The sequence below is a fragment of the Yonghaparkia sp. Root332 genome, from assembly GCF_001425665.1.
Lineage (GTDB): Bacteria > Actinomycetota > Actinomycetes > Actinomycetales > Microbacteriaceae > Microcella.
This window is the reverse complement of record NZ_LMCX01000002.1, coordinates 684,056-740,042: the sequence shown is the minus strand read 5'-3', so window position 1 is coordinate 740,042 and position 55,987 is coordinate 684,056. Positions and strand designations below refer to the sequence as shown.

Below are 55,987 nucleotides of genomic sequence, written 5' to 3'. Positions count from 1 at the left end.
TTGTCGCCGCGGCCCGAGAGGTTCACGAGGATGATCGCCTCCGGGCCCAGCTCGCGGCCGAGCTCGAGGGCGCCGTGGAGAGCGTGCGCCGTCTCGATGGCGGGGATGATGCCCTCGGTGCGGCTCAGCAGGCGCAGGGCATCCATCGCCTCGGCGTCGGTCACCCCGCGGTACTCGGCACGGCCGATCTCGTCGAGCCACGCGTGCTCGGGGCCGACGCCCGGGTAGTCGAGACCCGCCGAGATCGAGTGCGACTCGAGCGTCTGGCCGTCCTCGTCCTGCAGCATGAGGCTGCGGGCGCCGTGGAGGACACCCGGGCGCCCCTTGGAGATCGTCGCGGCGTGGAAGAGCGTGTCGATGCCGTCGCCCGCCGCCTCGAGGCCGACGAGGCGGACGCCCTCATCGTCGAGGAAGGGATGGAAGATGCCCATCGCGTTGCTGCCGCCGCCGACGCACGCGGCGATGACGTCGGGGAGGCGCCCGGTCAGGGCGAGCACCTGCTCGCGCGCCTCGATGCCGATGACCGAGTGGAAGTCGCGCACCATCGCGGGGAACGGGTGGGGGCCGGCGACCGTGCCGAGGAGGTAGTGCGTGGTGTCGACGTTCGCGACCCAGTCGCGCAGCGCCTCGTTGATCGCGTCCTTGAGCGTGCGCGAGCCGACCGTGACGGGCACGACATCGGCGCCGAGGAGCTTCATGCGTGCGACGTTGAGCGCCTGCCGCTCGGTGTCGACCTCGCCCATGTAGACCACGCACTCGAGGCCGAAGAGCGCCGCGGCCGTCGCGCTCGCGACGCCGTGCTGGCCGGCGCCCGTCTCGGCGATGATGCGGGTCTTGCCGAGGCGCTTGGCGAGCAGTGCCTGGCCGAGCACGTTGTTGATCTTGTGCGAGCCCGTGTGGTTGAGGTCCTCGCGCTTGAGCAGGATGCGGGCGCCGCCCGCGTGCTCGGCGAAGCGCTTGGCCTCGGTGATGATCGACGGGCGACCCGTGTACGTCCGGTGGAGCTCGGCGAGCTCCTCCTGGAACGCCGGGTCCTTCTTCGCCGCGGTGTACGCATCATCGAGCTCGTCGAGTGCGGCGATGAGGGACTCGGGCACGAAGCGGCCGCCGAAGCTGCCGAAGTAGGGCCCGGTCATGCTGCGCAGGCTCATGAGACCTCCCGGAATCGTTGGAGTGCCGTGCGGGGGTTCCCGCCCGTCACGAGTGCTTCGCCGACGAGCACGGCGTCGGCTCCGGATCGGCGGTAGTGGACGACGTCGTCAATCCCGAGCACGGCCGACTCGGCGATCCTGACGGTGCCCGCGGGGATGAGGGGCGCGAGGCGGCCGAACAGGTCGCGGTCGAGCTCGAAGGTCGACAGGTTGCGGGCATTGACCCCGATGACGGAGGCGCCCAGGTCGACGGCGCGGCGGACCTCGTCGGCATCGTGCGTCTCCACGAGCGGCGTCATGCCGAGGTCCGTGATGAGCGCGTGGAGGCTCGCGAGGCTCGCGTCGTCGAGGGCCGCGACGATCAGGAGCACGAGATCGGCGCCCGCGGCGCGCGCCTCGAGCACCTGGTACGGCTCCGCGATGAAGTCCTTGCGCAGGAGCGGCGTGTCGACCGCGGCGCGCACCGCGACGAGATCGTCGAGGCTGCCGCCGAAGCGGCGCTCCTCCGTCAGGACGCTGATCGCGCTCGCGCCACCGGCGGCGTACTCCGCGGCGAGGGCCGCCGGGTCGGGGATGGCGGCGAGTGCACCGCGCGAGGGGCTCGCGCGCTTGACCTCGGCGATGACCTTGATGCGGTCGGCGGGAGCGAGCGCCGCGAGGGCGTCGCGCGCCGCGGGCGCCGCGAGGGCATCCGCCTCGACGGTCGCGAGCGGTCGCTGCTCGCGCCGGCGAGCGGCGTCGGCGAGGGCTCCGGCGACGAGGTCGCCGAGCACGTTAGTGGTGCGCCTTCGGCGAGTACCGCGGGCCCTTGACGCCGTAGCCCGCGCGCGCCATGAGGGCGCCCACGACGAGGCCGACGACGACGAGACCGGCGCTGGCCCAGACGAGGACGGGGACCTCGAACCAGAAGGCGAGGGTGCCGATCGCGAAGGCGATGAGGATGATCGTGACGGCCGTCCAGGCGGCGGGCGAGTGTCCGTGGCCGGGGTCGGACTGCGCGTTCATGGTTCTCCTCGAGCGTCGAGTTCTGGCGGGGATGCTCCCCCGGTATGACGCTACGGGAGGCCTCCTGAGTCTACCCTGCCGTCGGGTCGCGGCCGTCGCTCAGGGCGTCCCACGCGTCGAGACGATCGGCGCGGCCCTCGCTCGCGGGATCCTCCGCGGGCGATGCTCGGACGGCGTCGTACTTGCGCACCCGATCGGGCCAGCGGCGCGCGGTCGCGGCGACGCCGACCCCCGCGAGAATCCCGACGATGCCCGCGAGGAGGGCCACGGACGGCCAGACGGTGAGCACCGCCGCCTCCACGATCGCCCGCACCGATTCCTCCCCGTCGACGCCGCTCAGCTCGGTCACCGCGGCGGAGGCGGCTCCGACGGGATCCCCGAGAGCGATCGCCGCTGAAGTGAGGATGGCGGAGGAGAGCAGGGCGAGCAGGATGCCGAGCACGACGCGGAACACGGGACCGGCGAGCGCGAGGGCGGCGACGAGGGCGAGCGCGGCCAGGGCGAGGGCGGGCAGCGCCGGCGCCGCGACATCGCCCGCCGCCGTCACGGAGCGGTCGCCGTCGAGCACGGCATCGACCCACGGCTGGGTCCAGGCGAGCAGCGTGAGGGCAGCGACGACGAGCGGCGCGAGGAGGGCGAGAGCGCGGACGCGGCGCGGCGTCACGTCGTCGCCGCCCGCAGCGCGTTCGCGATCGCGACCGCGCGCAGCGGCGCCGCTGCCTTGTTCACGGCCTCCTGGTGCTCGGTCGCGGGGTCGGAGTCGGCGACGAGCCCCGCCCCGGCCTGCACGCGGGCGACGCCGTCGCGCAGGAAGGCCGTGCGGATCGCGATCGCGAGGTCGACGTCGCCGGAGAACGAGAAGTAGCCGACCACTCCCCCGTACACGCCGCGGCGGGCCGGCTCGAGCTCGTCGATAATCTGGAGCGCCCGCGGCTTCGGCGCCCCGCTGAGCGTCCCGGCGGGGAAGGTCGCCCGGAAGACGTCGATCGGCGAGGCGGTGGGCCGGATGTCGCCCTCCACGCTCGAGACGAGGTGCATGATGTGGCTGAAGCGCTCGACCTGCATGAACTCGGTGACCTCGATCGTGCCGGCGCGGCACACCTTCGAGAGGTCGTTGCGGGCGAGGTCGACGAGCATGAGGTGCTCCGCCTGCTCCTTCGCGTCGGCGAGCAGCTCCTCCGCGAGCTCCTGGTCGGCCTCGGGCGTCGCGCCGCGCGGGCGCGAGCCGGCGATGGGGTGCGAGTAGACGCGGCCGTCGGTGACCTTCACGAGAGCCTCGGGCGACGACCCGACGATCGCGTAGGGCTCGCCCGCGGCGGTCGTGAGCGTGAGCGCGTACATGTACGGCGAGGGGTTCAGGGCGCGCAGCACGCGGTAGACGTCGAGCGCGGATGCCGTGAGCGGGTGATCGAAGCGCTGCGCGATCACGACCTGGAACACGTCGCCATCGCGGATGAACCCCTTCGAGGCCTCCACGGCGGCCCGGTACTCCTCCGGGGTCGACCGCGGCTGCGGCGCGGGCGTCGTCGTGAGGTCGATGTGCGCGGGCTCGGTGCGGGCGGGGCGGCCGAGCTCGGCCTCGAGCGCGTCCAGGCGCTGCTGGGCGTGCGACCACATGGCGTCGGGCTCGTCGACGCCGTCGGCGAGCACCGACACGACGAGCGAGACGGTGCCCTGGCGGTGGTCCATCACGAGCAGCTCGCTGACGAAGGCGAAGGCGAGCTCGGGGCACGGGAAGTCGCTCGGAGGGGCATCCGGCAGATTCTCGACCTGCCGCACCGCGTCCCACCCGATGAAGCCGACGAGGCCGCCGGTGAGCGGCGGGTGGCTGGCGTCGCGCGGCGAGGCCCAGCGCGCGTAGAGGGCGTCGAGCGCGTCGAGGGTGCGCTCGGGGGCCTCGCCGCCGAAGGCGCGCTCGGCGGCCAGACCGTAGTCGAGCCAGGCGGTGCGGCCCTCGTTCTCGGTCAGCACGCCGAACGATCGCACGCCGATGAACGAGTAGCGCGACCAGATGCCGCCCTGCTCGGCGGACTCGAGCAGGAACCCGCCCGGTCGGTCCTCCGCGAGTGAGCGGTACAGGCCGACCGGGGTGAGGGCGTCGGCGAAGAGCTCGCGCACGACGGGCACGACGCGGGCGCCGCTCAGCTGGCGGTCGAAGTCGACGCGCGTCGTGGTGGTCATCGGGCGTCCTCCTCCGGGCGCGGCTGGGCGGTGAGCGGCAGGAACCGGTCGACGTCGAAGCACCGCTGGGCACCCGTGTGGCAGGCCGGGCCGATCTGGTCGACCTGCACGAGCAGCGTGTCGGCGTCGCAGTCGAGCTCGGCGCCGCGCAGCAGCTGGATGTTCCCGCTCGTGTCGCCCTTGCGCCAGTACTCCTGGCGCGAGCGGCTCCAGTACGTGACGCGACCCGAGGTCAGCGTGCGGCGCAGCGCCTCGGCGTCCATGTAGCCGAGCATGAGGACCTCGCGCGAGTCCCACTGCTGGACGACGGCGGGCAGGAGACCGCGGTCGTCGAAGTGCGCGCGCGCCACGACGGCGGCCGCGGCATCCTCATCGAGGGTCGCCGGGGCGTCGTGATCGTGGGCGGGCCGCTCGGTCACCGCACCATCACCCCCTCGGCGCGCAGCGCGTCCTTGACCTGGCCGACCGTGAGCTCGGCGTTGTGGAAGACGCTCGCGGCGAGCACGGCGTCGGCGCCGGCGCCGATCGCCGGGGCGAAGTGCTCCAGGGCCCCCGCGCCTCCCGAGGCGATCACCGGGACGACGGCGATCTCGTGCATCGCCGCGATGAGCTCGGTGTCGAAGCCGGCCTTCGTGCCGTCGGCGTCGATGGAGTTGACCAGCAGTTCGCCCGCACCGCGCTCCATCGCCTCGCGCGCCCAGGCGAGCGCGTCGATGCTCGTGCGGGTGCGGCCGCCGTGGGTCGTGACGACGAAGCCGCTCTCGGCGCTCGCGTCGCGCGTCACGTCGAGGGAGAGCACGCACACCTGGGCGCCGAAGCGGTCGGCGATCTCATCGATGAGGCCGGGGCGCGCGATCGCGGCGCTGTTGACGCCGATCTTGTCGGCGCCGTGCGCGAGGAGCTTCGCGACGTCCTCGCCGGAGCGGACTCCCCCGCCGACGGTGAGCGGGATGAACACCTGCTCCGCCGTGGCCTGCACGACGTCGAACATCGTGTCGCGGTTGTCGACGGTGGCCTTGACGTCGAGGAAGGTGATCTCGTCGGCGCCCTGCTCGTAGTACCGGCGCGCGAGCTCGATCGGATCGCCCGCGTCGCGCAGGTTCAGGAAGTTCACGCCCTTGACGACGCGCCCCGCCGCGACGTCGAGGCAGGGGATGACCCGGACGGCGACGCTCATCAGATGCGGGCGGCGTGGATCGGCGTGACGAGGATGGCGCGCGCGCCGATGTCGTACAGCGCGTCCATGACGTGGTTGGTCTCGTGGCGCGGGACCATGGCCCGAACCGCGACCCAGTCGGGGTCGGCGAGCGGGCTCACGGTCGGCGACTCGAGGCCGGGCGTGACCGCCTGCGCCCGGGTGAGCAGTTCGCGGGGCAGGTCGTAGTCGATCAGCACGTACTGGCGCGCGACGAGCACCCCCTGGAGGCGGCGCTGCAGGGTCGCGATGCCGGGCAGCTCGGGCTTCGCCGAGATGAGCACCGCGGTCGACTCGAGGATGACGGGCCCCACGATCTCGAGCCCCTGCGCTCGCAGCGTCGACCCGGTCGAGACGACGTCGGCCACCGCGTCGGCGACCCCGAGCCGGACGGCCGACTCGACCGCGCCGTCGAGGCGGATGAGCTGGGCGGTCACGCCGTGGGCGGCGAGGAAGGAGCCGACGAGACCCGGGTAGCTCGTCGCGATGCGGAGACCCTGCAGGTCGGAGAGCTCGCGGACCGTGCCGGGGACGGCCGCGAAGCGGAAGGTCGAGTCGCCGAAGTCGAGCGACTGGATCTCGACGGCCTCCGACCCGGAGTCCAGGAGCAGGTCGCGGCCGGTGATGCCGACGTCGAGCGCGCCGGAGCCGACGTAGGTGGCGATGTCGCGCGGGCGGAGGTAGAAGAACTCGACCCCGTTGCGCGGGTCGGAGACGGTGAGGGCGCGCGGGTCGCGACGGCCGACGTAACCGGCCTCGACGAGCATCTCGACGGCGGTCTCGGAGAGGGAGCCCTTGTTGGGCACCGCGATTCTCAGCATGGGGGTCTCTTCGTCGGCCGCGGAGCGCGCGGCGGGCTGCGGGGTGGTGAGGGGCTGCGGGGTGGAGGCGTGCTGCGGGGCGGCGGCGGTCATCGCGGCCTAGAGGTGCTTGTAGACGTCGTCGAGGGTCAGGCCCTTCGCGAGCATGAGCACCTGCAGGTGGTAGATCAGCTGCGAGATCTCCTCCGCGGTCGCCTCGTCGCTCTCGTACTCGGCCGCCATCCAGACCTCGGCGGCCTCCTCGACGATCTTCTTCCCGATCGCATGGACGCCCGCGTCCAGTCGCTCGACCGTGCCGGAGCCGGCCGGTCGCGTGCGTGCGGTCTCGCCGAGCTCGGCGAAGAGGGCGTCGAAGGTCTTCACGATCGACCAGGGTACCGGGCGGCGCTGGGCCTTCCGCGCCGCCCGGTGCGGCTCAGCTGACGCCGAGCAGGTCGATCACGAAGACGAGGGTCTTGCCCGAGAGCCGGTGACCGCCGCCGGCGGGGCCGTAGGCGAGGTGGGGCGGGCAGACGAGCTGACGACGGCCGCCGACCTTCATGCCGGGGATGCCCTGCTGCCAGCCGGCGATGAGGCTGCCCAGGGGGAAGTTGATCGACGATCCGCGGTTCCACGACGCGTCGAATTCCTCGCCGGAGTCGAACTCGACGCCCACGTAGTGGACGTCGACGGTCGAGCCGGGCGCGGCCTCCTGACCGTCGCCGACGACGAGGTCGGTGATGACGAGCTCCTGCGGAGCAGGGCCCTCGAAGAAGTCGATTTCGGGCTTGGTGAGTTCGCTCATGACTCCATCCAACCAGACGGTCAGGGGGCGGATGCCCGGCTCGGGCTCAGTGTGCGTGCGCGGCCGCCGCGGCCCGCAGCTCGGCGATCGCGCGCTCGACGTCGTCGGCTCCGTAGACGCTCGACCCCGCGACGAAGGTGTCGGCGCCCGCCTCGGCCGCGATGCCGATGGTGTCGACCGTGATGCCGCCGTCGACCTGCAGCCACACGTCGAGCCCGTCGTCCTCGACGACCTGCTTGAGCGCGCGAAGCTTGGGCATCATGTCGCCCATGAACGACTGGCCGCCGAAGCCCGGCTCGACCGTCATCACGAGCACCTGGTCGAACTCCGGGAGCAGGTCGAGGTAGCCCTCGACGGGCGTGCCCGGCTTCACGGCGAGGCCGGCGCGCGCGCCCCGCGCACGGATCGCGCGGGCGGTGGCCACGGCATCCGTCGCCGCCTCGGCGTGGAAGGTGACCGAGAACGCGCCGATCTCGGCGTAGCCGGGCGCCCAGCGGTCGGCGTCGCTGATCATGAGATGCACGTCGAGCGGCACGGGCGAGACCGCCTGGATGCGCTGCACCATCTGCGGGCCGAAGGTCAGGTTCGGCACGAAGTGGTTGTCCATGACGTCGACGTGCACGAGGTCGGCGGTGCCGATGCGCTCGAGGTCGCGCTGCATGTTGACGAAGTCGGCGGAGAGGATGCTCGGGTTGATGCGAACGGTCACGCCGGAAGCGTACCGAGCGCCGGCGCGGTCGCGGGCGCCGGGCGCTCTATGAGCTGGATGAACATCGCGTCGCCGCCGTGCCGATGCGGCCACAGCTGCACGGCCCCGTCGAGGTCGCCGAGATCGAGCGGCTCGCGCACGATGCTCGCGAGCACCGCGGCGGTGTCGACGCGGCGCACCCCCGCGACCGCCACGGTCGCCCCGCCGAGCACGCGATCGACGACGGCCGTGGTCTCATCGGGATGCGGCGAGCACGTCACGTAGGCGAGCAGGCCGCCGGGGCGCAGCGCTCCGATCGCGGCGTCGAGCAGCTCGGCCTGCAGCGCCGCGAGGCTCGGCACGTCGGTCTCGGTCTTGCGCCAGCGGGCCTCGGGTCGGCGACGCAGGGCGCCGAGACCCGTGCACGGCGCGTCGAGGAGGATGCGGTCGAAGCCATCCGGGTCGGTGCTGTCGATCGTGCGCCCGTCGCCCGTCCGGACTTCGATGCCGTCGCCGAGCGGCGCGAGGGCCTTGCGGACGAGATCGGCGCGTGCGGGCACGACCTCGTTCGCGACGAGGGTCGCGCCGCCCGCGATCGCCTCGGCCGCGAGGAGCGCGGCCTTGCCGCCGGGCCCGGCGCACAGGTCGAGCCAGCGCTCCCCCGCGACGACGGGGCGGGCCCGGCTGAGCGCGAGAGCGGCGAGCTGGCTCCCCTCGTCCTGCACGCGCACGCGGCCCGCGGCGACCTGGGGGTCGGCCGCCGGGTCGCCGCTCGGCGACAGATACCCGAGAGGCGAGTGGTGCGTGCGCGAGCCCTCGAGCTCGGGCGGGATGCCCGCGAGACCGGGCAGGGCGACGAACGTCACGCGCGGGGAGACGTTGTCGGCCGCCAGGAGGTCGGGCAGCTCGTCACCGCGGCCCTCGCGCTCGAGCGCGGATCGGAGTGCGGAGACCACCCAGACGGGATGCGCGGTCGCGATCGCGAGGCGGGCATCCGGATCGGTCTCAGCGGAGAGCAGAGTGTCGATCCACTCCTGCTCGGAGCGCTGGGCGATGCGTCGCAGGACGGCGTTGATGAAGCCCGTCGCGCGGTGGGCGCCGATCGTCCGGCTGAGCTCGACGGTCTCGCCGACGGCGGCGTGCGCGGGGATGCGCATGGCCAGGAGCTGGTGCGCACCGAGGCGCAGGACGTCGAGCGCGTCGGCGTCGATGCGGTCGACCGCGCGCCCGGAGGCTTCGACGATGATCGCGTCGTACAGTCCGCGGCGGCGCAGCGTGCCGTACGCGAGCTCGGTCGCGAGTCCGGAGTCGGCCGGGCCGAGGCGGGCGCGCCGGATCGCCACGGGCAGCAGGAGGTTGGCGTAGGCGTCGTCGCGGGCGACCGCCCGCACGACCTCGAGGGCGACGCCGCGGGCGGTCGCGGGCGGGCGGAATCGTCGGGCCGATCGCTCCGCGGGAGCGCCCGCACCCGTCGGCGTCGGGCTTCCGCTCCTGCCGGCGCCGCTCCCGCGAGCCGCGCCGCCGCCCCGAGCAGCACCGCCCCCGGGGGCCGCGCCTCCGCTGCGGGGGCCTCCCCCGCCGCGCACGTTCCTCACGAGAGCGCCGGCAGTGCGTCGGGTCCGAGTCCGCGCGCCCAGTCGCCCGCGCTCATCGCCGAGCGGCCGGCGGGCTGCACGCGGAGGAGCTCGAGCGGCGCGCTGGCCGTGCCGACCAGCACGCGCCTGCCCTCGAGAGCGCAGACGCCCGGCGCGAGGGGGCGCGCGTCGCGCGCGGGCGCCGCCTCGAGGATCTTGAGCACGGCGCTGTCGGCGCCGGCGGAGAACGCGCCCGGCTCGGGCGTCACGCCGCGGATGCGCGCGTGCACGGCCTCGACGGGCTCGCCCCAGCGGATCCGGGCGTCGTCGCGCGCGAGCTTGGGGGCGAAGGTCGGCTCGCCCTCCTGCGGTCGCGCGGTCAGCGCGCCGACGGCGAGGCCGTCGACGACGCGACGGGTGAGAGCGGCGCCCGACACGCTGAGGGCATCCAGCAGCGCGCCGGCCGTGCGATGCGCGCCGATCGTCTCGCGCTCCTGCGCGAACCAGTCGCCCTCGTCGAGCCCGGGCGTGAGCTGGAAGACCGTCGCCCCCGTGACCTCGTCACCCGCGATGATCGCGTGCTGGACGGGCGCCGCGCCGCGCCAGCGCGGGAGGAGGGAGAAGTGCAGGTTGATCCACCCGAGCCGCGGCCAGCTCAGCAGCGGCTCGCGGACGAGCCCGCCGTAGGCGACGATGACGCCGAGGTCGACCTCGAGCGGCAGCAGCTCGGGCTCGAGCTCTGCCAGTCGCGTCGTCTCGAGGACGGGAAGACCGAGCTCGGTCGCGCGCGCGGCGACGGGCGTGGGCGTGAGGACGCGCTTGCGGCCGAGCGGCGCCGGCGGTCGCGTGATGACGCGGACGATCTCGTGCTCGCTCTCGGCGAGTGCGTCGAGGGTGGGCACGGCGGCCGGGGGGCTGCCGGCGACGACGAGGCGCAGGGCGGTCATCCCTCCATCCTCCCGGACGTGGCGCTGGTGCGGGCGCCGGGCGGTGCTCCGCCGGGATCGTCGAAGGGCTCCTGGTCGTCGAACCGCACGCGGAGCGGCACGGTGCGGCGCCGCGGAGGCGACCCGGGGATGCGCGGCGCCCGGCTCGTGGCCGCCCTGACGAGAGCGGCCTTGAGCAGCCGCGCGACCTCGTCGCCGCGCGCGTAGTCGAAGCGCACGATCGCCCGCACGCGGTCGTCGCCCAGCTCCACGGGGCCGAGCACGTCGACGCCCTCGAGCGCGGCGACCTCGGCCGAGGCGCGCGCGACCGCCGCGGGCTCGCCCGCGATCGCCGCGACGCGCACGGCGGGCGGGAAGCGGAGCGTGCGCCGATCGGCGAGCTCGGCCGCGGCGACGCGCTCGGGCTCGCCGAGCGCGAGCGCCTGCGCGACCGACCCTCCGACGCCCACGAGCAGGACGGGGGCGTCGGGCGCGGCGAGGGCGGCGGCGGTGCACCACCAGCGGACGCAGTCCTCCACGACGCGGAGAGACTCGCGCGCGAGCATCCGCTCGCCGTCGAGGAGCAGGACCGCGCGGTAGCCGCCCTCCGCGACCGGCTCGGCCCCGCGCGTCGCGACGACGACCGTGCGGCCGGATGCGACGCTCTGCACGGGCGTGTCGCCGTCGGAGACGACGATGCGCGCGCCGGGGAAGGCGCGCCCGAGCTCGTCTGCGGTGCGGGCCGAGCCGCGACCGACCGTCCGCCAGCGCGTCGACTCGCACGTCGAGCAGGCCCAATCGACCGCGAGGGCGCCGCACCACTGGCAGGACGGCGCGGTGCCGCTGCGGCGCAGCGCGAGCGGGCCGCGGCACGACCGGCAGCGCGCCGTCTCGCCGCACTCGGTGCACGCGAGCCGCGGTGCGTACCCGGGGCGCGAGACCTGCACGAGCACGGGCCCGGTGTCCAGGGCATCCCGCACGGCCCGCCAGGCGGTCGAGGGGATGCGGGCCTGCGCGGCAGGCCCGTCGGCGCCCACCTGCTGCGCGGTCGGCGTGATGCGCCGCCGATGCCGGCCGGCCGGAGCGACGGCGCGCACGTAGCCGACCTCCACGAGCCGCTGCGCCTCGGTGCTGCGAGCGTGCGCGGCGAGCACGAGAGCGCAGCCTGCGTCGGACTGCCGCAGGAGCGCGAGGTCGCGCGCGTGCACGCCCGGCGCGTGCTGCTCGGCCATGAGCGCGTCGCCGTCGTCCCACAGGGCGATGAGACCGAGCGCGTGGGCGGGGGCGGCGGGCGCCGCGCGCGTGCCGAGGATCGCGAGCGGACGAACCTCGAGGGTGCGCAGGAATCCGCGGTAGCGGTCGGCGGAGGACTGGCCGGCGTCGACGCGCGCGATGTCCTCCGGTGGCAGGAGCGCCGCGAGCGCGTGGGCGACGTGCTCGACGTCGCGGTAGTCGGGCACGGAGATGATCGCCGAGCGGCCGGAGGCGACGCAGGCGGCGGCGAGCTCGGCGAGCGTGCGGGCCGCGGCGGGCATCCAGCGCCCCGCGACCTCGACGGGGTGCGCGATCGCGGTCAGCGCGATGCGGCGATCGGGCTCGGGCGCGTCAGGGTCGAGGAGCCGCGCGAGGGCCTCGGGGGCGTAGCCGGTGAGGGCGCGGCCGGCGGGTTCAGCGGGTGCGGCGGTGGGCTGGGCCGCGGCCGCCTGGGCTGCCGCTTCCTGGGCCGCGGTCGCCTGCGCCGCGAGCCACGCCTTCTCGACGCGCACCTGCCGGGAGGGGATCACGAGCCGCGCGAGGTCGCTCGCGGTGCCGGAGGCGCGATCGGCGGCGCGGCGGATGAGGCGGTAGACCGCCGGATCGAGGACGCGCGCGTCGGAGACGACGTCGCCGAGCTCGCTGAGGACGCCCTCGAACGACTGCGCCTCCGCGATCTCGACGATGTATCCGGCCGCCTGTCGTCCCGCGGCCCGCAGCGGCACGGTGACGCGGACGCCCGGGACGGCGCGCTCGCGCAGGTTCTCGGGAACGCGGTAGTCGAACAGCCGGTCGAGCTGCGGGAGCGGGGAGTCGAGCAGCACGCGCGCGATGCGCTGCGGGCCCCCGATGACGCCTGGCGGCCGGGTCGGCGACGGCGACCCGGCGCGCGCGGAGGTCGGTGCGGCGGGCGCGAGCCCGAGGCCGTCGAGCTCCGCGCTCATCCCCCCGCTCCTCTCGCCCGGGTCGTCGCCGGCGCCGATCGGCGCGTTCAGAGCCCCGCGGCGGCGCGGAGGTCGTCGACGCGGTCGGTGCGCTCCCATGTGAAGCCGGGCAGCTCGCGCCCGAAGTGCCCGTAGGTGGAGGTCTGGGCGTAGATCGGACGCAGCAGGTCGAGGTCTCGGATGATCGCCCCGGGGCGCAGATCGAACACCTCGCGGATCGCGCCGATGATGCGGCTCTCCGGCACGTGGTGCGTGCCGAAGGTCTCGACGTAGAGGCCCACGGGCGCGGCGGTGCCGATCGCGTAGGCGACCTGGACCTCGAGCCGGTCGGCGAGACCGGCGGCGACGGCGTTCTTCGCGACCCAGCGCATCGCGTAGGCGGCCGAGCGGTCGACCTTGGACGGGTCCTTCCCCGAGAAGGCACCGCCGCCGTGACGGGCGGCGCCGCCGTAGGTGTCGACGATGATCTTGCGGCCGGTGAGGCCCGCGTCCCCCTGAGGGCCGCCGATCACGAAGCGACCGGTGGGGTTGATGAGAACCCGCGGCGCGTGGTCGCCGAAGCCGTGCTCCTCGAGCACGGGACGGATCACGCGGGCCTCGACCTCATCGCGCAGCTGCGCGGTGGAGACGCGCTCGGCGTGCTGCGTCGAGAGCACGACGGTCTCGATCGTCCGAGGGGTGTGGCCCTCGTAGCCGACGGTCACCTGCGTCTTGCCGTCAGGGGCGAGGTAGTCGAGCTCGCCCGTCTTGCGCACCGCCGCGAGGCGCTCGGCGAGGCGGTGGGCCAGCCAGATCGGCAGCGGCATGAGCTGCGGGGTCTCGCGCACCGCGTAGCCGAACATGATGCCCTGGTCGCCCGCGCCCTGAGCGTCGCCCGCGTCGGCGCTCGACTGCTCGCGGTGCTCGAACGCGTCGTCGACGCCCTGCGCGATGTCGGGCGACTGGCCGCCGATCGAGATCGAGACGCCGCATGAGCGCCCGTCGAACCAGACGTCGGAGGAGGTGTAGCCGATGTCGGTGACGCGCTTGCGGACGATGCCGGGGATGTCGACGTAGCCGGAGGTCGTGACCTCCCCCGCGACGTGCACGAGGCCCGTCGTGACGAGCGTCTCGACGGCGACCCGGGCGTTCTCATCCACCGCGAGGAGCGCGTCGAGGATCGAGTCGGAGACCTGGTCGCAGATCTTGTCGGGGTGCCCCTCCGTGACGGATTCGGAGGTGAAGAGGCGGAGATCGGACATACCGAGATGGTCCCGTCGTGTGTCGAGGAGGATGGTGGGGTGCCGCGCCCTGCGCGGCGATTCAGTCGAGCGCGTCGAGGATACGGTCGGCCACCGACAGCTTGTCGCCCGAGGCTGTGGAGACCACGCTACCGGCCGCGTCGAGGATCATGACGTCGTTGGTCGTGGTGCCGAAGCCCTCGCTCCAGCCGACGCGGTTGACCACGAGGAGGTCGACGCCCTTGCGCGCGGCCTTCGCCGCCCCGAGGGCCCGCAGGGCCTCGGCATCCGCCTCGGTCTCGGCCGCGAAGCCGACGATGCGCTGGCCGGCCGCCCGCTGGGAGGAGAGCGTCTGCAGGACGTCGGGCGTGCGCTCGAGCGCGAGCGTGAGCGTCTCGCCGATCGCGTCCTTCTTGAGCTTGCCCTCGGCCACCTCGCGGGGCCGGAAGTCGGCGACCGCGGCCGCCATGATGATCGTGTCGTGCGCGGGCGCGAGCCGGCGCATGGTCGCGAGCAGCTCCTCCGTCGTGCTGACCGCCTCGACGATCGCGCCGTGCGGCGCGTCGACCTCGAGGTGCGCGGCGACGAGGGTGACCTCGGCCCCGCGGGCGAGCGCAGCCTGCGCGAGCGCGACGCCCTGCCGGCCGCTGGAGCGGTTGCCGATGAAGCGCACGGGGTCGAGGGGCTCGCGCGTGCCCCCGGCCGAGATGAGGATGCGGCGGCCGGCGAGATCGCGCGGGCCCGCCGCGCGCAGGGCGACGGCCACGATCTCGTCGGGCTCGCTCATGCGGCCCGCGCCGGAGTCCTGGCCCGTCAGCTGGCCGGAGGCGGGGCCGACGATCACGACGCCGCGCGAGCGCAGCGTCTCGATGCTCGCGCGCGTCGCCGCGTTCTCCCACATCTCCGTGTGCATCGCGGGCGCCACGACGAGCGGGGCGCGGGAGGCGAGGACGGTCGTGCCCAGCAGGTCGCCGGCGAGGCCGGCGGCGAGCGATGCGAGGGTGTGCGCCGTCGCCGGAGCGATGACGATGAGGTCGGCGCGCTGGCCCAGGGCCACGTGCCGCACCTCCGCGACGCCCTCGTAGAGGTCGGTGTGCACCGGGTTGCGGCTGATCGCCTCGAGGGTCGGGCGCCCGACGAAGCGCAGAGCGCCCTCTGTGGCGACGACGTGGACGTCGTGCCCCGCGAGCACGAGAGCGCGGACGACGCCGACGGCCTTGTAGGCCGCGATGCCGCCGGTGATGCCGACGACGATCGTGAGGCGCCGCGCGGCGCCCTCGACCGCGGTCACGCGATCAGCCTCAGTCGGCCAGGCGGGTGAGGACGAGCTTGTCCTCGCTGATCTCGTGGAGCGCGACGGAGAGCGGCTTGTCGTCGACGGTCGAGTCGACGAGCGGGCCGACGTTGTCGAACAGGCTGCCCTCGTGGAGGTCAGCGTAGTAGTCGTTGATCTGGCGCGCGCGCTTCGAGGCGAAGATCACGAGCTGGTACTTCGAGTCGACCTTCGAGAGGAGCTCGTCGATGGGCGGGTCGATGATTCCCTTGGACTTGTCAGCCATGTCTGCTCCGTAGATCGTTCGTTCCGTGGCGTGCCGCTGGCCTCGTGGGCCGGTCGGCGGTGCTGCCGAGGGGCGGCGTGCGAGCGCTCAGGCGCGCGACGGCGCTCCGGGCACTGCGAGCAAGTCTACGACCTCTGCGGCCGCGCGGCGCACATCGTCGTTCACGACGAGCACGTCGAACTCCTCCTGGGCGGCGAGCTCGACGCGCGCGGTCTGAAGTCGACGGGCCTGCTCCTCCGGGCTCTCGGTGCCGCGACCGACCAGTCGGCGCACCAGCTCCTCCCAGCTCGGCGGCAGCAGGAACACCAGTGTCGCCTCCGGCATCGCAGCCCGCACCTGCCTGGCGCCGTCGAGATCGATCTCCAGGAGCACGCTGCGGCCGCTCGTGAGGGCCTCCTGCACGGGCCCGCGCGGCGTGCCGTAGCGCGAGAGGTTGTGCACGACGGCCCACTCGAGGAACTCGCCGCCGTCGACCATGGCGTCGAATCGGTCGTCGTCGACGAAGAAGTAGTGCACGCCGTCGACCTCGCCGGGGCGCGGACGGCGGGTCGTCGCCGACACGCTCAGGTGCACCTCGGGGAAGTTCTCACGGATGAACGTCGACACCGTGCCCTTGCCGACCGCGGTCGGGCCCGCGAGCACCACGAGCCGGCCGTGGCCGGGCACGGCCGAGCGCTGCTTGAGCCACGCGCGCAGCGCCGCGCGCTGACGATGGCCGAGTCCGCCCAGGCGCTTCACGGGCGCGATTCCCAGTCGGTCGAGGACCGTGAGCGTGCGGGCGGGGCCGAGGCCCTTGAGAGTGCCGAGGAGGTCGCGGACGCGCATCCCCCCCTCGACGCCGCTCGGATCGCGCCAGGCCGCCTCCGCGACATCGAGCGCGGAGCGGCGGGCGGCACGGACGTCGTCCTTGACCCCGGCGCGCGCCCGTCGCGCGGCCACCGCCGCGCGCGAGGCGGCGGCGCGGTCGACCTCGGGCATGCCGTCGGCGGCGCTCATGCTGCGAGCTCCGAGCGGTGAGCGTCGATCGCGGCGGCGACCCCGTCGGGGCCGGCGGCGAGCACGCTGCGGGAGACGCTCGGGATGACCGTCCCGGCGGCCGCGCCGAAGATCGAGCGGATGTCCGCGAGCCGGGCGCCCTGCGCGCCGAAGCCGGGGGCGAGGATCGGGGTCGAGGAGAGATCGACCCCGTCGATGCCGGAGTCGCCGAGCGGGCGCGTGGCGCCGATGACGAGGCCGATGTCGCCCCACTCCCCCGCGTCGGCCGAAGGCGCGTTGCGCCGGGACGCCTCGAGCGCGATCGCCGCGGCGACCGTGCCGCCCTCGCTCGTGCGAGCGGACTGGATCGCGACGCCCTCGGGGTTCGAGGTCGAGGCGAGGACGAACACGCCGTTGCCGGCCTCCTGCGCGATCCGGATGAGCGGGTCGAGCGCGCCGAGGCCGAGGTAGGGCGCGACCGTCAGCGCGTCGCTCTCGAGCGGGGCGCCGGGGGCGAGCCACGCGGCCGCGTACCCCTCGGCGGTCGAGCCGATGTCGCCGCGCTTGGCGTCGCCGATCACGATGAGGCCCGCGGCGCGCGCCGAGCGGATGACCTCCTCCAGCACGGCGATGCCCGCCGAGCCGAAGCGCTCGAAGAACGCCGCCTGCGGCTTGACGATGCCGATGCGCGGCGCGGCGGCGTCCACGACCCTCAGGGCGAGCTCGCGCGCGCCCGCGGCGGTGTCGGGCAGACCCCAGGCGCGCAGGAGGGCGGCGTGCGGGTCGATGCCCACGCACAGCGCGCCCCGCGCATCCGTCGCCGCGCGCAGGCGCGCCCCGAGACCGATCATGCGCGCGCGGCCCGGGCGATCGCGTAGTCCTGCAGGCTCGTGACGGTGATCGGCTCGTCGCCGCTCTCGAGCGAGGCGACGGCCGCGCCGACCTGCGCGATCGTCGTGAACAGCGGGCGGTCGGCCGCGACGGTCGCGGTGCGGATCTCGAAGCCGTCGGCGCGCGCGCTGCGGCCGCTGGGCGTGTTGATGACGATGTCGACCTCGCCGGCGTTGATGAGGTCGACGACCGACGGCTCGGCGCCCTCGGGCGCCTGCTGGCCCTCGAAGTGCTTGCGCACGACGCGCGTGGCGATGCCGTAGCGCGCGAGGACCTCCGCGGTGCCCTCGGTCGCCCAGATCGCGAAGCCGCGCTGGGCGAGCCGCAGGACGGGCAGCACGATCGCGCGCTTGTCCCGGTCGGCGACCGACACGAACACGACACCCGAGTCGGGCAGGCCCCCGTAGGCGGCAATCTGGCTCTTCGCGAACGCCCGCGGGAAGTCGCGGTCGATGCCCATGACCTCGCCGGTCGAGCGCATCTCGGGGCCGAGCACGCTGTCGACGATGCGACCCTCGGCGGTGCGGAACCGCTTGAACGGGAGCACGGCCTCCTTGACGGCGACGGGCGAGTCGAGCGGGACGACCGAGCCGTCCGTCTCGGGCAGCAGACCTGAATCGATGAGCGAGCGGATGCTCGATCCGGCCATCACGAGGCTCGCAGCCTTGGCCAGGGGGATCCCGAGGGCCTTCGACACGAAGGGCACGGTGCGCGAGGCGCGCGGGTTCGCCTCGAGAACGTAGAGGACGCCCGCGCCGATCGCGAACTGCACGTTGAGGAGGCCCCGCACCCCGATGCCCTCGGCGATCGCCTGGGTCGCCTCGCGGACGCGGTCGATGATGCCGCGGCCGAGCGTCACGGGCGGGAGGGTGCACGCGGAGTCGCCGGAGTGGACCCCGGCCTCCTCGATGTGCTCCATGATGCCGCCGACGTAGAGCCGCTCGCCGTCGTAGAGCGCATCGACGTCGATCTCGACCGCGTCGTCCAGGAAGCGGTCGACGAGCAGCGGCATGCCGGGGCCGATGATGGCCTGGTCGCGCACGCGATCGAAGTAGTCCACGAGGGAGCCGGAGTCGTAGACGATCTCCATGCCGCGGCCACCGAGCACGAAGCTCGGGCGGACGAGGACCGGGTAGCCGATCTGCTCGGCGACGGCGACCGCCGAGTCGACGTCGGTCGCGGTGCCGTTGCGCGGGGCGATGAGTCCCGCCTCGTCGAGGATGCGCGAGAAGGCGCCGCGCTCCTCCGCGAGGTCGATCGCGTCGGGGCTCGTGCCGAGGATGGGGATGCCGGCGTCGGCGAGGCCGTGCGCGAGTCCGAGCGCTGTCTGACCGCCCAGCTGCACGATCACTCCCACGAGCTCGCCGCTCTGCGACTCGGCGTGGATGACCTCCAGGACGTCCTCGAGCGCGAGCGGCTCGAAGTAGAGCCGGTCGGAGGTGTCGTAATCGGTCGACACCGTCTCGGGGTTGCAGTTGATCATGATCGTCTCGAAGCCCGCGTCGCGCAGCGCGAAGCTCGCGTGCACGCACGAGTAGTCGAACTCGATGCCCTGGCCGATGCGGTTGGGGCCGGAGCCGAGAATGACGACCTTGCGGGCCTCGCTCGGGGCGACCTCCGTCTCGAGGTCGTAGCTCGAGTAGTGGTACGGCGTGAGAGCGGGGAACTCGCCCGCGCACGTGTCGACGGTCTTGAACACCGGGCGGAGTCCGCTCGCGTGGCGGATGGCGCGGATGTCGCGCTCGGTCAGGCCGCGCAGCTCGGCGAGCTGGGCGTCGCTGAAGCCCTGCTCCTTCGCCTCCCGCATGAGCTCGGGGTCGAGGGCGTCGGCGGTGCGGACGACCTCCGCGAGCTCGTTGATCGCGACGATCTGGTCGACGAACCACGGGTCGATGCCCGTGGACTCGAAGACCTCGTCGATGGTCGCCCCCGCGCGAAGCGCCTGCTGGACGGTGACGATGCGGCCGTCGGTGGGCGTCGCGGCGATCGCGAGCAGCTCGTCCTTGTCGCCGGGCTCGCCGGCCCAGTGGAAGCTGCTGCCGCGCTTCTCGAGCGAGCGGAGCGCCTTCTGCAGCGCGGTCGCGTAATTGCGACCGATCGCCATGGCCTCGCCGACGCTCTTCATGGTCGTCGTGAGGCCCGCGTCGGCGGCCGGGAACTTCTCGAACGCGAACCGCGGCACCTTCACCACGACGTAGTCCAGGGTGGGCTCGAAGCTCGCCGGGGTGACCTTCGTGATGTCGTTGGGGATCTCGTCGAGGCGGTAGCCGATCGCGAGCTTCGCGGCGATCTTCGCGATCGGGAAGCCCGTGGCCTTGGAGGCCAGCGCGCTCGAGCGCGAGACGCGCGGATTCATCTCGATGACGATGATGCGGCCAGTGGCGGGATCGACGGCGAACTGCACGTTGCAGCCGCCGGTGTCGACGCCCACGTCGCGGATGATGCGGATGCCGATGTCGCGCAGCTTCTGGTACTCGCGGTCGGTGAGGGTGAGCGCCGGCGCGACCGTGATCGAGTCGCCCGTGTGCACTCCGACGGGGTCGACGTTCTCGATCGAGCAGACGACGACCGTGTTGTCGGCGCGGTCGCGCATGAGCTCGAGCTCGTACTCCTTCCAGCCGAGGATCGACTCCTCGAGGAGGACCTCGGTCGTGGGCGACTGGTGGAGGCCGTCGGCGACCATGCGCTCGAGCTGCTCGCGGTCGTAGGCGAAGCCCGAGCCGAGGCCGCCCATCGTGAACGAGGGGCGGATCACGAGGGGGTAGCCGAGGTCCTCGGCGAAGCCGATCGCCTCGTCGACCGTGTGCGCGATGTGGCTGCGCGCGACATCGGCGCCGGCGTCGAGGACGAGCTGCTTGAAGAGCTGGCGGTCCTCCGCCTTGTGGATGGCGTCGAAGGAGGCGCCGATGAGCTCGACGCCGTACTTCTCGAGGATGCCGCGGTCGTGCAGGGCGATCGCGGCGTTGAGGGCCGTCTGGCCGCCCAGCGTGGGGAGGACCGCGTCGGGCTTCTCCTTGGCGATGATCGCCTCGATCACCTCGGGGGTGATGGGCTCGATGTAGGTCGCGTCGGCGAAGTCGGGGTCGGTCATGATCGTCGCCGGGTTCGAGTTGACCAGGATGACGCGGATGCCCTCGGCTCGCAGTACGCGGCAGGCCTGAGTCCCGGAGTAGTCGAACTCGGCCGCCTGGCCGATGACGATCGGCCCGGAGCCGATCACGAGCACGGAGGTGATGTCGTCGCGCTTGGGCATGTCTCAGGCGTCCTTCTGGTCGTCGCGCTCCGCCGCGCGGCCGACGTGCTCGAGCACGACCTCGCGGAAGCGGTCGAAGAGGTAGGTGGAGTCGTGCGGGCCGGCGGCCGCCTCGGGGTGGTACTGCACCGAGAAGGCCGGGATGTCGAGCGCCCGCAGGCCCTCGACCACCTGGTCGTTGAGGCCCACGTGGCTCACCTCGACGCGGCCGAAGCCGGCGGGGCTGTCCACGACGCCCTCGACGGGCGCGTCGACGGCGAAGCCGTGGTTGTGGGCGGTGATCTCGATGCGGCCGGTCTGCTTGTCGAGCACCGGCTGATTGATGCCGCGGTGGCCGAAGGGCAGCTTGTAGGTGCCGAAGCCGAGGGCGCGGCCGAGCAGCTGGTTGCCGAAGCAGATGCCGAAGAAGGGCGTCCCGTCCTTCAGGACGTCCTGCAGCAGGCTCACGTGGGCGTCGCTCGCGGCGGGGTCGCCGGGGCCGTTGGAGTAGAACACCGCGACGGGGTCCAGGGCGCGCAGCTCGTCGATCGTCGTCGACTGCGGCAGCACGTGCACCTCGAAGCCGCGCTCGGCGAGGTGGCGCAGCGTCGAGGCCTTCACGCCCAGGTCGAGCACCGCGAGGCGCCCGATGCTCTCGCCGACGGCGGGCACGACCATCGCCTCGTCGACCGAGACCTCCGCCGACAGGCTGCGGCCGCTCATCGCCGCGCTCGCGCGGACCTCCGCGAGCTGGGCGTCGGGGTCGAGGGCCGCGTCGTCGCCGGAGAAGATCCCCGCGCGCATGACGCCCGCATCCCGCAGTCGGCGCGTCAGCGCGCGCGTGTCGATGCCGCTGATGCCCACGATGCCCTGGGCCTCGAGCTCGTCGTCGAGGCTGCGCTGCGCGCGGTGGTTCGAGACGATGCGCGAGGGGTCGCGGACGACGTAGCCGTCGACCCAGATGCGGCGGCTCTCCGGGTCCTCGTCGTTCATTCCCGTGTTGCCGATGTGCGGCGCGGTCTGCACGACGATCTGGCCGGCGTAGCTGGGGTCGGTCAGGGTCTCCTGGTAGCCGCTCATGCCGGTCGCGAAGACGGCCTCGCCGAGCGCGCGGCCGCGGGCGCCGTACGCGCGGCCCCGGTAGCGGGTGCCGTCCTCGAGCACGAGGTAGGCGGGAGCGTGGGTCACGAGGGGTGCCTTTCTGTCGGGGCGGGCGTCTCCGGCGATTCCTCGGGCGGGATGCTCGGCGCGAGCGTCGCCAGGGCGGCGAGCAGCTCGTCCGTGGCGTCGATCGCCCGAGCGTCGGTGACGCGGAAGTAGCTGTCGACCTCGGCGTCGCCGAGGCGCCAGGCGAGCATGACGAGCCCGCCCTCCTCGACGACTCGGTCGATGGTCCAGGTGGCGCGGCCCGAGCCGCGGACGTCCGCTCGGGCGACGAGCCAGGGCTCGCGACCGTCGATGGCGATGACGGCGCCCTCGGGGTGCACGGCGACCTCGCCGCGCGCGCGGAACCCGAGACCGTGCACCGCGACGCGGTCGAGCGGGTCGCCCGCGCGCGTCGTCGCGACGTACAGAACGGGCACGCGGATGCTCGCCTCGCCGATCGTCGCAGGAACGGGCCGCGGCGCGCCGATGTCGCCCTGCCGGGCCGCGCGCCGCCGCCAGCCGAGCAGCATGAGCGCGAGCGCCAGGAGGATGATGGCGACGATGATCGCGGTCGAGACGCCTCTATCCACGGGCGTCCTCCCGGAGGCCGGCCCAGGCGGCGACGACCTCGTCGGCGGGGCGGAGGTCGCCGTCGAGCACCGTGGCGACTCCCCCGTGGACGGTCGCGACGATGGTGCCGGCGAGCTCGACGCCCGTGTACGGCGTGTTCCTCGAGCGGCCGCGCAGATCGTCGGTCGACCAGGTGCGTCGGGCGGCGGGATCGACGAGCGTCACGTTCGCCGGCGCGCCCTCGGTGAGCGGGTCGGCGTAGCCGTCGAGGCGCCCGATGGCCGCGGGAGCGCTCGACATGACGCGGGCGAGATCCTCCCAGCCGAGCATCCCCGTCTCGATCATGGTCGTCTGCAGGACGGGCACGGCCGATTCCAGGCCGACCATGCCGAAGGCCGCCTCAGCCCACGTGCACTCCTTCGCCTCGGCGGGGTGCGGGGCGTGGTCGGTCGCGACGATGTCGATCGTGCCGTCGGCGAGCGCCTCGCGCAGGGCGCGCACGTCGTCGTCGCGGCGCAGCGGCGGGTTGACCTTGAAGCGGGCGTCGTAGCCGCGCGCGAGGTCCTCGGTGAGCAGCAGGTGGTGCGGGGTGACCTCCGCGGTCACGGCGATGCCGCGGGCCTTCGCCCAGCGGATCACCTCGACGCTGCCCGCGGTCGAGAGGTGGCAGACGTGCAGGCGCGCTCCCGTGTGCTGGGCGAGGAGGACGTCGCGGGCGATGATCGACTCCTCGGCGACGGCGGGCCAGCCGGCGAGGCCGAGCTCGCCCGAGAGCGCGCCCTCGTTCATCTGGGCGCCCTCGGTCAGGCGGGGCTCCTGCGCGTGCTGGGCGATGACGCCGTCGAAGGTCGCGACGTACTCGAGCGCGCGGCGCATGAGGAGCGCGTCGTGGACGCACCTCCCGTCGTCGCTGAAGACGCGCACGCTCGCGCGCGACCGCGCCATCGCGCCGATCTCGCTCAGCCGCTCGCCCTCGAGGCCGACGGTGACCGCGCCGATCGGGCGCACGGTCGCGTACCCGTGCTGCAGGCCCAGAGCGTGCACCTGCTCGACGACGCCCGCGGTGTCGGCGACGGGCGAGGTGTTCGCCATCGCGAAGACGGCGGTGAAGCCGCCCGCGGCCGCGGCTCGGGTTCCGGTGAGCACCGTCTCGCTGGCCTCGCCCCCGGGCTCGCGCAGGTGGGTGTGGAGGTCGACGAGGCCGGGGAGCGCGACGAGGCCGTCGGCGTCGATCACGCGCTCGTCGAGCTCGGGGGTCAGGCGGCCCGTCGCGGCGATCCGGCCGCCGCGGATCCGGATATCCTCCCGCGTCTCGCCCAGGAGGGTCGCGCCGCGGATCAGCAGACCGGTCATGCCCGCTCCTCCGACGATCCGGCGACGAGGAGGTAGAGCACTGCCATGCGGATGAACACCCCGTTCGTGACTTGAGCGAGCACCGTCGACGCCGAAGAGTCGGCGGCCGCGGACGAGATCTCCAGCCCCCGATTCATCGGGCCGGGGTGCATCACCATCGTATCGGGGCCGAGGAGGGCGAACCGCTCGGCCGTGAGCCCCCACTCGCGCGCGTACTCGCGGCCGGAGGGGAAGAAGGCGGCGTGCATGCGCTCCTGCTGGATGCGCAGCATCATGACGACGTCGGGGCCGAGCGCGAGCGCCGGCTCGAGGTGCTCGTGCACCGTGACGGGCCAGGTCTCGACGCCGCTCGGCAGGAGCGTGCGGGGCGCGACGAGGTGCACCTCGGCGCCGAGCGTCGACAGCAGCCACACGTTCGAGCGCGCGACCCGCGAGTGCACGACGTCGCCGACGATGACGACGCGCATCCCGGCGAGGTCGCGCTCGCGGGAGTCGGCGCCGTAACGCCGCTGCCGCATCGTGAAGGCGTCGAGGAGCGCCTGCGTCGGGTGCTCGTGCGTGCCGTCGCCGGCGTTGAGCACGTGCGCGTCGATCCAACCGGCGTGGGCGAGCAGGTGGGCGGCGCCCGAGCCGTGGTGCCGCACGACGATCGCGTCGGCGCCCATCGCCTGCAGCGTCTGCGCGGTGTCCTTGAGGCTCTCGCCCTTGGAGACGCTCGAGCCCTTCGCGCTGAAGGTGATGACGTCGGCGCTCAGGCGTTTGGCGGCCGACTCGAACGACAGGCGCGTGCGCGTGGAGTCCTCGAAGAACAGGTTGACGACCGTCTTCCCGCGCAGAGTCGGCAGCTTGCGCACCTCGCGGTCGGCGGTCCGTGCCATGTCCTCCGCGATGTCGAGGATGCTCACGGCCGTCGCGCGGTCGAGGTCGCGAGTGCTCAGAAGATGCTTCACGGCTCGATCGTCACCTCCTCGACGCCGTCGACGTCGGCGAGTCTCACGCTCACGCGCTCGCTCATCGAGCTCGGTAGGTTCTTGCCGACGAAGTCGGCGCGGATGGGCAGCTCCCGGTGGCCGCGGTCGACGAGAACCGCGAGGCGCACGGCCCGGGGCCGGCCGTGGTCGGCGAGGGCGTCGAGCGCGGCGCGCACGGTGCGGCCCGAGTAGAGCACGTCGTCCACGAGGACGACGATCGCGTCGTCGATGCCCTCGTCGGGGATGCGCGTCGGTGCGGGCGCCCGCGTCGGCGTGCGGGCGAGGTCGTCGCGGTAGAGCGTGATGTCGAGCGAGCCGACGCTCGAGGTGCCCGGCTCGATCTCATCGACGATTCGCTGGATCCGCTCGGCGAGAACCGTGCCTCGCGTCGGGATGCCGAGGAAGACGAGCCGGCCATCGCCCCGCCGGGATTCCAGCACCTCATGGGCGATGCGGCGCAGAGCGCGCGTGATGTCAGCGTCGTGGAGCACGATGCGTGCTGTCACTCCTGACCTCCTTCCCCGCCTCACAGGACGGTGCTTAAAGCAGGTCGAACGTGCTCAGTCTAGCGGGTCAGCTCCAGCGCTTGAGCAGGGCCCTCTCCCCCAGACCGACGAGGGCGTCGGAGGTCTTGCCGAGGATCGCCAGGAGCAGGATCGCGAGGAAGATGCGGTCGGTGCGACCGTTGTTCGCCGAGTCGGTGAGCAGGAAGCCGAGACCCATCGAGGAGGCCAGCAGCTCGGCCGCCACGAGGAACAGCCACGCCTGCGCGAGAGCGAGCCGCAGACCGGAGATGACGGACGGCACGACGGCCGGCAGCTGCACCGTCGTCAGGAGCGCCAGACGTCCGAGCCCGAAAGCGCGCCCGGCCTCGACGAGGTGGGGGTCCACGTGACGGAGCGCGGCCGAGACCGTCGTGTAGACGGGGAACGCGGCGCCGATCGCGATGAGCGTGATCTTGGGCGTCTCGAAGATGCCGAGGAACACCGTGAGCAGCGGCAGCCACGCGAGCGACGGCACGGCTCGGATCGCGCCGAGCGTGGGCGCGAGCATCCGGTCGGCGACCCCCGAGAGCCCGACGACCGCACCGAGCGCGAGACCGATGCTCGCGCCGATCGCGAAGCCCAGGAGCACGCGCTGGAGCGAGATGAGGATGTACGTGCCGAGCAGGCCCTGATTCGCGAGCTCGACCCCTGCACCCACGACCTGCGCGGGCGACGGCAGGAGGTAGTCGGGGATCGGCGTCAGCTCGGACGCGAGCAGCCAGACGAGGAGAAGGACGCCCGGAACCACGAGTCCGAGCAGGACGGTGCCGACGCTCACGCGACCGGCCCCTCCACGGCCCAAGCCCGTCCCCGCGGCGGAGAACCCTTCGAATCCGGCCCAGCCGAACAGCGTCACCCGACGGCCGGCGTTCGCACGTTCCCCGTCGGCCGGTTCTCGCGACGCGGCTTCGCGCCCCTCCGTGGTGGAGGGGCGCGAGACCGGAGCGCCGCCGCGCTCGTCGAAGCTCATGCTCAGCCGACCTCGTCCGGGTCGGCGGCCGTGGCGAACTCGTCGTTGAAGAGCGACTCGAGCGCCGCATCGATCTGCTCCTGGCCGGCGACGTCGCCGCTCTCGACGAAGATCGGGCCGATGATCTCGAGAACGTCGCGCTGAGCGTCGCCGGGGACGTTGTCGATATCGATCACGGTGCGCTCGATCGTGGCTTCGGCGATCGCGACGTCGATGCCCGCGACCTCGGCGAGGATCGCCGCGGTCTCCTCCGGGTTCTCCAGCGCCCAGGCGCGCGCCTTCTCGTAGGCGTTCACGACGAGCTGCGCGAGGTCGGGGTGGTTGGTGATGAAGTCCTCTGTGGCGTTGAGGAAGCCGTAGGAGTTGAAGTCGACGTTGTCGTAGATGATCTCGGCGGCGCCGTTCGCGACGGAGGTCGACAGCAACGGGTCGAGGCCCGACCACGCGTCGACGGCGCCGGTCTCGAGGGCCGTCTTGCCGTCGGCGTGCTGCAGGTTCTGCAGGTTGATGTCGGAGAGCGACAGGCCCGCCTCCTGCAGCGCCTGCAGGAGGAAGAAGTACGGGTCGGTGCCCTTCGTGGCGGCGACCGTGCGGCCGGCGAGGTCGGAGACCTCATCGATGTCGGAGCCGGTCGGCACGAGGATCGCGGACCAGTTGGGCTGCGTGTAGATGTCGATCACCTGGATGGGGCTGCCGTTCGACCGCGCGAGGAGCGCGGCCGAGCCGGCGGTCGAGCCGACGTCGATGGCGCCGGCGCGCAGCGCCTCGTTGGCCTTGTTCGAGCCGGCCGACTGGACCCACGTGACGGTGACGTCGTCGCCGAGCTGGTCCTCCAGCCAGCCCTGCTCCTTGATGATGAGGCTCAGCGGGTTGTAGGTCGCGAAGTCGAGCGTCAGCTCGGTCGATGACCACTCTGCGCCCTCGGTCGGCTCAGGAGCAGCGGCCCCCTCCCCCGCGACGCAGCCGGTCATGGCCATGGCCGCCGCGGCGAGCGTCGCGGTGAGCAGGGTCAGACGGGAGCGGGTGGTCATCGTGGTGCCTTTCGGTTGTCGGTCGAGCGACCGGCGGTGGTGGTGTGGGGTGGGATGGTGCGGTCGTGCGGTCTAGCGGTCGTGGTGGCTCGGGACCCCGAGGGCGTCGAGCAGCTGCGCCCGGAGGCGCGCGAGCACCGTCGAGGCGCGGTCGCGCGGGCGCGTGCCGGGGACCTCGAGGATGCGGCTGATGGTCGCGCCCGGGCGGTCGAAGCGCGTGCCCAGGAGGACGATGCGATCGGCGAGGGTGAGCGCCTCGTCGACGTCGTGCGTCACCAGCACGATGGTCGTGGGCTCGGCACGGTGGATGTCCACGAGGAGGTCCTGCATCGTCAGGCGCGTGAGCGCGTCGAGGGCGCCGAACGGCTCGTCGAGCAGGAGGACCCCCGGGTTGCGGGCGAGCGCGCGGGCGAGGGAGACGCGCTGGGCCATGCCGCCGGAGATCTGGCGAGGCTTCAGGTCGGCGGCGTGCGAGAGCTGGACGAGCTCGAGCAGCTGGGCGACGCGGGCGCGACCGACGGCGCGGTCGGTGCCGCGCGGGAGACCCAGCTCGATGTTGCGAGCGACGGTGCGCCACGGGAGAAGCCGGGGCTCCTGGAACGCGACGGCGCAGCGCTGGTCGGCGGCGGCGATCCGCGTGCCGTCGATCGTGAGCGTGCCCGACGTCGGGCGGTCGAGACCGGAGATCTGCCGCAGCAGCGTGGACTTGCCGCAACCGGAGGGACCGAGGAGCGCGACGATCTCACCGGGGGCGATCTTCAGCTCGACGTCGCGCAGCACGAGCCTCTCGGGCTCGCCCGGCGCTCCCGGGAAGGAGCGGCCGACGCCGTTGAGCGACACCGGCAGGGCCGGGGTCATCTGCGCGGGAGCGATCGCGGTCGAGGTCATGCGTTTCACGGTACGGATGCCTCGTGACCGTGACAAAGGCGGTCGCAACGCGGGGAAACGCGACGACACACGGCGTCACATTCCGTCGCGATGACGCCTCGCGGATCCGCCCCGGTGGCAGTGCCCCCGTCGCGTCGCGGGCGCGCCGCTAGGAGGCCGAGCGGTGCAGGTCGTCGGCGATCGCGCCGAGCACGCCGTTGACGAAGCCCGACGACTCGTCGGTGGAGAGCACGGTCGCGAACTCCACCGCCTCGTCGATCGCGACCGCCGCGGGCACGTCGGGGTTGTGCACGAGCTCCCATACCGCGACGCGCAGGATGGCGCGGTCGACGGCGGGCATGCGGCCGAGGGTCCATCCGACGGCGTGCGATTCGATCAGCCGGTCGATCGCGACCGCGTTGTCGGCGACGCCGCGCACGATGTCATAGGCGTACGGCCAGCTCGACGAGCGCTGCGGCTGGGCGGCCGCCCGCTCGCCCTCCTCGCGGAGGATCTCGTCGAGCGACGACTGCCGGACGTCGGCGATGAAGAGCATGTCGAGGGCCCGCTTGCGGGCCTTCGTGCGGGCGCCCACCTACTCGGTGACGCGGCCGAGGTAGTCCCCGGATCGCGTGTCGACCTTGACCTTGGTGCCGGTCTCGAGGAAGAGGGGCACCTGGATCTCATAGCCGGTCTCGACCGTCGCGGGCTTGGTGCCGCCGGTCGAGCGGTCGCCCTGCAGGCCCGGCTCGGTGTAGGTCACCTCGAGCACGACCGAGGCGGGCAGCTCGACGTAGAGCGCCTCGCCCTCGTGCATCGCGATCGTGACCATCTGATTCTCGAGCATGAAGTTCTTGGCGTCGCCGACGATCGCGGCCGGAACCGTGACCTGGTCGTAGTCCGTGGTGTCCATGAAGACGAAGTCGGCGCCGTCCTGGTACAGGTACTGGTAGTCGCCGCGATCGACGGTCGCGAAGTCGACCTTGAGTCCGGCGTTGAAGGTCTTGTCGACGAGCTTGCCCGAGCGGACGTTGCGCATCTTGGTGCGCACGAACGCGCCCCCCTTGCCGGGCTTGACGTGCTGGAACTCGACCACGTTCCAGAGCTGCCCGTCGATGCTGAGAACGCTGCCGTTCTTGATGTCGTTCGTCGTGGCCATGAGCGTTGGGGTATCCGTTTCCGTGCTGGTCTCGACGTGGGTGCACGCCGACGTGGAAGTCTAGTCGAGACCTAGAGCGCGCCGGTGATGCGGGCGAGAGCGAGGCGGTACGAGCCGAATCCGAAGCCCGCGATGACGCCCGTCGCGACGCCCGAGATGACGCTCGTGTGCCGGAACTCCTCGCGGGAGTGCGGGTTCGACAGGTGGACCTCGATGAGCGGGAGCCCCGCCTTCGTCACGAGCGCGGCCGCGTCGCGCAGCGCGTACGAGTAGTGCGTGAAGGCCGCGGGGTTGAGAATGACGGCGCTGCCGGTGTCGACGGCCTCGTGCAGCCAGCCGATCAGCTCGGCCTCGTCGTTCGTCTGCCGTAGGTCCAGGGCGACCCCCTCGGGCGCGGCGCCCGCGAGCTCGGCGCGCAGGTCGTCGAGCGTCCCGGTGCCGTACACGTCGGGCTCGCGCGTGCCGAGCCGGTTGAGGTTCGGCCCGTTGAGCACGAGCACGCGACCGGGGCGGGGGGCGGGGTCGGTCATGCGCTCACTGTACCGAGCAGCGAGGCCGGGGGACGCGAGGTCACTCCCCCACCTCCTGGTAGGCGGCGAACAGCATCGACTCGTCGGTGCCGTTGAGCACGCGGGGCCGCCCGATGTCGTCGAGGATGATGAAGCGCAGCATCCCGGCGCGGGCCTTCTTGTCGCGCTGCATCGTGGCGAGGAGCGTCTTCCAGCGCCCGAGCGGGTAGCTCGTCGGCAGCGTGAGCGAGGCGAGGATGCGCCGCGTGCGGTCGACGGCCTCCGCCGGCAGCGAGCCGGCGAGGTGCGAGAGCTCGGCGGCGAAGACCATCCCGATCGCGATCGCGGCGCCGTGCCGCCAGCGGTAGCGCTCCGCGTGCTCGATCGCGTGCCCGAGCGTGTGGCCGTAGTTCAGGATCTCGCGGAGGCCCTGCTCGGTGAAGTCGTCGCTCACGACGTGCGCCTTGACGCGGATGCTGCGCTCGATCAGTTCGCGGAAGACGGGCGTCGCCGGGTCGGTCGCGATCGTCACATCGGCCTCGAGCAGATCGAGGATGACGGGGTCGGCGATGAACCCCGCCTTCGCGACCTCGGCGAACCCGGCGAGGATCTCGTTCTGCGGCAGGCCGTCCAGGAGGTCGAGATCGACGATGACGGCGCGCGGCGCGTAGAAGGCGCCGACGAGGTTCTTGCCCTCCGCGGTGTTGATGCCGGTCTTCCCGCCGACGGCGGCGTCGACCATGCCGAGCACGGTCGTGGGAACCTGGATGAGCGGGACGCCGCGCAGCCACGTGGCGGCCACGAACCCGGCGAGGTCGGTGGTCGCGCCGCCGCCGAGCCCGAGCACGGCATCCGTTCTCGTGAAATCGGTCTGGCCCATGACCTGCCAGCAGAAGGCGGCGACCTCGACGCGCTTGGCGCCCTCGGCGTCGGGGACCTCGGCGAGGAGCACTTCGATGCGCCCCGCGAGCTGCTCGCGCAGGCGCTCGGCGACGGGCGCGAGCGGCGGGGCGTGCACGACGAGTATCTTCGCGACGGTCGGCGGCAGGTGCGCGTCGATCGTGCCGATGAGCCCGCGGCCGACCGTGATCGCGTAGGGGTCGACGCCCGCGACCTCGATGACGGTGGGGGCGGTGCCGGTGTCGGTGCTCATGCGGGGTCTCCTGCGGGGTCGGGATTCTCGCGCACGGTCGCCCAGTCGGCGATCTCCGCGGCGATGCGGTCGATGGGGCGGGTCGAGGTGTCCCAGACGGCTGCGGCGAGCCGCTCGTACACGGGGCGGCGCCGCTCGACGAGCGCGACCCAGGCCTCCACGCTCGCGCTGAGCGGCCGGGAGCTCTTCTCGAGGCGCCCGGCGACGGCGTCGGGCGTCGCGGTGAGAAGGACGACCGGGAGCCCGGAGAGCTGCGCCTGCGTGTCGGGGTCGAGCACGGCTCCCCCGCCGAGCGAGACGACGGCGCGGTGCCGGAGGGCGTCGGCGACAGCGGCGCGCTCGAGCGCGCGGAAGTGCGGCTCGCCGTGCTCGGCGAAGATCTCGGGGATGGGCCCGTGCGCGGCCGCCACGACCTTGTCGGTGTCGATCACCGGCAGGTCGAGGATGCGCGCGACGCGCCGGCCGACGCGGGACTTGCCGGCGGCCGGCGGTCCGATGAGCACGACGGCGGGCACGCCGGGGGCGGCGCCGACGCTCTCAATCACGCGGCTTCACTCCCCCGTGCTGACGGCGGTCGCGAGGTTCCCGGGCATCGCGGCGAGGTAGCCCTCGAGGTTGCGGCGGGTCTCGGCGACGGAGTCGCCGCCGAACTTCTCCAGCACGGCCTCGGCGACGACGAGCGCGACCATGGCCTCGGCCACGACGCCGGCCGCGGGCACGGCGCACACGTCGGAGCGCTGGTGATGGGCGGGGGCGGCGTCGCCCGTCGCGACGTCGATCGTGCGCAGGGCGTGGGGCACCGTCGCGATCGGCTTCATGCCCGCGCGGACGCGGAGCACCGTGCCGGTGGACATGCCGCCCTCCGTGCCGCCGGCGCGGTCGCTCACGCGCTCGATGAGGCCGTCGCCGACGACGAGCTCGTCGTGGGCCGCCGAGCCGCGGCGCCGGGTGGTCTCGAAGCCGTCGCCGACCTCGACGCCCTTGATGGCCTGGATGCCCATGAGCGCGGCGGCGAGCCTCGCATCGAGTCGGCGGTCCCAGTGGACGTACGATCCGAGACCCGGGGGCACTCCGTAGGCGAGCACCTCGACGACGCCGCCGAGCGTGTCGCCGGTCTTGTGGGCGTCGTCGACCTCGGCGACCATCCGCTCGCTCGTCTCGGGATGCAGGCAGCGCAGCGGGTCGGCATCGAGGCGGTCGACGTCGTCGGGCCGCGGCAGCGGCGCGCCGTCGGGCACCCGGACGGGGCCGATCGAGAGCGTGTGGCTCACGAGCCGGATTCCGAGCTCGCCGAGGAACGCGCGCGCGACGGCCCCGAGGGCGACGCGGGCGGCGGTCTCGCGCGCGCTCGCGCGCTCGAGGACGGGGCGCGCCTCGTCGAAGCCGTACTTCTGCATGCCGACGAGGTCGGCGTGGCCGGGCCGGGGGCGCGTGAGCGGCGCGCCGCGCCCGCCCGAGAGCTCGGCCGGGTCGACCGGGTCGGGGCTCATGACGGTCGTCCACTTGGGCCACTCGGTGTTGCCGATGCGCAGTGCGACGGGGCTGCCCATCGTGCGGCCGTGCCGCACGCCGCCGGAGATCGAGAGCTCGTCCTGCTCGAACTTCATGCGCGCGCCGCGGCCGTACCCGAGCTTGCGGCGCTGCAGGTCGGTCTGGATGGCCTCGCGCGTCACCGGAACATCGGCGGGCAGGCCCTCGATGACGGCGATGAGCTCGGGTCCGTGGGATTCTCCGGCGGTCAACCAGCGCAGCATGGCTCCATCCTCCCACGCAGCGGATGGGGCTCCGGTCACGCGAGCGCGGCCGCCATCGCGGTCTCGACCTCCGCCTCGCGGTCGAGCGGATGCTCGGTCTGACCCGAGACGAAGAACCGCACCTGGCGCACCGCCTGGTGCAGCAGCATGTCGCGGCCCGAGGCGACGCGACCTCCGGCCTCGAGCCACTGCGCCGCGAGCGGGCCCGGCCAGGGGTGGTAGGTCACGTCGAGCGCAACGGCCTCGCGCCGCGCGCTCTCCGGAAGGTCATCCGTGAGCTCGACGCCGTTGGGGAGCGTCCAGGCCACGACGTCGGCGCCCTCGACGACGTACGCCAGCTGGTCGAGTCGCACGGCGTCCAGCTCGAGCATCAGCTCCTCCGCGAGGTCGCGCAGCCCGCCCGCTCGCGCGGGCTCGCGGACCGCGACGGTGACCGAGCGGAGGCCGAGCCCGTCGAGCGCGACGAGCACCGAGCGTGCGGTGGCTCCGGCGCCCGCGATCACGGCGTGCTCGGCCCTCTCGAGGCCGGCGTCGCGCAGCGCGCGCTCGACCCCGGCGACGTCGGTGTTGCGCACGATGCGCCGTCCGTCGTCCGCGAGCAGCAGCGTGTTGGCGGCGCCCGTGAGTGCGACGATCCGGTCGCACTCGTCCGCCAGGCGCGCCAGCTCGTCCTTGAGCGGCATCGTCGCCGAGATGCCGCGCCACGAGCCATCGAGTCCGTCGACGAAGCCGCGCAGCTCGTGCTCGCGCACCTCGTGCCGCTCGTAGACCCAGTCGAGCCCGAGCGCCCGGTAGGCGGCGGCGTGCAGCGCTGGGGAGAGGGAGTGCGCGATCGGCGAGCCGACGACGGCGAGACGGCGGATGCTCATCCGCTAGTCGCAGTACACGGTGCGGTTCTCCTCCGAGGAGTTGCACCACTCCTGCAGCTGACGCACGGCCGCCTCGTGCTGCGCGAGCGTCTCGGAGAAGACCGTCTCGCCGGTGGCGAGATTCACGGTCACGAAGTAGAGCCAGTCCCCCTCGGGCGGGGCGGCGGCGGCCTCGAGCGCGGCGTCGCCGGGGGCGCCGATCGGTCCGACGGGCAGTCCGGGGTTGGCGTAGGTGTTGTAGGGGTTCGACGCGTCGGCCCGCTCGGCGTCGGTCGTGAAGACCGAGTCGAAGTCCTGCGTGCCGTAGTGCACGGTCGCGTCGCTCTGGAGGAGCATCCCCTCGTCGATGCGGTTCGTGAACACGCGCGCGACCCGACCGAAGTCCTCCAGGTCGCCGCCCGCTTCGCGCTGCACGACCGATGCGAGCGTGAGCACGCGGTACCGGTCCTCCGGCGCGACGCCCAGGGCGTCCAGCCGCGCCGTCATCTCACTCACGAGGCGCTCGATGACCTGCTCGGCCGTGACCCCGGGGTCGAAGGTGTAGGTGGCCGGGAACAGGTAGCCCTCGATCGACGGCGCCTCCGCCGGCACGCCGTAGCGCGTCGGGTCGGCCACCGCGGCCTGGAAGTCCTCCACCGGCAGGCCCGTCCCGAGAGCCAGCAGCTCGAGCGTGCTGCTCAGCACCTCGCCCTCGCGGATCAGGACCGTGCTCTCCACCCGGTTGGCGGGGTCGAGGAGCGCATCGAGAGCCGACTGCGCCGACATCTCGCCCTGCAGCGCGTAGGTGCCGGGCTGGAAGGCGATGGACGAGTCGGCCAGGAGGAGGTCGTAGAAGGCGCTGAAGCTCATCGTGACGCCCGCGTCCTGCAGGGTGAGCGCGATGTCCTCGCCGATGTCGCCGGGCCGGATGGTGACGAGGACCTCCTCCCCGTTCCCCTCGCCCTCGTAGTCGTCGGGCAGCTCGATGCCGAGCACCTCGCGGATCTGCGGCTCGAAGTTCGTCCACGCGAACCATGCGGAGCCGGCGCCGAGGCCCAGCAGGAGGGCGATGATGCCGATGACGACAGGAGCGCGACCGCTGCGACGGCGGGCGGGGCGATCGAAGCCGGAGCGCCGGGCGCGCCGGGTGGCGGGTGCAGCGTCGGGCTCGGGAGCGGTGGCGGAGCGGGCGCCGCGGCGGTCGGAGTCGGGCTGGGTGGCGAAGATCTCGGCCCAGGTGTCGTCGTCGTTGTTCGTCACGGTGCGGGGGGACCTCCGTCGGGATCCACGATCGTGCCGGGAGCCTCGCCCCGCGACTTCTCGTGGTCGAGCGCGTGCTGGAGCAGGATAACAGCGGCCACCTGGTCCACGACGGACCGCGAGTTCCTCGCATTCCTGCCGGAGTCGCGCAGCGCGCGCGCGGCCGTGACGGTCGTGAGCCTCTCGTCGACGAGCCGCACGGGAGTCTCGGGCATCGCGGTCGCGAGCTGCGCCGCGACCTGCCTCGAGTCCTCCGTCGAGGCGGTGTCGGCGCCGCTCAGCGACAGCGGGAGGCCGACGACCACCTCGATCGCCTCGTGCTCGAGAACGAGGCGGCGGATGCTCTCCACGACGTCGTCGCGGCGCGCGAGCGTCTCAACAGGCGTCGCGAGGATCCCGTGGTGATCGCTGCGGGCGACCCCCACTCGCGCCTTCCCGACGTCGACGCCCAGGCGCACCCCCACCCGCACGATCAGCCGCGGAGCTCGCGCAGCACGGCCTCGAGCGCCGCGGGGATCGCCGACGGGTCGGTTCCGCCGCCCTGGGCGAGGTCGTCCTTGCCGCCGCCTCCGCCGCCGAGCACGCCGGAGGCGGTGCGGGCGAGCGCGCCCGCCTTCGCTCCGGCCTCGCGCGCGGCCGGCGTGGTGGCGACGATGACGGTCGCCTTGCCGCCGACCTCGGCCGCGAGCACGACGACGGCCGGCTGCGCGGCGAGCCGCTCGCGCACGCTCGTCGCGAGCGAGCGCACGTCGTCGGCGGAGCCGAGCGCGCCGAGGTGCTCGGCCACCACGGTGTACGCGCCGACGCTCGTGGCCGACTGGGCCAGGGCGGGGACGCGCTCGCTGAGGCGGCTGGCTTCGAACTGGGCGATCTTCTTCTCGGCGGACTTCAGCTGCGCGCTCAGGTCGGCGATGCGCTCGGCGAGCTGATCGCGCGGGGTCTTGAGGCTGCTCGTGAGCTGCTGGACGAGCGCGCGCTCGGCCGCGAGCTCGCGGAAGGCCTCGAGGCCGACGAGCGCCTCGACGCGGCGGTTGGTCGATCCGACGCTCGACTCGCTCACGAGGCTGATCATGCCTATCTCGGCCGAGGCGCCGACGTGGGTGCCCGCGCAGAGCTCGCGCGACCAGGGGCCGCCGATGTCGACGACGCGCACGGTGTCGCCGTACTTCTCGCCGAAGAGCGCCATCGCCCCGAGCGACTTCGCCTCGTCGAGCGCCATGATGCGGGTGTCGACCGGGAGGTTGTCCCGCACGGCGATGTTGCTGATCTCCTCGATCTCGCTGCGCGTGGCGGCGCTGAGGGCCTGGTTCCAGCTGAAGTCCAGTCGCATGTAGCCGGCCTTGTTGTACGAGCCCGACTGGTGGGCGTCGTGCCCGAGCGTCTGGCGCAGCGCGGCGTGGATCACGTGCGTCGCGGAGTGCGCCTGCGTCGCCGAGCGGCGGTAGACGGGGTCGACCTGGGTGCGCGCAGGGTCGCCGACGTGCACCTCGCCCGAGCGCACCTGCACGGTGTGGCTGATGAGGCCCTTGACGGGCTTCTGCACGTCGAGCACCTCGAGGTCGAAGCCGGTGCCGACGATCGCGCCCTCGTCGCTGTCCTGTCCGCCCGACTCCGCGTACAGGGTGGTCTCGGCGAGGATGACCTCGGCGATGTCGCCCGCCTGAGCGAGGGGCACGCTCTGGCCGCCGACGAGGATGCCGAGCACGGTCGTCTCGGTCTCGAGCTCGTCGTAGCCGAGGAAGGCCGTCTCGCCGGCCGCACGGAACGCGCCGTAGACGCTCAGATCGGCGAGGGCGCCCTTCTTCGACTTGGCGTCGAGCTTCGCGCGCGTGCGCTGCTCGGTCATGAGCCGGTCGAACTCGGCGCGGTCGACGGTGAGGCCGTTCTCCTCCGCCATCTCCAGCGTGAGATCGAGCGGGAAGCCGAAGGTGTCGTGCAGCTGGAAGACCGTGTCGCCCGGCAGGGTGCTCGCGCCTGCCGCGGTGGTCTGCGCGACGGCGAGGTCGAGGATCGTCGTGCCGGCCGCGAGCGTGCGCAGGAAGGCCTCCTCCTCGCCGAGCGCGAGGCGCGAGACGCGGTCGTAGTGCTCCGTGATCTCCGGGTAGGCGGCGCTCATCGCGTCGCGCGAGGCGGCGAAGAGCACCTCGAAGCTCGGCGCGTCGACCCCGAGAAGGCGCATGGCGCGGATGCTCCTCCGGAGCAGGCGGCGCAGGATGTACCCCCGCCCCTCGTTGCCGGGTGCGACGCCATCGGTCATGAGCATGAGGCTCGAGCGCACGTGGTCGGCGATGACGCGCATCCGCACGTCGTCGCCGTGGTCGGCGCCGTATCGGCGACCGGACATGGCGGATGCCGCGTCGAGGACGGGTCGCACCTGGTCGATCTCGTACATGTTCTCGACGCCCTGGGTGAGGAAGGCGACGCGCTCCATGCCCATGCCGGTGTCGATGTTCTTGTTCGGCAGCTCGCCGAGGATCTCGAAGTCGTTCTTGCCGGTGCCCTCGCCGCGGAGGTACTGCATGAAGACGAGGTTCCAGATCTCGACGTAGCGGTCGTCGTCGGTCGCGGGGCCGCCGTCGACGCCGTAGGCGGGGCCGCGGTCGAAGAAGATCTCCGAGCACGGGCCGGCGGGGCCGGGCTGCCCGGTCGACCAGTAGTTGGTGTCCATGTCGAGCCGCTGGATGCGCTCGTCGGGCAGGCCCGCGATCTTCTTCCAGAGCGCGATCGCCTCGTCGTCGTCCTTGTAGACGGTGACCCACAGGTCCTTCTCCTGGAAGCCCAGGCCGCCATCGCTCTGCGAGGTCGTCAGCAGCTCCCAGGCGTAGCCGATCGCTCCCTCCTTGAAGTAGTCGCCGAACGAGAAGTTGCCGTTCATCTGGAAGAACGTGCCGTGGCGAGGGGTCTTCCCGACCTCCTCGATGTCGTTCGTTCGGATGCACTTCTGCACGCTCGTGGCCCGAGGGTACGGCGCGGGCACGACCCCGGTGAGGTACGGCACGAACGGCACCATGCCGGCGACCGTGAAGAGGAGCGTCGGGTCGTCGCTGACGAGCGAGGCGGAGGGGACGACGGTGTGGCCGCGAGTTCCGAAGAAGTCGAGCCAGCGGCGCTGGATGTCGGCGGTCTGCATGGAGGTTCGAGGAGTCCTGTGATCAGTGGGGCGTGAACGTGCCGGGTACGGCGCGTCGCCCCGATGGGGGGCGCGGATGCCCGGCGAGGGTCTTAGGAGCGGCGCTCGAGGTCGGCGATCGTCGCCTCGGCCTCGGCGACGGCCGCGCGGAGCTCGGCCTCGCGCTGCCGGTACCCGTCGAGGACGGCCTCACCGAACCCGCGCGCCTTCGCGTCGACCTCGTCGAGGAACTGGCGGCCCTGGGGCGACTTCTCGACCCGGTGGGCGGCGAAGAATCCGATGGTGATGCCGATGACGAGCCAGACGGCGTTTCTCATGGGGGTCTCCCTCAACTGCGGCGGCGGCGGTGGCCCGGGGTGCCGGGCGCGGTTCCACCTTAGCGCCGGTGCCGGAACGCCGAACGGGGGCCCGGCGTGCGCCGGACCCCCGTTCGTTCGCTCCTGCGGAGCGGCCGGTTCTATCGAGCCGCGTAGTACTCGACGACGAGCTGGACCTCGCAGGTCACGGGGACCTCGGAGCGCTTCGGGCGGCGCACGAGGCGCGCCTGGAGCTTGTCGAGCTCGACATCCAGGTAGGCCGGGACCTTGGGGAGGACGTCGACGTGACCGCCGGCCGCGGCGACCTGGAACGGCTCCATCGACTCGCTCTTGGGCTTGACGTGGATGAGCTGCTCGGGCTTCACGCGGAAGGACGGGCGGTCGACGATCTTGCCGTCGACGAGGATGTGGCGGTGCACGACCATCTGGCGGGCCTGCGCCGTGGTGCGGGCGAAGCCGGCGCGCAGGACGAGGGCGTCGAGACGCATCTCGAGGAGCTCGACGAGGTTCTCGCCGGTCAGGCCGGCGGTGCGGCGGGCCTCCTGGAAGATGATGCGCAGCTGGGCCTCGCGGATGCCGTACTGGGCGCGGAGACGCTGCTTCTCGCGAAGACGGACGGCGTAGTCGCTGTCGGCCTTGCGCTTGGTGCGGCCGTGCTCGCCCGGAGCGTAGGGGCGCTTCTCGAGGTACTTGGCGGCCTTCGGGGTGAGGGCGATGCCGAGCGCGCGGGAGAGGCGGGTCTTGCTGCGGGTGCGTGACTTGGTGGACACGTTTTCCTTCCATGCTCGTGGCCGCGACTGTCACGGCTCACGGACGTACACCGCTCCGTCCGGTCCGAAACGCACGCCGAGGCGTTCCGGTGGAGACTGCGAGGGAGGGTGTGCCCATATCTGACGGGCCGGTAGAGCTTAGCAGACGGCCGCTCAGTCGCCCGAGCCGCGGCGTCCGCGGAGGATCGCGCGGAGTTTCTCCAGGCGCGCCGAGATCTCCCGCTCGTGACCGCGCTCGCTCGGCCGGTAGTACTCGGTACCGGCGAGCGGGTCGGGCAGGTGCTGCTGCTCGACGACGCCGATGGGCTCGTCGTGCGGGTAGACGTAGCCCTTCCCGTGGCCGAGGCGCTTCGCCCCGGGGTAGTGCGCGTCGCGCAGCGGCTTCGGGACGCGACCGATGCGGCCCGATCGGACATCCGCGATCGCCTCGTCGATGCCGCGGTACGCGGCGTTCGACTTCGGCGCGGTCGCGAGGTACACGACGGCCTCGGCGAGCGGGATGCGCCCCTCCGGCATGCCGATGAGCTGGACGGCCTGAGCGGCGGCGACCGCGATCGGCAGGGCCTGCGGGTCGGCGAGGCCGATGTCCTCCGAGGCCGAGATGATGACGCGGCGAGCGATGAAGCGCGGGTCCTCCCCCGCCTCGATCATGCGCGCGAGGTAGTGCAGCGCCGCATCGGGGTCGCTGCCCCTGATCGACTTGATGAAGGCGCTGATGACGTCGTAGTGCTCATCGCCGTTCTTGTCGTAGCGCAGGAGGGCGCGGTCGACGGCGGCGGCGACGATCTCCGCCGTGATGACCGGATGCTCGGCCGCGGTCGCGCCCTCGCTCGAGCCGCGATCGCTGGCCGCCGACTGCGCGGCCGCCTCGAGCGCGGTGAGGGCGCGACGGGCATCCCCCGAGGCCAGGCGGACGATCGCCTCCCGGGCCGCCGGCTCGAGGGCGACGGCGCCCTTGAGCCCCCGCGGGTCGGCGACGGCGCGGTCGACGAGGGTGCCGAGGTCGTCGTCGGAGAGCTGCTCGAGGGTCAGCAGGAGCGAGCGGCTCAGCAGCGGCGCGATCACGGAGAACGACGGATTCTCGGTCGTCGCGGCGATGAGGATGACCCAGCCGTTCTCCACGCCCGGCAGGAGCGCATCCTGCTGCGCCTTCGTGAAGCGGTGGATCTCGTCGAGGAAGAGCACGGTGGAGGAGCCGTACAGGTCGCGGTCGGCGAGGGCCCGCTCCATGACCTCGCGCACGTCGCGCACGCCCGCGGTGATGGCCGACAGCTCGACGAAGCGGCGGCCCGACTGCCGGGCGATCGCCTGGGCGAGAGTCGTCTTGCCGGTGCCGGGCGGGCCCCAGAGGATCACCGAGACCGCGCTCGGGGCGCGGCCGTCGTCGCGGGCGAGGCTCACGAGCGGAGAGCCCGGCCCCAGGAGGTGCGACTGGCCCGCGACCTCGTTGAGGCGCGTCGGACGCATGCGCACCGCGAGGGGGACGGCGGCGGAGCCGAGCCCGGGGCGAGCATCCATGCGAAGGAGACTAGCGCCGCCCCCGGACAGCGAGTCGCCGCGGACGTCGGGCGGCGGAGTCGCGCTCGGCTAGAGTTCCCCACGGAAATCGACCTCGAGGAGGCCCGAGTGGCACGCAGCACGTCGACGAGCGAGCGCGAGGCGCGCGAGCGCCTGCGCCGGTACCAGGCGCGGCAGACCCTGCACGAGTCCCGCACCGCTCGCCGAGTGCGCGACAACATCGGCGCCGTGATCGCGCTCGTCGTGGTGGCCGCGGTCGCCACGATCGGCCAGATCGTCTACTTCAGCGCGGGTCCCGGTGCCCCGGAGCCCGTCGCGAGCGCCTCGCCCTCTCCCTCGTCCGGCGCGAGCGATGAGGCGGAGGGGGCCCAGCCGCCCTCCCCCGAGGTGAGCGAGTTCCGCGAGTGGTCGGGGACGATGACGATCAACGAGAGCATCCCTCTCGAGCTCACCCTCGACGGCATGGCGGCCCCGCAGGCCGTCGCGTCGTTCGTGCAGCTGACCCAGGACGGCTTCTACGACGGCCTCACCTGCCACCGGCTGACGACCTCGGGGATCTTCGTCCTGCAGTGCGGCGACCCCGTCGGCGACGGCACCGGGGGCCCCGACTACCGCTACGGCCCGATCGAGAACGCCCCGGCCGACGACGTCTACCCCGCAGGCACCCTCGCGATGGCGCGCCAGGGCGGCGACGGCGCGAGCATGGGCAGCCAGTTCTTCATCGTCTACGAGGAGTCCACGATCCCCTCCGACGCCGCGGGCGGATACACGGTCCTCGGCGAGATCACGGGCGGGCTCGAGGCCCTCATCGACGAGGTCGTCGCGGGCGGCGTCGAGGGCGGGGCGACGGATGGCCGCCCCGCGACCGCGGCGACGATCACCTCCATCACGATCGAGTAAGAATCACCGATCAGCGTCCGACCGCCTGATGGCCGGTCGGCCCGGTGCAATATGCTGAACAGCCGTCCGACCACCGAGGCCGTCGGACGCAGTCGATGAGGATGATGCGCCGTGGCAGTGAATGAGCAGACGACCGTGTGGGGCCGGGTCGATAAGACCGGCACCGTGTACGTGACCGATCGCGGCGTGGAGCGCGCCGTCGGGCAGTACCCCGACGGCTCGGCCGAGGAGGCTCTCGCCTACTTCACGCGCAAGTTCTCGGAGCTCGAGGGCCAGGTCCGGCTCGTGGAGCAGCGGGCCAAGGGCGGCGCCCCCGCCGCCGACGTCGCGAAGACCGTCGCGCACCTGACGCACGCGCTCGAGGAGGCGGCCGCGGTCGGCGACCTCGAGGCCCTCCGGACCCGACTCGCCGCGCTCAGCGGCACCGTCGAGAAGCTCACGGAGGAGCAGCAGGCCGAGCAGCGCGCGGCCGTGGCCGCCGCCGTCGAGCAGCGCACCGCGATCGTGACCGCCGCCGAGGCGATCGCCGCGAAGGATCCGCAGTCGCTGCAGTGGAAGCAGGTGTCGGCGACGCTCGACGACCTCTTCGCCCAGTGGAAGGACCACCAGCAGAACGGCCCGCGACTGCCGAAGAAGGAGGCGGACGAGCTCTGGAAGCGCTTCCGCACCGCTCGGAGCGCGGTCGAGGGCCACCGCCGGGCGTTCTTCGCCGGGCTCGACGCCGAGCACAAGGAGGCGAAGACGCGCAAGCAGCAGCTCGTCTCCCAGGCCGAGGCTCTCGCCGGACAGGGCACCGCGGGGATCCCGGCGTACCGGCGCCTGCTCGACGAGTGGAAGCTCGCCGGCCGCGCCGGCAAGAAGGTCGACGACGCCCTGTGGGCGGCGTTCAAGGCCGCGGGCGACGTGCTCTACGCCGCCAAGGCCGAGGTCGACGCGCGCGAGAACGAGGAGTTCGCCGGCAACCTCGAGGCCAAGCTCGCACTCCTCACCGAGGCCGAGCCGCTGCTGAAGGCGACCGACCGCGTCGTGGCGCGCAACACGCTCACCAACATCCAGCGCCGCTGGGACGCGATCGGGAAGGTCCCGCGCGACCAGGTCAAGGTCGTGGAGGATCGACTGCGCCGCATCGAGCAGGCCGTCAAGGCGCTCGAGGAGGAGCACTGGCAGAAGAACGACCCCGAGAAGAAGGCGCGCTCGCAGGGCCTCGCCGCCCAGCTGCACGACGCGATCGCCGCTCTCGAGGCCGAGATCGAGACCGCGCGCGGAGCGAAGGACTCGGCGCGCGTCGCCGAGCTCGAGGAGTCGCTTCAGGCCAGGAAGGCGTGGCTCGCGGCCGTCGACCGCTGAGCCGCCGTTCTCCCCAGCCCGGGCGGCGCTGCGGGTTCTCCACCGTTCCGCGCTGCGACGGCGCGGGGGGTGACTGACTGGGTCCATGCTCCCCCGCATGACTCCGCGACTGCCCCTCATCCTCGATGACCGCGATCTCCCCGCCGTCGAGCTGCGTGCCGCCCAGCTCGACGGCGAGCTCGACGCGCTCGGCGAGGCGTTCCTCGTCACCGATTCCCCCGTCACGCCGGTCGCCCGGGCGGCGAGCCTGGCGACGCGCATCCCCGACCGCACCATCCTGCACGGCCGCAGCGCCGCGTGGGTGTGGGGCTGGTCGCCGGAGCCGGCGCCCCTGGCTCTCTGCGTGCCTCTGACCGCGCGCATCGGCTCGGCGACGAGGCGCGCACTGAGGGTGCGGGAGGTCTCGATCGACCGGGACGAGGTGCACGAGCTCGCGGGCGTCGCGGTCACGAGCCCGGAGCGGACCCTCATCGACCTCGCCCGCTTCGACGAGAGCGACGGCATCGTGCAGCTGCTCGCCGCCGGCATGGTGATCGGCCGCATGACCGACGACGTCGTCGCTGCCGCGCTCGACCGTCGGCCGGCCTCGGCCGGCCGTCGTCGCGCCCGGGAGCGACTCCGGACGGCGCGCGCGCTGCTCGAGCGCGGCGGGGCCGGGGCGATCGGGGCTCTGGGCGGGGCTAGCCGTTGCTGACGCGGTAGACGTCGTACACGGCGTCGATGCGGCGGACGGCGTTGAGCACGCGATCGAGGTGCGTGACGTCGCCCATCTCGAAGACGAAGCGGCTGAGAGCCAGGCGGTCGCGGGAGGTGTTCACGCTCGCGGACAGAATGTTGACGTGGTGCTCCGACAGCACGCGCGTCACGTCCGAGAGCAGACCGCTGCGGTCGAGCGCCTCGACCTGGATCTGCACGAGGAACAGGCTCTTGGAGGTCGGAGCCCACTCGACCTCGATCATGCGATCCGGCTCCGCGAGCAGGGACTGGACGTTCGTGCAGTCGGCGCGGTGCACGCTCACGCCCGTCCCGCGGGTGACGAAGCCCACGATCTCGTCGCCGGGAACGGGCGTGCAGCACTTCGCGAGCTTGACCAGGATGTCGGGCGCGCCGCGGACGAGCACGCCCGAATCGCTCGTCCGCACCGGGGTGCGGCCGCGCGTGGGGACGACGAAGGGCTCATCGTCGCTCTCGGCATCGACGTGGAGGCCCGCGACGATCTTCTCGATGACCGACTGCGTGGACACGTGGCCCTCGCCGACGGCGGCGTAGAGGGCGTCGACGGTCTCGTAGCGCAGCTGCGAGGCGACCTCGGCGACGGAGTCCTGGGTCATCAGCCGCTGGAGCGGCAGATTCTGCTTGCGCATCGCGCGCGCGATCGCGTCGCGTCCCTGCTCGATCGCTTCGTCGCGGCGCTCCTTCGTGAACCACTGGCGGATCTTCGAGCGGGCGCGCGTGCTCGTGACGAAGTTGAGCCAGTCCTGGCTCGGCCCCGCATCGGGGTTCTTGGAGGTGAACACCTCGACGGAGTCGCCCGAGTTGAGCACGCTCTCCAGCGGGACGAGGCGCCCGTTGACCTTGGCCCCCATCGTCCGATGGCCGATCTCGGTGTGGACGGCGTAGGCGAAGTCGACCGGCGTCGCGCCGGCGGGCAGGCCGATCACCTTGCCCTGCGGGGTGAAGACGTAGACCTCCTTCGCGCCGATCTCGTATCGGAGGTTGTCGAGGAACTCACCGGGATCGCTCGTCTCCGCCTGCCAGTCGGAGATGTGGGCGAGCCACGCCATGTCGGTGTCGCTGCGCCCCTGCTCGACCGCGCCGCGGCCGGAGTTCATGCGCTCCTTGTACTTCCAGTGCGCGGCGACGCCGAACTCGGCGCGCTGGTGCATCTCGTGGGTCCGGATCTGGATCTCCACCGGGCGACCGCCCGGCCCGAACACCGTCGTGTGCAGCGACTGGTAGAGGTTGAACTTGGGCGTGGCGATGTAGTCCTTGAACCGACCGGGCATGGGGTTCCAGCGCGCGTGGACGGCGCCGAGGACGGCGTAGCAGTCGCGGATCGTGTTCACGAGGATCCGGATGCCCGTGAGGTCGTAGATCTCCTCGAAGTCGCGGCCGCGGTTCACCATCTTCTGGTAGATCGAGTAGTACTGCTTCGGCCGGCCGATGATCTGGGACTTGATCTTCGACTGCCGCAGGTCGCTCGTGATCGCGTCGATCACCTGCTGGACGAAGGCCTCGCGCTCAGGCGTGCGGTTCTTGACCAGGCTCTCGATCTCGACATAGATCTTCGGGTGGAGGACGGCGAAGGAGAGATCCTCGAGCTCCCACTTGATCGTCGAGATGCCCAGTCGATGGGCCAGCGGCGCGTAGATCTCGAGCGTCTCCTGCGCCTTCCGACGCGCCGAGTCGCTCTCGACGAAGCCCCACGTGCGGGCGTTGTGGAGGCGGTCGGCGAGCTTGATGAGCAGCACGCGGATGTCCTTCGACATCGCCACGATCATCTTCCGGACCGTCTCCGCCTGCGCGCTGTCGCCGTACTTGACCTTGTCGAGCTTGGTGACGCCGTCGACGAGCATCGCGATCTCGTCGCCGAAATCGGCCCGCAGCTGGTCGAGCGTGTACGGCGTGTCCTCCACCGTGTCGTGCAGCAGCGAGGCGGCGAGGGTCTTCACTCCGATGCCGAGGTCGGCGAGGATCTGCGTCACGGCGACGGGGTGAGTGATGTAGGGCTCGCCGCTCTTGCGGGTCTGGCCGCGGTGCGCCTGCTCGGCGGTCTGGTAGGCGCGCTCGAGGAGCGCGATGTCGGCCTTGGGGTGCTGGGCGCGCACCGTCTTGACGAGCCCGTCGAAGCCCCCGATGGGCTGCGCCCGGGAGAACAGCCGGGGAAGGAGCGCGCGGAGGGTCGCCGTGTTCTGCGTCGTGTCCGTCATCGGCGGCCTCCCCGTCGCGATTCTACGCGGGCTCGGCTCAGCGGACGGCGCCGGACTCCGGGACCGCTCGCTTCTCCCGGCCGCCCTGCTTCTTGACCTCGGGTTCGCTCTCGCGCAGGTGCACGTAGAGCGGCGCGGCGAGGAAGATCGAGGAGTACGTGCCGACGATCGTTCCGACGAAGAGCGCGAGGGCGATGTCGAACAGCGTTCCGGCGCCGAGCAGCAGCGCACCGATCAGCAGGATGGACGCGACCGGCAGAGTCGCGACGATCGATGTGTTGATCGAGCGGACGAGGGTCTGGTTGACGGCGAGATTCACCGACTCCGCGAACGTCCGGCGCGACTCCAGGCCATCTTCCCCCGTGTTCTCGCGCACCTTGTCGAACACCACGACGGTGTCGTAGAGCGAGTACCCGAGGATGGTCAGGAACCCGATGACCGCGGCCGGCGTGATCTCGAAGCCGAAGATGCCGTAGATGCCCACGGTGATGATGAGGTCGTGCACGAGAGCGACCATCGCCGCGAGCGACATCTTCCAGGTGCGGAAGTACAGCGCCATGACCAGGCTCGCGAGCAGGAGGAACACCACGAGCGCGATGATCGCCTGACGCGTGATGTCGCCGCCCCACGTGGCACCGATGAAGCTCGTGCTGATCTGCGTGGCATCGACGTCGAAGGCCGTCGCGAGCGAATCGGCGACGTCGGTGGTCTCCTCCGGCGTGAGCTGCTCGGTCTGGACGCGGACGGAGTCTCCCCCGACCACGGAGACGCGCGGGTTCGAGCCGTCGACGACGTCGCTGACCGCCTGCGAGGCGATCTCCGTCGTCGACGCGGTGTCCATCGACGCCTCGGCGACCTGCGAGACGCGGAACTCGGACCCGCCGCGGAACTCGATCCCGAAGACGAACCCGCCGCGGAGAGCGGTGAGACCGATGGCCAGGATGACGGCGACGGCCGCGATCAGGTACCAGGTGCGTCGGCGGCCGACGAAGTCGAACGAGCGGGCGCCCGTGTACAGATCGTTGCCGAAGGCCGTGAAGTTGCTCATCGGGCGTCCTTCCCCTCGCCGCTCTGCTCGGCGGCCTTGCGCTCGGCGATGGTCTGGCGGCGCTGGGCCTCCCGGCTCGACGACGCGCGCTTGGTGGCGCTCACCGCCGCCGATGGCCGGAACTGCGCTCGACCCCGGTACACGGCGCCGAGCGCCTTCGGGTCGAGCCCGCTGAGCGGGTGCCCGCCGGAGAAGAACGACGTGCGGCCGAGCAGCTGCATCATCGGGTGGGTGAAGAGGGCGACCACGACGAGGTCGACGACCGTCGTGAGGCCGAGGGTGAACGCGAAGCCGCGCACGTTGCCGATCGCGAGGACGAAGAGCACCACGGCGGCGATGACGTTGATGACATCGGAGATGAGGATCGTACGGAAGGCGCGCTTCCATCCCGCCTCGACGGCGCCGTCGACCCGGCGGCCGTCGCGGAGCTCGTCGCGGATTCTTTCGAAGTAGACGATGAACGAGTCCGCGATCACGCCCACGGCGATGATCAGACCCGCCACGCCCGCGAGCGAGAGCCGGTAGCCCTGCTGGTTGGACAGGTAGGTGATCAGCAGGTAGGTGACGATTCCCGCGATGATGAGCGAGGCGATCGTGACCCCGCCGAGGGCGCGGTACTGCAGCAGCGAGTAGAGGACGACGAGTGCGAGGCCGACGAGGCCCGCGATGATGCCGCTCTGCAGCTGCGAGACGCCGAGCGTCGCGCTGATCTGATCCTGCGACTGCAGCTCGAAGCCGATCGGCAGAGCGCCGAACTTCAGCTGGTCGGCGAGCGTCTTGGCGCTCTCCTGCGTGAAGTTCCCGGTGATCTGCGGCTGACCGTTGGTGATCGCGCTGATCGTGCGCGGCGCGCTGATGACCTGGCCGTCGAGGACGATCGCGAACTGGTTGCGCACGCCCTCGAGGCCTACGAGCCGCTCGGTCACCTCGCGGAACTGGTCGGTGCCCTCGCCGTCGAACTCGAGGAAGACGCCCCACTCGTTGGTGCTGACGCCCGTCGACGACTGGATGAGCCCGGAGGACGCGTCGGCGATCCGGGCACCGGTCACCTCGACCGGGCCGAGGATGTACTTGAGCGACGAGTCGGCCTCGCACGTGACGAGCGGCTCGTCCTCGGGGGCGACGTTCGCGCCGCTCTCGGTGACCGTCGCGCAGTCGAAGTCCTCGAACTGCTTCTGCAGCTCCGGCGTGATCCAGTTCGGGTCGCTCGCGTCGGTGGGCGATGCCGACGGGCTCGGCGCCGCGCTCGGCTCCTCCGACGGCTCGCTGCTCGGACTGGGGCTGGCGCTCGGGTCGCCCGCCGCGCCCTCCTCGCCGATGGTGCTGGATGAGGCCAGGTCGGCCGTCAGGACGGCCCGGAACTCGAGCTTCGCCGACGACCGGATCCGCTGCAGCGTGGCCTCGTCCGGGGTGCCCGGGATGGACACGACGATGTTCTGGCCGCCCTGCGTGTTGATCTCGGACTCGCTCACGCCGGCCGCGTCGACGCGCTGGCGGATGATGCCGACGGCCTGATCGAGCTGCTCCTGCGAGACGCTCTGCCCGGAGGACAGCTGCGGGGTCAGCGTGAGCTGGGTGCCGCCCTCGAGGTCGAGGGCGAGGCGGGGAGCCCACGACCCTTCGTTCCACAGCACGCTCGCCGCATTGCCGCCGATGAGGGCGACGATGATGACGAGGAGCCAGACGAGGGAGCGCAGCGCGCGGCGCTCGGGTGTGCTTCGTGCCACCTCAAGTACTCATTTCTGCTGGCCGCACGCTCACGACCGCCCGAGGGCGGTGCGCATGCGGCGCGGGAGGTTCGGTCAGTCGTTCTTCGCCGGGGTGCCGGGAGCCTCGGGCGTCGCGTCGGCATCGGCGGTGACGGCGCCCTCCTCGGCATCGTTCTGCCCGGCGTCCGACCGGTCGGTCTCGTCGACGACGCGGGCGAGGGTCTGGCGGTGCACCTTGACGGCGTTGCCCGGGCTCGTCTCGATGACGGCGATGTTGTTCTCCTCGTCGATCGAGAGGAGGGTCCCGAACAGGCCGAAGTTGGTCATGACCTCGGCACCGGGCACCATGGACTCCTGGAGCTTCGCCAGCTCCTCCTTGCGCTTCTTCGAGTTGCGCCACATGAAGAAGATGAGCATGGCCAGAACGGCCAGCATGACGAGAGTCAACGGGTCCATGGGGTGGTGAGCCTTTCGGGGACGTCTGCCGCGAGCGCGGAGTCAGAGGGGCGGCGGCGAGAGGATGCTCCCGCGCAGCCTCGCACAACTATAGGTCATCGGCGGAAGCCGACCGGGGCTCACGCCCGAGGTGGCGCCATGCCTCCGCAGTGGCGACGCGCCCACGCGGAGTCCGGGCGATGAGCCCGGTCCGGACGAGGAACGGCTCGACGACCGCCTCGATCGTCTCCGCCTCCTCGCCGACCGAGACGGCGAGCGTCGACAGGCCGACCGGCCCGCCGTCGAAGCGGTCGACGATCGCGTGGAGGACGGCGCGGTCGAGCCGGTCGAGCCCCTGCTCGTCGACGTCGTAGAGGTCGAGGGCGGCGCGCACCGCGGTCGTGTCCGCCCGCCCGCCGTGGACGAGGGCGAAGTCGCGCACGCGGCGCAGGAGCCGGTTGGCGATGCGCGGGGTGCCCCGGCTGCGTCCGGAGATCTCGCGCAGGGCATCCGTGTCGATGTCGAGGCGGAGGAGCGCGGCCGCGCGCTCCAGCACGCGGTGCAGCTCGGCGGGCTCGTAGAACTCCAGGTGCGCGGTGAAGCCGAAGCGGTCGCGCAGCGGGTTCGGCAGCAGGCCCGAGCGGGTCGTCGCGCCGACCAGGGTGAACGGCGCGAGCTCGAGCGGGATGCTCGTGGCGCCGGCGCCCTTGCCGACCATGATGTCGACGCGGAAGTCCTCCATCGCGAGGTAGAGCATCTCCTCCGCCGAGCGCGCCATGCGGTGGATCTCGTCGATGAAGAGCACCTCGCCCGGCACGAGTGAGGACAGCACGGCCGCGAGGTCGCCGGCGTGCTGGATGGCCGGGCCGCTCGTCATGCGCAGGGGCCGCTGCCCCTCGTGCGCGACGATCATCGCGAGCGTCGTCTTGCCCAGGCCCGGGGGGCCGGCGAGAAGGATGTGGTCGGGCGCGCGGTTCTGCAGCGTCGCGGCCTCGAGCAGCAGCTGCAGCTGCCGGCGCACCTTCTGCTGACCGACGAACTCGTCGAGGCTCTGCGGGCGCAGTGCGCCCTCGAACGCGAGCTCGGACTCGCTCTCGGGGCTCGCCCGCAGGATGTCGTCGCTCACGCGCGCCCTCCTCGGTCATCGGGGCGGGATGCCCGGGGCCCGAGCTGGGCGAGCGCGCGGCGCAGCAGCACGGGCAGGGGGCTGCGCTCGGCCGCGGGCTCGGCGGCGATCACGGCCTCGGCGGCATCGACGGCCGAGCGCTCGGGCCAGCCGAGCCCGGTGAGGGCCTCGACGAGGGCGAGGGTCGTCGCACCGTCGCCCGCCGGGGCGACCGCCGCGCGACCGGCCGCGGCCCCCGCGGGAGCGGTGATCTTGCCCGCGAGAGAGACGACGATGAGCTTCGCGGTCTTCGGCCCGATGCCGCTGACCTTCCGGAAGGGGGCGTCATCGTCGTCGTGGATGGCGCGAGCGATCGCTGCGGGCTCCATCTGGCCGAGGACCCCGAGCGCCGACTTCGGGCCCACCCCCGAGACCGTGCGCAGCAGGTCGAAGAGGTGCAGCTCGGTCTCGTCGACGAAGCCGAAGAGACTCACGTCGTCCTCCCGCACGACCATCGCCGTGTGCAGGAGGATGCGGTCGTCGACGCGCAGCTCGCGCGCGCAGCGCTCGGTCACGGCGACCGCGTAGCCGACGCCGGAGACCTCGAGCACGGCGCGGCCGGGGCCGAGCGCGATGACGGTTCCGCGCAGAGAGGCGATCACCTGTCGAGCCTAGGGGCGGCCGCCGACTTCTCGGCCGCGCGCCACGCGCGCTGCGCGGGCGTGAGCGCGCCTCCCCCGTCGGCCTCGGGCGCCGAGACCGCGCCCCTTCGCCAGCCGTGGCAGATGGCGAGGGCGAGGGCGTCGGCGGCGTCCGCGGGCGCGGGCGGGGCATCCAGTCGCAGGATGCGCTGCACCATCGCGGTGACCTGCTTCTTGTCGGCGGCGCCGTGCCCCGTGACGGCGGCCTTGACCTCGCTCGGGGTGTGGAGGGCGACCGCGAGGCCGCGGGCGGCCGCGGCGTGCAGCACGACGCCGCTCGCCTGCGCCGTGCCCATGACGGTGCGCACGTTGTGCTGGGCGAAGACGCGCTCGAGGGCGACGACGTCGGGCCGGTGCTCATCGATCAGCGCGGCGACGCCCTCGGCGATCGCGAGCACTCGCTGCTCGAGCGGCATCGCGGGCTCGGTGCGGACGACCGAGACGTGCACGAGGGTCGCCCGGCGCGTCGGGTCGATGTCGACGACCCCGATGCCGCAGCGCGTGAGCCCTGGGTCGACGCCGAGCACGCGCAGCACGGGCGGACCGCTACTCGTCGTCGGCGTCGAGCTCGGCGCGGATCTCGTCGGTGAGCGAGATGTTCGTGTACACGTTCTGCACGTCGTCGAGCTCGTCGAGCGCGTCGACGAGGCGGAACACCTTCCGCGCGGTCTCGGCGTCGGTCTCGATCTGCACGCCCGCGACGAACTCGGCCTCGGCGGAGTCGTACTCGATCCCGGCCTCGGTGAGCGCGGCGCGCGCGGCGAGCAGCTGTGAGGGGTCGGTGATGACCTCGAAGCCGCCGCCCTGGTCGACGACCTCCTCGGCGCCCGCGTCGAGCACGGCCAGGAGGATGTCGTCCTCCGTGAGGCCGTCGGTCTTCGTGATCGCGATGACGCCCTTGCGGTGGAAGTTGTAGGCGACGCTGCCGGGGTCGGCCATCTGGCCGCCGTTGCGCGTCATGCCCGTGCGCACCTCGGCGGCGGCGCGGTTGCGATTGTCGGTGAGGCACTCGATCAGCAGCGCGATGCCGCCGGCGCCGTAGCCCTCGTACATGATCGTCTGGTAATCGACGGCGTCGCCGGTGAGACCGGCGCCGCGCTTGATCGCGCGGTCGATGTTGTCGTTGGGGACGGAGGTCTTCTTGGCCTTCTGCACGGCGTCGACGAGCGTCGGGTTGCCGCTCATGTCGGCGCCGCCGATCTTGGCGGCGACCTCGATGTTCTTGATGAGCTTCGCGAACGACTTCGCACGGCGCGCGTCGATGACGGCCTTCTTGTGCTTGGTCGTCGCCCACTTGGAATGGCCGGACATCTCGCTCCTCGTCGCTCTCGGGGACAGCGCTCCAGTCTAGGACAGGGCGCCGGGAAGGACGGTCGGGAGGACGCCCGCGCGCCGCAGCTCGAGACCGGCGAGGGCGCGGACGACGTCCGGGTCCCCCGCCCTCCAGGCCGCAGCGGGGTCGGGGTGCACGCCGACGAGCGCGCGCAGGGGCTGCCGTGCGAGGGCGCGGGCGGCGAGCGTGTCGGCCGTGAGGCCCTGGGCGAGCATCCGTCGCACCAGACCCGATCGGCGCGCGAACAGCACGCGCGGCAGGGCCCAGACGAGAGCGAGCACCAGCAGCGGCAGGAGCGCGACGACCCACCCCGCGCCGACGGCGATGGCCTCGACGAGCTCCTGCTGGCCGCGGCCGGCGTCCGCGACGGCGCCTCCCGCTCCGGCGGCCGCATCCAGCGGGGCGCGGATGCCCTCGCCCACGAGCGGGATCGCCCCGAGCTGATCGCCCGCGTCGGCGAGGCCGGTGGCGAACGACTCCCCCGCCGCTTCCAGGTCGCGCCCGAAGGACGCGAGCGCACGGATCGCGGTCGTCACGCTCACCGCCGTGATGATGACGAGGATGACCGCCGCGAGCCCGACGAGGTCGGCGATGATCTGCCGCGCTCGCTGAGCCGGGTAGCTCGAGTACCAGTTCATGCCCCCATGGTGGCGGGCGGGACACCTACCGGGTGCGCGACGCGACCGAGTCGGCGACCTTCTGCAGGAAGCGCTCGTGGAAGCGGTGCTCGCCCGTGACCTCGGGGTGGAAGCTCGTGCCCATGAGCGGACCCTGCTCGACGGCGACGATGCGGCCGTCCTCGAGGCGCCCGATGACCTCGACGCCCTCGCCGACGGACTCGACGACGGGTGCGCGGATGAAGACGGCGTGCACGGGCTCGTCACCGAGAGCGGGCATCGCGATGTCGGTCTCGAACGAGTCGAGCTGCGTGCCGAAGGCGTTGCGGCGCACGACGACGTCGAGGCCGCCGAGGGTCTCCTGGCCGGTGATCGCGTCTCGGATCTCGTCGGCGATCATGATGAGCCCCGCGCACGTGCCGTACACGGGCATCCCGTCGGCGATGCGGTCGCGCAGCGCCTGCTGGACGCCGAAGGCGCGCGCGAGCTTGTCCATGACGCTCGACTCGCCTCCCGGGATCACGAGGCCGTCGATGGCCTCGATCTCCTCCGGCCGGCGCACCGGGCGCGCGTCGGCGCCCAGCGCGCGCAGCACGGCGAGGTGCTCGCGAACATCCCCCTGGAGGGCGAGGACGCCGACGACCGGTGCGCTACCAGCCACGCTCGGCGAGGCGGTGCGGCGCGGGGAGGTCGGCGACGTTGATGCCGACCATCGCCTCGCCGAGACCGCGCGAGGCCTCCGCGACGACCGAGGGGTCGTCGTAGAACGTGGTGGCCTTGACGATCGCGGCGGCGCGCGCTGCGGGGTTGCCCGACTTGAAGACGCCCGAGCCGACGAAGACGCCGTCGGCGCCGAGCTGCATCATGAGTGCCGCGTCGGCGGGCGTCGCGACGCCGCCGGCGGTGAAGAGCACGACGGGGAGCTTGCCGGTCTCGGCGATCTCGACGACGAGGTCGTAGGGCGCCTGGAGGTCCTTCGCGGCGACGTACAGCTCGTCCTTCGTCATCGACGTCAGACGGTTGATCTCGGCCGAGATGGTGCGGATGTGCTTGGTGGCCTCGGAGACATCGCCCGTGCCGGCCTCGCCCTTGGAGCGGATCATCGCCGCGCCCTCGTTGATGCGGCGAAGGGCTTCGCCGAGGTTGGTCGCGCCGCACACGAACGGGACCGTGAAGGGCCACTTGTCGATGTGGTTGACGTAGTCGGCGGGGCTCAGCACCTCCGACTCGTCGATGTAGTCCACGCCGAGCGACTGGAGGATCTGCGCCTCGACGAAGTGGCCGATGCGGGCCTTCGCCATGACGGGGATGGAGACCGTCGCCATGATCTGCTCGATGAGGTCGGGGTCGCTCATGCGCGCGACGCCGCCCTGAGCGCGGATGTCCGCGGGGACGCGCTCGAGTGCCATGACGGCGACCGCGCCGGCGTCCTCCGCGATGCGCGCCTGCTCGGCGTCGACGACGTCCATGATGACGCCGCCCTTCAGCATCTCGGCGAGGCCGCGCTTCACGCGGCTCGAACCGGTCTCGGCAGTGCTCATGAGGGAGTCCCTTCGATGGAGGGCGCGCGCCCGCGCGCGGGTGTGTGGCCACGACGTCGCAATGACCTAGGCCAAAAGATAGCATGGCGGGGAACACCATCCCTGACCCGAGACGGACCGACGCATGACGCCTGAGATCACCGGCCGAACGGCCGCCGAGATCGTGGCGAGCGTGCGCGAGCTCATCGAGCGCGGGTCGCTGCGCCCGGGCGATGCGCTGCCCTCCGTGCGCACCCTCGCCGACGGGCTCGGCGTGAATCGCAACACTGCCGTCGCCGCCTACCGGCAGCTCACCCAGGCGGGGCTCGTGATGACGCTCGGCCGCGGCGGCACGCGCGTCGCCGACCGCTCCCCCGTCGCTCAGGAGGGCTTCGCCCCCGACAGCGTCCTGCGGGACGTCGCGACCGGCAACCCCGACCCCGACCTGATCCCCGACCCCTCGACCGCCCTGGCGGGGGCGGCGGGTCACCGTGTCCTCTACGGCGAGCCCGTCATCGATCCCGGTCTCGAGCGCTGGGCGGACGCGTGGATGCGCGCCGATCTCGCACCGGCCGACATGCGCCTCACCGTCACGAGCGGAGCGGGCGATGCCGTCGAGCGGTTGCTCGCGCAGGCGCTCGTGCGCGACGACGGGGTCGCCCTGGAGGACCCGTGCTTCCTCACGAGCATCCACACGGTGCGCGTGGGCGGGTACCGCGCCGTCCCCGTTCCGGTCGACGACGAGGGGATGACCGTGGCGGGGCTGCGCGCAGCGCTCGCGCAGGGCGTGCGCGCCGTGGTCTCCACGCCGCGCGCGCAGAATCCGACGGGCGTGAGCCTGTCGGAGCGGCGGGCTCGTGAGCTCCGCGCCGTGCTCCGCGACCATCCCTTCGTGCTCGTCATCGAGGACGACCACTTCTCGATGCTGTCGCGAGCGCCCTTCCGCTCGCTCATCGGGCCCGACCACCGACGGTGGGCGCTCGTGCGGTCGGTGTCGAAGTTCCTCGGCCCCGACATGTGCCTCGCGGTCACCGCATCCGACCCCGACACCGCCGAGCGCCTCGCGATGCGCCTGACGCCGGGCACGACCTGGGTCAGCCACCTCCTGCAGCGCCTCGCGCTCGCCCTCGTCACCGATCCGGCGGTCACCGCGGGCATCGCTCGCGCGGGCGCGCACTACGCCGACCGCAACCGCGTCTTCGCCGAGCTGCTCAGCGAGCGCGGCGTGCCCGCGACCGCGGGCGACGGCCTCAACCTCTGGGTCGCGCTGCCCGTGCCCGCGCGCGAGGTCTCGGACCGGCTCATGAGACGGGGCTGGCTCGCGCGCACGGGCGACGAGTTCTCGCTCGGAACAGTGCCCGCATCGCACCGACTGCGGCTCACCGTGCACGACCTCGACGATGCGGAGGCCGAGCGCCTGGCGGCCGACATCACGACGGCTGTGGCGGCGGCCGGCGGCGAGCTCCGGTCGGTCTGAGTGCGATGATCGAGAGGTGAAGGTTCTCTCGATCCAGTCCGCCGTCGCCTACGGCCACGTCGGCAACTCCGCGGCCGTCTTCCCCCTGCAGCGCATCGGCGTCGAGGTGATGCCGGTCTACACCGTGAACTTCTCCAACCACACCGGCTACGGAGCGTGGCGCGGGCCGCTCATCAGCCCCGACGACGTGCGCGAGGTGATCACCGGCATCGAGGAGCGCGGGGCGTTCCCGCAGATCGACGTCGTCCTCTCCGGCTACCAGGGCTCGGAGGGCATCGCCGATGTGATCCTCGACGCGGTCGCCCGCATCAAGCAGGCGAACCCGGCCGCGATCTACGCGTGCGACCCGGTGATGGGCAATGCGAGGAGCGGCTGCTTCGTCGCCCCGGCCATTCCGGTGCTGCTGCGCGAGCGCGTCGTGCCCGCCGCGGATCTCATCACCCCCAACCAGTTCGAGCTCGGCTACCTGACCGGCACCGAGCCCGACTCTCTCGAGTCGACGCTCGCGTCGGTGGACCTCGCTCGCGTCATGGGCCCGCGGACCGTTCTCGTGACGAGCGTCGAGCGCCCCGACCGCGAGGAGGGCACCCTCGA

General features: G+C 72.5%; 57 protein-coding genes (2 of these 57 cut by a window edge). 5 read left to right on the top strand and 52 right to left on the bottom strand.

The annotated features are described in order from the left end of the window. The 41 genes from trpB to ASC54_RS10945 form a co-directional block, all read right to left on the bottom strand. A protein-coding gene (trpB, locus tag ASC54_RS11145) for a tryptophan synthase subunit beta (RefSeq protein WP_055861209.1) crosses the window boundary here: on the bottom strand, positions 1-1,151 show its 5' portion. It extends 109 nt beyond the left edge of the window; the window shows 1,151 of its 1,260 coding nt (coding positions 1-1,151); its start codon is at positions 1,149-1,151; its stop codon lies off the left edge, out of view. Further along, positions 1,148-1,924: an indole-3-glycerol phosphate synthase TrpC gene (gene trpC, locus ASC54_RS11140; protein ID WP_055861205.1), complete on the bottom strand. Its 777-nt coding sequence runs from the start codon at positions 1,922-1,924 to the stop codon at positions 1,148-1,150. Before trpC ends, trpB begins: the two co-directional genes overlap by 4 nt. Position 1,925: 1 nt before the next feature. Beyond that, positions 1,926-2,156 carry a DUF6704 family protein gene (locus ASC54_RS11135; protein ID WP_055861202.1) on the bottom strand — a complete coding sequence of 77 codons (231 nt, stop codon included), beginning with the start codon at positions 2,154-2,156 and terminating at the stop codon, positions 1,926-1,928. A gap of 70 nt (positions 2,157-2,226) precedes the next feature. Continuing rightward, the gene (locus ASC54_RS11130; protein ID WP_055899063.1) at positions 2,227-2,820 is read right to left on the bottom strand and encodes a Trp biosynthesis-associated membrane protein; all 594 of its coding nucleotides are present in this window, start codon (positions 2,818-2,820) and stop codon (positions 2,227-2,229) included. Continuing rightward, on the bottom strand, positions 2,817-4,337 hold the full coding sequence (locus ASC54_RS11125; RefSeq protein WP_055861196.1) for an anthranilate synthase component I: 1,521 nt from the start codon (positions 4,335-4,337) through the stop codon (positions 2,817-2,819). The genes ASC54_RS11130 and ASC54_RS11125 overlap by 4 nt, the downstream gene beginning before the upstream one ends. After that, on the bottom strand, positions 4,334-4,756 hold the full coding sequence (gene hisI / locus ASC54_RS11120; RefSeq protein ID WP_082515061.1) for a phosphoribosyl-AMP cyclohydrolase: 423 nt from the start codon (positions 4,754-4,756) through the stop codon (positions 4,334-4,336). The genes ASC54_RS11125 and hisI overlap by 4 nt, the downstream gene beginning before the upstream one ends. Further along, positions 4,753-5,514: an imidazole glycerol phosphate synthase subunit HisF gene (gene hisF / locus ASC54_RS11115; protein ID WP_055899060.1), complete on the bottom strand. Its 762-nt coding sequence runs from the start codon at positions 5,512-5,514 to the stop codon at positions 4,753-4,755. The genes hisI and hisF overlap by 4 nt, the downstream gene beginning before the upstream one ends. After that, positions 5,514-6,353 (bottom strand): ATP phosphoribosyltransferase, encoded by an 840-nt coding sequence (hisG, locus tag ASC54_RS11110; protein WP_055861191.1) that lies wholly within the window; start codon positions 6,351-6,353, stop codon positions 5,514-5,516. The genes hisF and hisG overlap by 1 nt, the downstream gene beginning before the upstream one ends. Positions 6,354-6,452: 99 nt before the next feature. Continuing rightward, positions 6,453-6,716: a phosphoribosyl-ATP diphosphatase gene (locus tag ASC54_RS11105; RefSeq protein WP_055861187.1), complete on the bottom strand. Its 264-nt coding sequence runs from the start codon at positions 6,714-6,716 to the stop codon at positions 6,453-6,455. 52 nt (positions 6,717-6,768) lie between these two features. Beyond that, positions 6,769-7,137: an FKBP-type peptidyl-prolyl cis-trans isomerase gene (locus tag ASC54_RS11100; protein WP_055861184.1), complete on the bottom strand. Its 369-nt coding sequence runs from the start codon at positions 7,135-7,137 to the stop codon at positions 6,769-6,771. A gap of 46 nt (positions 7,138-7,183) precedes the next feature. Continuing rightward, positions 7,184-7,846 (bottom strand): ribulose-phosphate 3-epimerase, encoded by a 663-nt coding sequence (gene rpe / locus ASC54_RS11095; RefSeq protein ID WP_055899058.1) that lies wholly within the window; start codon positions 7,844-7,846, stop codon positions 7,184-7,186. Beyond that, entirely contained in the window at positions 7,843-9,216 is a 1,374-nt protein-coding gene (locus tag ASC54_RS11090; protein WP_055899056.1) for an RsmB/NOP family class I SAM-dependent RNA methyltransferase, read from the bottom strand. The genes rpe and ASC54_RS11090 overlap by 4 nt, the downstream gene beginning before the upstream one ends. Before the next feature lie 200 nt (positions 9,217-9,416). Next, positions 9,417-10,337: a methionyl-tRNA formyltransferase gene (fmt, locus tag ASC54_RS11085; RefSeq protein WP_055899407.1), complete on the bottom strand. Its 921-nt coding sequence runs from the start codon at positions 10,335-10,337 to the stop codon at positions 9,417-9,419. Positions 10,338-10,342: 5 nt separating this feature from the next. Beyond that, on the bottom strand, positions 10,343-12,523 hold the full coding sequence (locus ASC54_RS11080) for a primosomal protein N' (protein ID WP_162242509.1): 2,181 nt from the start codon (positions 12,521-12,523) through the stop codon (positions 10,343-10,345). Positions 12,524-12,570: 47 nt separating this feature from the next. Then, complete coding sequence (gene metK, locus ASC54_RS11075) at positions 12,571-13,764, bottom strand: methionine adenosyltransferase (RefSeq protein WP_055861175.1); 1,194 nt, start codon at positions 13,762-13,764, stop codon at positions 12,571-12,573. A gap of 61 nt (positions 13,765-13,825) precedes the next feature. Next, the gene (coaBC, locus tag ASC54_RS11070; RefSeq protein ID WP_055861172.1) at positions 13,826-15,034 is read right to left on the bottom strand and encodes a bifunctional phosphopantothenoylcysteine decarboxylase/phosphopantothenate--cysteine ligase CoaBC; all 1,209 of its coding nucleotides are present in this window, start codon (positions 15,032-15,034) and stop codon (positions 13,826-13,828) included. Between the two features lie 10 nt (positions 15,035-15,044). After that, a complete protein-coding gene (rpoZ, locus tag ASC54_RS11065; RefSeq protein ID WP_055861168.1) occupies positions 15,045-15,302 on the bottom strand; it encodes a DNA-directed RNA polymerase subunit omega in 258 nt (85 codons plus the stop codon). An 87-nt stretch (positions 15,303-15,389) separates the two neighbouring features. Beyond that, positions 15,390-16,298 carry a guanylate kinase gene (gene gmk / locus ASC54_RS11060; RefSeq protein ID WP_055899054.1) on the bottom strand — a complete coding sequence of 303 codons (909 nt, stop codon included), beginning with the start codon at positions 16,296-16,298 and terminating at the stop codon, positions 15,390-15,392. Further along, a complete protein-coding gene (gene pyrF / locus ASC54_RS11055) occupies positions 16,295-17,128 on the bottom strand; it encodes an orotidine-5'-phosphate decarboxylase (protein WP_055899051.1) in 834 nt (277 codons plus the stop codon). Before pyrF ends, gmk begins: the two co-directional genes overlap by 4 nt. Next, entirely contained in the window at positions 17,125-20,421 is a 3,297-nt protein-coding gene (gene carB, locus ASC54_RS11050; protein WP_055861159.1) for a carbamoyl-phosphate synthase large subunit, read from the bottom strand. The genes pyrF and carB overlap by 4 nt, the downstream gene beginning before the upstream one ends. 3 nt (positions 20,422-20,424) lie before the next feature. Then, entirely contained in the window at positions 20,425-21,588 is a 1,164-nt protein-coding gene (gene carA, locus ASC54_RS11045) for a glutamine-hydrolyzing carbamoyl-phosphate synthase small subunit (protein WP_055861156.1), read from the bottom strand. Then, positions 21,585-22,136: a hypothetical protein gene (locus ASC54_RS11040; protein ID WP_055861153.1), complete on the bottom strand. Its 552-nt coding sequence runs from the start codon at positions 22,134-22,136 to the stop codon at positions 21,585-21,587. The genes carA and ASC54_RS11040 overlap by 4 nt, the downstream gene beginning before the upstream one ends. Continuing rightward, the gene (locus tag ASC54_RS11035) at positions 22,129-23,469 is read right to left on the bottom strand and encodes a dihydroorotase (RefSeq protein ID WP_055861150.1); all 1,341 of its coding nucleotides are present in this window, start codon (positions 23,467-23,469) and stop codon (positions 22,129-22,131) included. Before ASC54_RS11035 ends, ASC54_RS11040 begins: the two co-directional genes overlap by 8 nt. Further along, complete coding sequence (locus tag ASC54_RS11030; protein WP_055899048.1) at positions 23,466-24,419, bottom strand: aspartate carbamoyltransferase catalytic subunit; 954 nt, start codon at positions 24,417-24,419, stop codon at positions 23,466-23,468. Before ASC54_RS11030 ends, ASC54_RS11035 begins: the two co-directional genes overlap by 4 nt. Further along, positions 24,416-24,946: a bifunctional pyr operon transcriptional regulator/uracil phosphoribosyltransferase PyrR gene (pyrR, locus tag ASC54_RS11025; protein ID WP_055861144.1), complete on the bottom strand. Its 531-nt coding sequence runs from the start codon at positions 24,944-24,946 to the stop codon at positions 24,416-24,418. Before pyrR ends, ASC54_RS11030 begins: the two co-directional genes overlap by 4 nt. Before the next feature lie 67 nt (positions 24,947-25,013). Beyond that, entirely contained in the window at positions 25,014-25,955 is a 942-nt protein-coding gene (locus tag ASC54_RS11020) for an ABC transporter permease (protein WP_082515059.1), read from the bottom strand. 2 nt (positions 25,956-25,957) lie between these two features. Beyond that, positions 25,958-26,986 carry an aliphatic sulfonate ABC transporter substrate-binding protein gene (locus ASC54_RS11015; protein ID WP_055899042.1) on the bottom strand — a complete coding sequence of 343 codons (1,029 nt, stop codon included), beginning with the start codon at positions 26,984-26,986 and terminating at the stop codon, positions 25,958-25,960. A 72-nt stretch (positions 26,987-27,058) separates the two neighbouring features. Then, complete coding sequence (locus ASC54_RS11010; RefSeq protein ID WP_055899039.1) at positions 27,059-27,874, bottom strand: ABC transporter ATP-binding protein; 816 nt, start codon at positions 27,872-27,874, stop codon at positions 27,059-27,061. 148 nt (positions 27,875-28,022) lie between these two features. Beyond that, positions 28,023-28,448: a transcription antitermination factor NusB gene (gene nusB / locus ASC54_RS11005; protein WP_055861130.1), complete on the bottom strand. Its 426-nt coding sequence runs from the start codon at positions 28,446-28,448 to the stop codon at positions 28,023-28,025. Then, positions 28,449-29,012 (bottom strand): elongation factor P, encoded by a 564-nt coding sequence (gene efp / locus ASC54_RS11000; RefSeq protein ID WP_055861127.1) that lies wholly within the window; start codon positions 29,010-29,012, stop codon positions 28,449-28,451. A 71-nt stretch (positions 29,013-29,083) separates the two neighbouring features. Continuing rightward, positions 29,084-29,542 (bottom strand): type II 3-dehydroquinate dehydratase, encoded by a 459-nt coding sequence (gene aroQ / locus ASC54_RS10995; RefSeq protein ID WP_055861124.1) that lies wholly within the window; start codon positions 29,540-29,542, stop codon positions 29,084-29,086. Between the two features lie 40 nt (positions 29,543-29,582). Further along, positions 29,583-30,674 (bottom strand): 3-dehydroquinate synthase, encoded by a 1,092-nt coding sequence (aroB, locus tag ASC54_RS10990; RefSeq protein WP_055899035.1) that lies wholly within the window; start codon positions 30,672-30,674, stop codon positions 29,583-29,585. Then, entirely contained in the window at positions 30,671-31,219 is a 549-nt protein-coding gene (locus ASC54_RS10985; RefSeq protein ID WP_235451460.1) for a shikimate kinase, read from the bottom strand. The genes aroB and ASC54_RS10985 overlap by 4 nt, the downstream gene beginning before the upstream one ends. Before the next feature lie 6 nt (positions 31,220-31,225). Next, positions 31,226-32,428 carry a chorismate synthase gene (gene aroC, locus ASC54_RS10980; protein ID WP_055861117.1) on the bottom strand — a complete coding sequence of 401 codons (1,203 nt, stop codon included), beginning with the start codon at positions 32,426-32,428 and terminating at the stop codon, positions 31,226-31,228. A gap of 35 nt (positions 32,429-32,463) precedes the next feature. Then, complete coding sequence (locus ASC54_RS10975; protein WP_055861113.1) at positions 32,464-33,297, bottom strand: shikimate dehydrogenase; 834 nt, start codon at positions 33,295-33,297, stop codon at positions 32,464-32,466. 3 nt (positions 33,298-33,300) lie between these two features. Next, complete coding sequence (gene mltG / locus ASC54_RS10970; protein WP_082515058.1) at positions 33,301-34,536, bottom strand: endolytic transglycosylase MltG; 1,236 nt, start codon at positions 34,534-34,536, stop codon at positions 33,301-33,303. Next, entirely contained in the window at positions 34,533-35,006 is a 474-nt protein-coding gene (gene ruvX / locus ASC54_RS10965; protein ID WP_082515057.1) for a Holliday junction resolvase RuvX, read from the bottom strand. Before ruvX ends, mltG begins: the two co-directional genes overlap by 4 nt. Before the next feature lie 2 nt (positions 35,007-35,008). Next, positions 35,009-37,666, bottom strand: a complete 2,658-nt coding sequence (alaS, locus tag ASC54_RS10960) for an alanine--tRNA ligase (RefSeq protein WP_055861109.1) — start codon at positions 37,664-37,666, stop codon at positions 35,009-35,011. A gap of 92 nt (positions 37,667-37,758) precedes the next feature. Continuing rightward, positions 37,759-37,983, bottom strand: coding sequence for a hypothetical protein (locus tag ASC54_RS10955; protein ID WP_055861105.1), 225 nt, complete (start codon positions 37,981-37,983; stop codon positions 37,759-37,761). 140 nt (positions 37,984-38,123) lie between these two features. Continuing rightward, complete coding sequence (gene rpsD, locus ASC54_RS10950) at positions 38,124-38,753, bottom strand: 30S ribosomal protein S4 (RefSeq protein ID WP_055861102.1); 630 nt, start codon at positions 38,751-38,753, stop codon at positions 38,124-38,126. A 153-nt stretch (positions 38,754-38,906) separates the two neighbouring features. Further along, positions 38,907-40,271 carry a replication-associated recombination protein A gene (locus ASC54_RS10945; RefSeq protein ID WP_082515056.1) on the bottom strand — a complete coding sequence of 455 codons (1,365 nt, stop codon included), beginning with the start codon at positions 40,269-40,271 and terminating at the stop codon, positions 38,907-38,909. 108 nt (positions 40,272-40,379) lie between these two features. Between ASC54_RS10945 and ASC54_RS10940 the strand changes: the two genes are divergently transcribed. From ASC54_RS10940 to ASC54_RS10930, 3 genes are all read left to right on the top strand, one after another. Continuing rightward, positions 40,380-41,171 carry a peptidylprolyl isomerase gene (locus ASC54_RS10940; protein ID WP_055861100.1) on the top strand — a complete coding sequence of 264 codons (792 nt, stop codon included), beginning with the start codon at positions 40,380-40,382 and terminating at the stop codon, positions 41,169-41,171. A gap of 111 nt (positions 41,172-41,282) precedes the next feature. Next, positions 41,283-42,518, top strand: a complete 1,236-nt coding sequence (locus ASC54_RS10935) for a DUF349 domain-containing protein (RefSeq protein ID WP_055861097.1) — start codon at positions 41,283-41,285, stop codon at positions 42,516-42,518. Positions 42,519-42,615: 97 nt separating this feature from the next. Beyond that, complete coding sequence (locus ASC54_RS10930) at positions 42,616-43,212, top strand: hypothetical protein (protein ID WP_055861094.1); 597 nt, start codon at positions 42,616-42,618, stop codon at positions 43,210-43,212. On the opposite strand, the gene ASC54_RS10925 is transcribed toward ASC54_RS10930, so the two are convergent. The 11 genes from ASC54_RS10925 to pdxS form a co-directional block, all read right to left on the bottom strand. Next, positions 43,199-45,448 carry a bifunctional (p)ppGpp synthetase/guanosine-3',5'-bis(diphosphate) 3'-pyrophosphohydrolase gene (locus ASC54_RS10925; RefSeq protein ID WP_055861091.1) on the bottom strand — a complete coding sequence of 750 codons (2,250 nt, stop codon included), beginning with the start codon at positions 45,446-45,448 and terminating at the stop codon, positions 43,199-43,201. The two genes, ASC54_RS10930 and ASC54_RS10925, sit on opposite strands and share 14 nt — an antisense overlap. A 37-nt stretch (positions 45,449-45,485) precedes the next feature. Beyond that, positions 45,486-46,496, bottom strand: a complete 1,011-nt coding sequence (gene secF / locus ASC54_RS10920) for a protein translocase subunit SecF (protein WP_055861088.1) — start codon at positions 46,494-46,496, stop codon at positions 45,486-45,488. After that, positions 46,493-48,223, bottom strand: a complete 1,731-nt coding sequence (gene secD / locus ASC54_RS10915) for a protein translocase subunit SecD (protein WP_055861086.1) — start codon at positions 48,221-48,223, stop codon at positions 46,493-46,495. The genes secF and secD overlap by 4 nt, the downstream gene beginning before the upstream one ends. 75 nt (positions 48,224-48,298) lie before the next feature. Beyond that, entirely contained in the window at positions 48,299-48,640 is a 342-nt protein-coding gene (gene yajC, locus ASC54_RS10910) for a preprotein translocase subunit YajC (protein ID WP_235451459.1), read from the bottom strand. A 109-nt stretch (positions 48,641-48,749) separates the two neighbouring features. Then, positions 48,750-49,766 carry a Holliday junction branch migration DNA helicase RuvB gene (gene ruvB, locus ASC54_RS10905; RefSeq protein ID WP_055861079.1) on the bottom strand — a complete coding sequence of 339 codons (1,017 nt, stop codon included), beginning with the start codon at positions 49,764-49,766 and terminating at the stop codon, positions 48,750-48,752. Beyond that, the gene (gene ruvA / locus ASC54_RS10900) at positions 49,763-50,407 is read right to left on the bottom strand and encodes a Holliday junction branch migration protein RuvA (protein ID WP_055861076.1); all 645 of its coding nucleotides are present in this window, start codon (positions 50,405-50,407) and stop codon (positions 49,763-49,765) included. The genes ruvB and ruvA overlap by 4 nt, the downstream gene beginning before the upstream one ends. Further along, positions 50,404-50,982 (bottom strand): crossover junction endodeoxyribonuclease RuvC, encoded by a 579-nt coding sequence (ruvC, locus tag ASC54_RS10895; protein WP_055861073.1) that lies wholly within the window; start codon positions 50,980-50,982, stop codon positions 50,404-50,406. The genes ruvA and ruvC overlap by 4 nt, the downstream gene beginning before the upstream one ends. A 10-nt stretch (positions 50,983-50,992) precedes the next feature. Next, the gene (locus ASC54_RS10890; protein ID WP_055861072.1) at positions 50,993-51,757 is read right to left on the bottom strand and encodes a YebC/PmpR family DNA-binding transcriptional regulator; all 765 of its coding nucleotides are present in this window, start codon (positions 51,755-51,757) and stop codon (positions 50,993-50,995) included. A 36-nt stretch (positions 51,758-51,793) separates the two neighbouring features. After that, positions 51,794-52,417, bottom strand: a complete 624-nt coding sequence (locus tag ASC54_RS10885; RefSeq protein ID WP_055899031.1) for a hypothetical protein — start codon at positions 52,415-52,417, stop codon at positions 51,794-51,796. A 25-nt stretch (positions 52,418-52,442) separates the two neighbouring features. After that, positions 52,443-53,057: a pyridoxal 5'-phosphate synthase glutaminase subunit PdxT gene (gene pdxT / locus ASC54_RS10880; protein WP_055899028.1), complete on the bottom strand. Its 615-nt coding sequence runs from the start codon at positions 53,055-53,057 to the stop codon at positions 52,443-52,445. Next, a complete protein-coding gene (gene pdxS / locus ASC54_RS10875) occupies positions 53,047-53,937 on the bottom strand; it encodes a pyridoxal 5'-phosphate synthase lyase subunit PdxS (protein WP_055861063.1) in 891 nt (296 codons plus the stop codon). The genes pdxT and pdxS overlap by 11 nt, the downstream gene beginning before the upstream one ends. Positions 53,938-54,061: 124 nt before the next feature. Here pdxS and ASC54_RS10870 point away from each other — a divergent pair, with 124 nt between their 5' ends. Further along, positions 54,062-55,393, top strand: coding sequence for an aminotransferase class I/II-fold pyridoxal phosphate-dependent enzyme (locus ASC54_RS10870; protein ID WP_055899025.1), 1,332 nt, complete (start codon positions 54,062-54,064; stop codon positions 55,391-55,393). Between the two features lie 16 nt (positions 55,394-55,409). Further along, positions 55,410-55,987, top strand: partial view of a pyridoxal kinase PdxY gene (gene pdxY / locus ASC54_RS10865; RefSeq protein WP_055861057.1) — the 5' portion only. It continues 274 nt past the right edge of the window; 578 of the gene's 852 nt are visible here — the first part of the coding sequence; its start codon is at positions 55,410-55,412; its stop codon lies beyond the right edge, outside the window.

What these genes read in the sequence shown, in the direction of transcription:
- ASC54_RS11135 (WP_055861202.1), bottom strand. Translation starts at nt 2,156, where the DNA reads ATGAACGCGCAGTCCGACCCCGGCCACGGACACTCGCCCGCCGCCTGG.
- ASC54_RS11125 (WP_055861196.1), bottom strand. Translation starts at nt 4,337, where the DNA reads ATGACCACCACGACGCGCGTCGACTTCGACCGCCAGCTGAGCGGCGCC.
- hisF (WP_055899060.1), bottom strand. Translation starts at nt 5,514, where the DNA reads ATGAGCGTCGCCGTCCGGGTCATCCCCTGCCTCGACGTCGCGGCGGGG.
- hisG (WP_055861191.1), bottom strand. Translation starts at nt 6,353, where the DNA reads ATGCTGAGAATCGCGGTGCCCAACAAGGGCTCCCTCTCCGAGACCGCC.
- ASC54_RS11100 (WP_055861184.1), bottom strand. Translation starts at nt 7,137, where the DNA reads ATGAGCGAACTCACCAAGCCCGAAATCGACTTCTTCGAGGGCCCTGCT.
- ASC54_RS11080 (WP_162242509.1), bottom strand. Translation starts at nt 12,523, where the DNA reads ATGAGCGCGGAGCTCGACGGCCTCGGGCTCGCGCCCGCCGCACCGACC.
- metK (WP_055861175.1), bottom strand. Translation starts at nt 13,764, where the DNA reads ATGTCCGATCTCCGCCTCTTCACCTCCGAATCCGTCACGGAGGGGCAC.
- rpoZ (WP_055861168.1), bottom strand. Translation starts at nt 15,302, where the DNA reads ATGGCTGACAAGTCCAAGGGAATCATCGACCCGCCCATCGACGAGCTC.
- gmk (WP_055899054.1), bottom strand. Translation starts at nt 16,298, where the DNA reads ATGAGCGCCGCCGACGGCATGCCCGAGGTCGACCGCGCCGCCGCCTCG.
- pyrF (WP_055899051.1), bottom strand. Translation starts at nt 17,128, where the DNA reads ATGATCGGTCTCGGGGCGCGCCTGCGCGCGGCGACGGATGCGCGGGGC.
- carB (WP_055861159.1), bottom strand. Translation starts at nt 20,421, where the DNA reads ATGCCCAAGCGCGACGACATCACCTCCGTGCTCGTGATCGGCTCCGGG.
- ASC54_RS11035 (WP_055861150.1), bottom strand. Translation starts at nt 23,469, where the DNA reads ATGACCGGTCTGCTGATCCGCGGCGCGACCCTCCTGGGCGAGACGCGG.
- ASC54_RS11020 (WP_082515059.1), bottom strand. Translation starts at nt 25,955, where the DNA reads ATGAGCTTCGACGAGCGCGGCGGCGCTCCGGTCTCGCGCCCCTCCACC.
- ASC54_RS11015 (WP_055899042.1), bottom strand. Translation starts at nt 26,986, where the DNA reads ATGACCACCCGCTCCCGTCTGACCCTGCTCACCGCGACGCTCGCCGCG.
- ASC54_RS11010 (WP_055899039.1), bottom strand. Translation starts at nt 27,874, where the DNA reads ATGACCTCGACCGCGATCGCTCCCGCGCAGATGACCCCGGCCCTGCCG.
- efp (WP_055861127.1), bottom strand. Translation starts at nt 29,012, where the DNA reads ATGGCCACGACGAACGACATCAAGAACGGCAGCGTTCTCAGCATCGAC.
- aroQ (WP_055861124.1), bottom strand. Translation starts at nt 29,542, where the DNA reads ATGACCGACCCCGCCCCCCGCCCCGGTCGCGTGCTCGTGCTCAACGGG.
- aroB (WP_055899035.1), bottom strand. Translation starts at nt 30,674, where the DNA reads ATGAGCACCGACACCGGCACCGCCCCCACCGTCATCGAGGTCGCGGGC.
- aroC (WP_055861117.1), bottom strand. Translation starts at nt 32,428, where the DNA reads ATGCTGCGCTGGTTGACCGCCGGAGAATCCCACGGACCCGAGCTCATC.
- ASC54_RS10975 (WP_055861113.1), bottom strand. Translation starts at nt 33,297, where the DNA reads ATGAGCATCCGCCGTCTCGCCGTCGTCGGCTCGCCGATCGCGCACTCC.
- alaS (WP_055861109.1), bottom strand. Translation starts at nt 37,666, where the DNA reads ATGCAGACCGCCGACATCCAGCGCCGCTGGCTCGACTTCTTCGGAACT.
- ASC54_RS10955 (WP_055861105.1), bottom strand. Translation starts at nt 37,983, where the DNA reads ATGAGAAACGCCGTCTGGCTCGTCATCGGCATCACCATCGGATTCTTC.
- ASC54_RS10945 (WP_082515056.1), bottom strand. Translation starts at nt 40,271, where the DNA reads ATGGATGCTCGCCCCGGGCTCGGCTCCGCCGCCGTCCCCCTCGCGGTG.
- ASC54_RS10930 (WP_055861094.1), top strand. Translation starts at nt 42,616, where the DNA reads ATGACTCCGCGACTGCCCCTCATCCTCGATGACCGCGATCTCCCCGCC.
- ASC54_RS10925 (WP_055861091.1), bottom strand. Translation starts at nt 45,448, where the DNA reads ATGACGGACACGACGCAGAACACGGCGACCCTCCGCGCGCTCCTTCCC.
- secF (WP_055861088.1), bottom strand. Translation starts at nt 46,496, where the DNA reads ATGAGCAACTTCACGGCCTTCGGCAACGATCTGTACACGGGCGCCCGC.
- yajC (WP_235451459.1), bottom strand. Translation starts at nt 48,640, where the DNA reads ATGCTGGCCGTTCTGGCCATGCTCATCTTCTTCATGTGGCGCAACTCG.
- ASC54_RS10890 (WP_055861072.1), bottom strand. Translation starts at nt 51,757, where the DNA reads ATGTCCGGCCATTCCAAGTGGGCGACGACCAAGCACAAGAAGGCCGTC.
- ASC54_RS10885 (WP_055899031.1), bottom strand. Translation starts at nt 52,417, where the DNA reads ATGAACTGGTACTCGAGCTACCCGGCTCAGCGAGCGCGGCAGATCATC.
- pdxS (WP_055861063.1), bottom strand. Translation starts at nt 53,937, where the DNA reads ATGAGCACTGCCGAGACCGGTTCGAGCCGCGTGAAGCGCGGCCTCGCC.
- ASC54_RS10870 (WP_055899025.1), top strand. Translation starts at nt 54,062, where the DNA reads ATGACGCCTGAGATCACCGGCCGAACGGCCGCCGAGATCGTGGCGAGC.